We start from the raw sequence: 57671 nt of genomic DNA, 5'->3' as shown, positions 1-57671 counted from the left end.
CCTGATAAACCTGATAAATCTTCAAAACAGTTAGTGAATGCTTTAAAGCCACCTTTTTCTAAAAAGCGCTCCATTCCAAGCTCTAAACGTGCTTCGTTACGCAACATGGTTACTTTGTAATCATCTTGCAACGTTTCATCACTTATCACATAGTCAGTTTTGTATACTTCAAGCTGTGCATCTACTTCGGCATCAGTGACGGTATCAACAACTTTAACGAGCTCCGCTACGCCAAAGGCATGTACTTCATAACCAAACGTGATTTGTGCTGATACTTTGTTACCTTCAGTAACCGCAACTTGACGCATGTTATCGCCAAAACGTGCCACTTTAAGTGTTTGGCTTTCAGCCCAACCTTTAGCAGCGCGACACCAATCATCAATTTGCTTTTGTACGTCAGCGCGTTGCCAGTGACCTGCAACCACTTTACGCTCTTTGCGCATCACAGTGCCGATAAAACCAAATTCACGGTCACCGTGGGCACTTTGGTGCGTATTCATGTAGTTCATATCAATATCAGCCCACGGTAGCGCGGCATTGAATTGCGTATGAAGGTGTAACCATGGTTTACGTAACTCGTTTAATCCAGCAATCCACATTTTCGCTGGTGAGAACGTATGCATCCATAATACTAAACCCACACAGTTAGGATCGGTGTTGGCTGCTTGGCACACGGCATGAATTTCTTCAGGCGTTTTCACCGTTGGCTTGCATACTAGATTAACTGGTAAATTAGCTTCGCTATTTAAACCAGCCACAATTGCAGCGCTATTATCTGCAACAGTATTTAACACTTTTGGGCCATATAAATGTTGTGACCCAGTTACAAACCAAACTTCTTTCATTGACGACGGCATATATAAATTCCTCTTGTACTTGTTAGCCACGGTTACTTTGGCCGTAGTAGGCATCTTTACCGTGTTTTCTTAAATAATGTTTATCCATCACAGACTTCTTAAGTGCACCGGCATTTTGATCTAAGGTGCGAGTTAAATAAGCCATGCGAGCAATTTCTTCTAGTAGTGCAGCGTGATACACAGACTGCGCAGCATCTTTACCCCAAGTAAACGGTGCATGTCCTGCCACAATCACCATAGGTGCAGCTTTCGGATCACGGTCTTTATAAGCATCGGTAATTTGAATACCGGTCTCAAGCTCATAATCACCATTTACTTGCGCATCGGTTAATTCGCGGGTGCAGGTGATGTCACCGTGCACATAATCAGCGTGTGTAGTACCAAAACAAGGAATACTCTGCTTTGCTTGTGCCCATGCAGTGGCATACGTTGAATGAGTATGCGTTACGCCACCAATGTCATTAAAATGACGATACAAATGAATATGGGTTTTGGTATCCGAAGACGGGCGCATGCTGCCCTCAACGATGTTGTTTTCTAAATCAACAATCACCATGTCTTCTGCTTTCATTTGGTCATACGATACACCACTTGGTTTAATCGCAATCACGCCTTTGTCGCGATCAATTTGCGATACATTACCAAAGGTATAAATCACCAAAGCACGACGTTGTAATTCCATATTTGCTTCGAATACTTCGCGCTTTAATTCTGTGTAGCTCATGTTTTTGCTCCATCAACATACTGTGCTAACGCTTGATAGTTAGCATAGAGTTCGTTATAAACCGCAACCCGCTCTGGGTTAGGTAAATACTGATGACATACAGCAGAAGCCATAACTTGCTGAGCATCCGTCACTGTTGCATATTCACCCGCTGCCACAGCAGCCATAATTGCAGCACCAAGCGCACAGCTTTGCTCGCTTTCAAGTACGTCAATTGGGCAGTTCCATACATCAGCACAAGTTTGCATTACGTAATCAGATTTTTTCGAAATACCGCCAATCACAACCACTGACTCAATCGGTACGCCTTCACTTTGAAAGCGCTCAGTAATGGCGCGAGCGCCAAAGGCAGTCGCCTCAACTAATGCTTTAAAGAACTGCGGCGCATCAGTGCCCATTTTCATGCCTGTCATGGCCATTGCTACGCTTTGATCAGCATCAGGAGTGCGACGACCGTTGACCCAGTCAAGTGCCGTTACATCGGTATTTTTAACCGGTAACGCACTGGCCGCTTTTGATAAATCAACTAAAATTGAGTCTTCAATTTTGTTGACCAAGCTCTGCTCAACGTCGTTTAAATTTGTTAATTGGCGAGTCGGCCATAGCATCAGGTTTTTAAACCATGCATATAAATCACCAAACGCAGATTGCCCCGCTTCAAGGCCAATCATGCCTGGAATAACCGAGCCATCAACCTGGCCACAAATACCTTTTACGCACGTATCGCCAAGTTGTTGTTTTGAAGTAACCGTAATATCACAGGTAGATGTACCCATTACTTTAGTTAAAACACCCGGGCGCACATTGGCAGCAACCGCCCCCATGTGACAGTCAAATGCACCGTAACCTACAACTACACTCTGGGGTAAACCAAGTTTTTCAGCCCATTGCGGTGTTAATTTACCTGCGACTTGATCACTCGGTTGAGTTGTTGCGTTAAGCGTATCTACTACACCATCTAATAATGGGTCAATGTTGCTAAAGAAACTATTTGGTGGGAAACCACCCCATTGCTCATTCCACATTTGCTTGTGGCCTGTAGCACAACGACCCAGCGTTAATACTTCAGGGTTTGTGGTGCCACACATTAATGCCGTCATCCAGTCACAATGCTCTACCCACGAGTAAGTCGCCGCTTTTACAGCTGCATCGTCTCTGAAGATATGCAATGCTTTAGCCCAGTACCATTCTGACGAATAGATACCGCCCATATGTGAAAGATAGTTAATGTCGTTATTAGTTGCCGCATCGGTGATCTCATTCGCTTCTTTAATCGACGTATGGTCTTTCCAAAGAATGAACATAGCATTTGGATTTTCAGCAAATTCTTCAGTCAGCGCTAAAGGTGTGCCTTGGCTATTAATCGCCACTGGCGTTGAACCTGTGGTGTCAAAGCTCATACCAACAACGTTATCTGCAGTACCTGCTGGCACTTGTTGCCATAGACCATTTACAACCTCAATTAAGCTGTCGATATAATCTTGTGGGTGCTGGCGAAACTGGTCTTTACTCGGATCACAATATAAGCCTTGTGCCCAACGCGGATAATTTACTAAATGGCTAGCCAGCTCTTTACCTGTGGTAACATCAACAAGCAGTGCTCTTACTGAATCAGAGCCATAATCTAAGCCCAATGTATAACGAGACATAAATACCTTTCACTAATTGGATACTAACAATGTTAGTCATTACTGTTATTTGTATGATAATATCAATAATGACAGGTTGTAAAGGTATTATAAAAATATTATTAACAGATTAATTCTGAAATATTCGTGACACCTGTGCCCTTTAAACTAATGTTTTGCACTAATAAAGGGTTTAAACCATGTCACAAGCAATGCTAAAAGCCGTTAATTTATTTTGTATGATGAAAATAGGATGTCTATGTCTAGCCAATTAGAACAATTAAAAACCATGACCACTGTGGTTGCTGATACCGGTGATTTTGAAGCAATCGATCAATATAAGCCGCAAGATGCCACAACAAATCCATCGTTATTGCTCAATGCGATTAAAATTGAAAAGTACCGTCCACTGGCTGTTGAAGCCGTTGCTTGGGCTAAGCAACAAACCAATGACAATGCGCAAGTGATCAGTAAAGCCGCAGATAAGTTATCAGTATTGATTGGTGCAAACTTAATGGCGCAAGTGCCAGGTCTAGTATCTACTGAAGTCGATGCGCGCTTATCGTTTGATACGCAAGCAACTATTAATAAAGCGCTTGAGCTCGTTGCACTTTATAAAGAGCAAGACATTGATACATCACGGGTGTTGATCAAAGTAGCGTCAACATGGGAAGGTATTCAAGCGGCAAAAGTACTTGAGCAACAAGGTATTCGTTGTAACTTAACGCTGGTATTCGCGTTTGCTCAAGCACGTTCCTGTGCTGAGGTAGGTGCATACCTAATCTCACCATTCGTTGGTCGAATTCTTGATTGGTATAAAGCCAATAATGCTGATACCGACTTCAGTGGTGCTAACGATCCAGGCGTGCAATCAGTGACTCATATTTATGACTTTTTCAAAAAGCATGATTATAAAACCATCGTTATGGGCGCAAGTTTCAGAAACATCAACGAAATTCAACTACTAGCAGGCTGTGATAGACTAACTATCAGCCCTGGTCTATTGTCTGAGCTGGCAGCAACAGATGCGCCTTTAGTACGTCAACTTACTCCTACTACTGAGACAGTTGCGGCGCCTGAGCCTATGAGTGAGCAAGCTTTCCGCTGGGAAATGAACCAAGATGCAATGGCAACAGATAAACTAAGCCAAGGCATTCGTCAGTTTGCAATTGACCAAGAAAAGCTTGAAGCCATTTTAGCTGAGCTAGTCTAAATCATTAACTGATTGGGCTCTTGATGATCAATCATTATCAAGAGCTCGAATTAAATACATAAAAAAGCCCGCTGTATTTAATTAAATCAGCGGGCTTTTTTATCAGGTAAATCTTTTCACCTTGAGTTACTTACTCGTTTAGTAACACATTTGCCTTAGCAACTAAGTTCTCTACGGTAAAACCAAAATGCTCTAGTAATACAGCACCCGGTGCTGACTCACCAAACGTAGTCATACCTAAAACATCGCCATCTTGGCCAACGTATTTATACCAAAAATCACTGTGTGCGGCTTCTACAGCAATTTTAGCAACACCTGCTGGCAATACACTTTGACGGTAAGCTTTATCTTGCAAGTCAAACTGATTGGTTGATGGCATAGAGACAACGCGAACTTGCTTGCCTTGAGCTTTTAGTTCAGCTGCCGCATTAACCGCTAATTCCACTTCAGAACCAGTCGCCATTAAAATTAGCTCTGGTGCTTGCTCACACTCAACTAAGGTGTAGCCACCTTTTGCAACATTCGCTAATTGCTCTTTTGCACGCGGCATTGCTTTTGTGCCTTGGCGACTAAAGATCAACGCACTAGGTCCTGCTTCATTGATTAATGCCTGACGCCAAGCAACCGCAGTTTCAACTTCATCACATGGGCGCCAAGTCGTCATATTAGGCGTCATACGAAGGTTGGCAATTTGTTCAATCGGCTGATGGGTTGGACCATCTTCACCTTGACCAATCGAATCATGGGTATACACAAAAATACTGTGTGCTTTCATCAATGCGGCCATACGCACAGCATTACGTGCATATTCCATAAACATTAAGAAGGTAGCACCAAACGGGATAAAGCCGCCGTGTAATGTAATACCATTCATAATCGCACTCATACCAAATTCACGCACCCCATAAAATACATAGTTGCCCGCATCGTCATCTTGTAAGCCTTTGGCATCAGGCCATAAGGTTAAATTTGACCCTGCTAAATCGGCTGAACCACCCATTAGCTCCGGCAAGTGCTCAGCAAAGAAGGTAATGGCATTTTGTGATGATTTGCGCGTAGCGATGTTTTGCATATCGTCTTGGCACTTTGCAATGTATTGATCAGCAATTTCTGCAAAGTTGCTCGGTAATGATTTAGCTGTTACACGACGATTAAACTCTTTACTTAGCTCTGGGTGCGCTTTGCTGTATGCTGCAAACGTTTGTTGCCAAGCACTTTCTAAGTCTTGACCTTTAGCTTGCGTGTTCCACTCATTATATACATCTTGTGGAACTTCAAAGGCTGGGTGTGGCCAATTTAGTTGCTCACGAACCGCTGCAATTTCATCATTGCCCAGTGGTGAACCATGACAATCATGACTACCTGATTTATTAGGTGAACCAAAGCCAATCACCGTTTTACAACAGATAAGCGTTGGTTGCTCAGGGTTCGCTTGCGCCGCTTCAATCGCACTGGCAATTGCTGTCATGTCGTGACCATCAACACCACGAATAACTTGCCAACCGTATGATTCAAAACGCTTTGGCGTATCGTCAGTAAACCAACCTTCCACTTCGCCATCAATTGAGATGCCATTGTCATCCCAAAAAGCGATCAGTTTGCCTAACTTTAAAGTACCGGCTAATGAACATGCTTCATGAGAGATACCTTCCATCAAACACCCATCGCCTAAAAAGCAATAAGTAAAGTGATCAACGATATCAAAATGTGGTTTATTAAATTGTGCCGCTAAGGTTTTTTCGGCAATTGCCATACCAACCGCATTGGCAATACCCGCACCTAGTGGCCCTGTTGTTGTTTCAACACCTGGTGTATAACCGTACTCTGGGTGACCAGGCGTTTTCGAATGTAATTGGCGAAACTGTTTAATGTCTTCAATACTGACGTCATAACCACTTAGGTGCAATAGCGCATATTGCAACATTGATCCATGACCATTTGACAATACAAAACGGTCGCGGTTAACCCAGTTAGGGTTTAATGGGTTGTGACGGTGAAAGTTTTGCCAAAGTACCGCGGCAATATCGGCCATTCCCATTGGCGCACCTGGGTGGCCAGAGTTAGCTTTTTGAACGGCATCGACAGCAAGCATGCGAATTGCATTTCCAGATTGAGAACTGGGCAGAGTCATCTTTTCCTATCCTGTTAATATTATATTACAAATAATATCTCAAAATATAATTTAAATAGCAATATAAATCCTTTAAAAGACACTTATGTGTTAGCAGATCATTATAAATTGAACTTATAGAGCAAGTAGTGATCAGATCGAAGCATACACATTCTTTGTATCACATAAGTATGAGCGCTACTTTGCTGAAACATTTTAATTCAGTTACAGATCCTAGTATTGAACGCTGCAAAAGACATGAACTTATCGATTTCCTTTTATTAGCCCAGGAATTTAAGGATTTGTGGCACAAGCGCGAACGTGAAGAGCTAAATCAGATGAACATATCGAAATAAGCTCAGGCCATGGACGTATTGAAACACGGATTTGTCAGCAGTTACTTATTGATAAATCTGGTTAGGCCTAACGCGCAATTATAAAAATCACGGCTGAAGTAGTCGATAGATATGGATACAACAGAAACCCGTTGGTATATAAGCTCATTAAATTTAAATGTTCTCCGCAGTCACTGGCGGTTGGAAGCATGCATTGAATGTTGGAAATGAACTTTCGAGAATATAAATCAAGAATACGAAAAGTCAGGATTCACTTGTGTTTAATGTGATGCGAAAAATAGCGATGGCACTATTTAAACAATATATCTCTAAATCAGTGAGTATGGCGAGGAAAAAGAAAATGGCTTTGACCTGACAAGGCGAACTCGTTGCTCACCTTACGTCATTATTAATAGCCAGAAACGCCTATTTCCTTTGCTTGCTGTATACAAACAGCTCAAGCTGATCGTAATCTGTACATTTTATAGGTTGATAAGTCATAACAATTGACTCATGTATACAATTATTAGTAACGCTCAACCCGCTTCTTAGTTAATATAGTTACTACTATCAATGCGCTCAACAACAATTGTCCGCACCAGCAAACAATGACTGAGCCAATGCTTAATTACGTAACATTGAGAGGCTGATTATACTTAACCCAGCGGCTAAATATATTTGCTCTACAACAGCTTATATTAGCGCGAAAGCAAACGTTTTTCGATGCCTTGCATACCTAAAGCTAATAAATAATACCATCAATGTGACTCCACAAGCTGATGCTTTTTATGCAAAATATCACAACAATTGACAATGCAATACCAATGATTTCCCTCTACACCGCTAATAATAAAGTCCCGGCAGCGGCTGCAGATAAACCGTAAACATCGGTATAAAATATCAACATAAAGTTAGCGATCATTTGAAATACAATATTACTGGCTGTATCGCCAAGGCCGTGCCCTATTTTTTCTTTAATTGTGAGTGTGTGTTTTGTGCTGTTCATATGTGCTCAAATATGTATTTTTAGCGCGTGCAAACATTTATGTTAAATTTTTAATCAGCTAGTAATTTATGCTATACACCTTGTTAATTAATTACTAAACCTGCTAACAACCAAAGACATGGTCTGCTCAATAAAACCGCATACTTTAGTAAGATTAGAAAAAGCAATTGAACGCGTTAAATTAGGTACAACTTATAACATCGTTAATTTAATAGATGTGATTGTTTTAGCTAGGATTTATAAACGTTTTTTCTTTGAGCTTTATGCTTCTTTTATACACTCTAAATAGTCTTTATGGCAATATCTATGTATAGCATTTGCTGAGTGATTTATGCACTATCAAGCATCAAAAATTTCTAACAATATTGACGAAGAATCGATTCCTGATGACTGCATTAGTAATCTAACCGTAGATAATATTGTATTTGCTATTCAGGAAGGTAAGTTAAAAGTGTTGCTGGTTAAATATAATCGAGGCCTTGCAACAAGCCAGTGGGGGTTTAATTGGTCATTGGGTTCGTAAAGACGAAAAATTAGACCTTGCAGCTTTACGTGTTGTTAAAAGTACGACCGGTGTTGAAAACCTGCACTTAGATCAGTTAGGTGCATTTGGTAACGTAGACCGCTACCCTGCCAGACGTATTATTACCATTGTTTATTATTCACTCGTACGCTTACCTTGTGAGCGGCGATAATGCCTTAGAGTGTGAATGGTTTGATATCTATAGTGATAGGAAATAAGAAGCTTCGAAGTGCTTTGTTCAAAGGTGCATTAGCGGTTGTTTCCCAACTAGAAAAAGAGAAAGTCGCAGTGAAAAAGATGTATGGTTGAAAGCATTAACCGCGCGTCGAGGAAAGAAAGTAGCAGCAATTGCTTTAGCGAATAAATCGATAAGAACGGCTTTTGCAATGCAAAAGCATGATAAAGAATACCAGCCACAATTACTTGCGGCTTAAAATTTGTCAATAAGAGCGCTAAAAATAGGTAAGACCAATCTTCAATAGACTGTTAGGGCCTGAAGTTTCATAAACTGCTCAACAGAAAGTCATGAAGGTGCGAATACACAAGAGGCCAGAGGTAACACCTCAATTTGAGCCCGTATATAAGCTAGCATCTAAATTTATTTTAACTTTTTCTTTTTGACATTTATGGGGAGTCCATATAAGGCCCTAAGTAAAGGCACTTTCTACGCTTTAACACCTTCCTATGCCTATATTTGAATGACTCTGCATTGTAGTTTTTCTCATCAAAATGCATTGCACTTTGCAAAAAAGAGCAATAACAACCGGACTCTTTTCTTTTAGAACTCATTAAATAATTATAAATCAATAGATTATAAATTTATGTGTCTTGGAATAATTCCTGCTATATCAAGTTAGGAAAATAAAACACAAAGGCATAACAATGAAAATAGTGTGTATAGGCGGCGGTCATGGATTAGCTCAGGTTTTAAGCGCAATTAAACCAATGTGTAATAATTTAACAGCAATTGTCGCAACAACTGATAACGGGGGAAGTACGGGAAAAATAAGGGAATCTCAAGAATGCATTGCTCTGGGTGATATTAGGCGCTGTTGTCTGCAACTTGCAGAAAATAGAAAGGCACTTAACTCAATTTATGAACACCGGTTTTCAGAAGGTGTGTTAGATGGTCATTGTTTAGGCAACTTAACGTTGTTGGGCTTAACTGAGCTCACCAAATCTCCCACCAAAGCTGTTGCTTACTTTAATGCAATACTTGGTAATTCAGAAACTGTTTTACCTATGACAGAGATCCCTACAGATCTAATCGCCACTCTTAAAAATAATAAAGAGGTCTTTGGTGAGTGTGCTATTGATGCGTTAGACACATTACCAACAAAAGTGCATTTGTCTAAAAATGTGCCCGCAGCGCCAGGGTGCGTAAGTGCTATTTTGGAAGCCGATTTAATCATAATTGGTCCAGGCAGTATTATTACAAGTGTTATGCCTGCCTTTTTAGTAGAAGAGATCTCTTTGGCTATTCAAGAAACATCTGCCTGTCGTATTTTCATTGAGAACACAACACTAGAAAATAGCGTCATGAAACACACGTCGACTACTGGGATCGACTGGCTACAAGAGCACCTAGGTTTTAAAATATACGATTTAAGTATTTCACCTTCTGCAATTGAAGAGATTTTTAATGACAATAAAAATGCACTACAGTCCAGAGAACATTTACATGATATTGACGAACTAAAAAACATATTCTCGGAGTTACTTAAATTACCAATTCAGCTTTGTGAGCAATCTTGATTGCTTGCAATAATAAATGCCATTTCGTTGAATGTTTGCTTGCTTTGCACTTCGACTATTTCTAGAAGATTATGTAAATCCTTTTTTGAGTGCTCGGTTTTTATAAGTTCCTCAATATATTTACATGTATCACCTAGCGCTATCGCACCAAAGCTATAACAACTGCTTTTAAGACTATGTGCGTTAATTTCTATTTCATCACGCTCATTTGAATTAAGTATTATCGCCATTGTTTTTTTGATTCGTCGACAAAAAATTTTAGTAGTTCAACAGCTGTGTCGTCGCCAATATCATTCTTGAGCTGTTCTATTACCGCTAAATCTATCATATCTACCTTTTGGAGTTTATTATGAATTACCAAGTTATTTTGTTTGTTGACTCTTCCATGTTGGGGGGGATTGAAACCCACATCGTTGAATTATCAAAACTACTGAGTAAAAATAATGTTCGTAGCTCAATTTTATTTTATAAAAATCATGGCAATCAAAAATTTTATGATTTATTGATTAAAGAAAACATAAGGTATGACTTTTTACAAGGGAAAATTAAAAACCTCGCTAATAAACTACTCAGTTATGATAACAACACTGTCGTTCATACGCATGGCTATAAGGCAGGTATATTAGGCCGATTAGTATGTAACATTATCAACAAACGCTGTATTAGCACATACCATGCTGGCGAAGTTGGGAATGGAAAAGTTAAATTTTATAATAAACTAGATCAATGGCTTTCATCGTTATCTATAAATTTTGCGGTCTCAAACAAAATAAAAAATACAATTAGCAATGTAAAATTACTTGAAAATTTTATCTCTTTACCAGCTCCTTCAAAACCGCTTATTCATACATCAACTATCAAGATTGGGTTTGTTGGCAGGCTTTCTTATGAAAAAGGACCAGATATATTTTTTCAATTAGCTGAAAACATGAAACAGTCTAACAATGTTGAATTTCACATTTTTGGTGACGGCCCTCTAAAAAATAAAATACCTGTTATAAATAACCTACACTATCATGGCTTAACTGAACGCAATAATATATGGAATCAAATAGATGTCTTACTTATTTGTTCTAGAGAAGAAGGCTTGCCTATGACATTATTAGAAGCAATGTCTCAGCATAAACTGGTTATAAGCAGTGCTGTTGGCGCTATACCAAGTATCATTAAAAATAACAAAACTGGTTTTTTAATGAGTGTTGGTGATGCTAAAGATTGTCAAAAAAGCATAGAGCAATTAATTGATTTCCCTCCCCAAGCAAAAATTAACTTATTAAATGACGCATATAACATGCTAGAGGAGCGTTTCTCTGGTAAAAAACAATTTTTATTGCTTCACCAAGCGTATACAGGAAAATAAACTATTCATTTTCTTCCCAGCTTTTAATCTTTCGATAAAGTGTCGATGGGCTAACATCAAGTAGTGAAGCGGCTTTAGGTATATTTGATGAACATATTTTTATTACACATTCAATATATTCTTTTTCAGCTAACCATAATGCTTTAACATCATTTTGTGTATTCGGTAAATCGTCAATTAATATATTCGCAGGTTTAGTTTGAAGATTCATTGGTGCTGGTTCAATCGCTTTTTTTGAATTTTCAGGTAAAGCGGGAAGCATATCAATATCTATAAATGCCTCAGGATGGAGTACCAATACATTGCGAATTACATTTTCTAACTGCCTTACATTACCAGGCCAACTATATTGCATAAGTAATTGCTTAACCCCCCCTGCCATGCCTTTATATGGATGACCTTCATCTTTCGCTATTTTAACAAATAAAGCTTCAGCAATTTCTATAATATCTTGGCCGCGCTCTCTTAGTGGCGGCAATTCAATAGGTATAACATGTAATCTATAATATAAATCTTCTCTAAACCGGCCACTTTCCACTTCAACTAATGGATCTCTATTTGTTGCACACACAAATCTAACATCTACTTTTACAACTTTCTCACTGCCAACTTGTTGATAGCTACCTGTTTGTATAAAGCGAAGTAATTTACTTTGTAGGTTAATGTCCATTTCACAAAGTTCATCTAAAAATAATGTTCCACCATCGGCTTGACCTGCAGCGCCAACGCGATTCGCAATTGCCCCCGTAAAAGCACCTTTTAAATGACCAAAAATTTCACTCTCAATTAAATCTTTAGGGATAGCCGCGCAGTTTAGTGCAACAAAAGGTTTATCAGCGCGATTTGAAGCTTGATGAACTGCACGAGCACATAGCTCTTTTCCCGTACCACTTTCACCTGTAATAAATGCAGTGGCTTTACTGGCCGAAGCAGAACTTATAATTTGATAAACAGATTGCATCTGTTTTGAACTACCAATCAAATCAAAGTATTTTCCGTTTTCGTATTTGTTTTTGTATTGGCTAACCGTTTGTTTTAAGTTTTTAATTTTTAACGCATTATTAACTGTAATCCGAAAACGGTCGGCTTCTATTGGTTTTTCTAGGAAGTCACATGCACCTAGCTTTATTGACTGAATCGCTATTTCTTTTGTAGCATGCCCTGTTAATACAACAACTTGTGGACAGTTTTCTGGATCAAATGTAGCAAGAATGTCTAATCCATTCATATCCGGTAGCATTACGTCGAGCACGATTAGATCAGGCTGCACCTTATTAATAATCGCTATTGCAGTTGCACCATCACTTGCCACGAGTGTATTTACTCCTGTCGGTAATAAATATGATTGGTACATCATTGCAAGAGATTGAGTATCTTCGACAATTAACACTGTTGGTGGCATAGTTAATTCCTTGTTAGCAAGCCAAAAAGAAGCTGTGAATCTGTAATGATTTAACTATAAAAGGTTAATTAAAGCAAATTCAATTAATTACAATAAGCGAAGCATCATCAATTTCTTTTGAAAGCGTAACCTGTGAGTTTTCCCATAACGTGTTAGCAAACTCGGCATGAGCGTGTTTATCTAACGGTATAATTTTAGTTAATTCACATATTTCATCTTTATCGGTAAAGCGGTTTTCAGTCCAGCCATCCGTGTATAGTAAAATATGTTCAACGTTATCAAGCGCTGCTTCATAAAGTGTATAACTATGATCTTGAGCGAGACCAAGCAGTGGACCGGTGCCTTTTAATTGACAAATTTCGCCTGTTTTTCGCAAAACGACAGGTGGAGGATGACCTGCATTTAACCAATATATTTTATTATTTTTTAAGAAAAATATGACAAGCGTAACTAAACTAGATTTACATAGCTGTTGTTTATAGATCGCGTTATTTAAAGCCACTAACATTTTTTGATAAGGAAGACCGGTTGCCAAAAAGCCACTTATAAAACCTTTAATAGCAAAGCTTTCTTTTAATGCTTGTAATCCGTGTCCCATCATATCACCTAGAATAAAAGCACTGCATTCATCATTAATGGGCATAAAAAAATCACCGCCGTTACCCAAACTAATTGAACCAAAAATATGAGCGGTTTTCTCATCTTGTAAATGAATTTTAGAAGGCGCTGACTCAAAAGTAGTTTGATAAGACAAGTAAGCAAAACGATGAGTTACACGTTCGATGCTTTGTAGTAACTTATTTTTTTTAATCGGTTTAATTAAATAATCGTCAACACCTAAGCGATTTATTTTATGTATCACTTCATCACTGTCATCGCCAGTTAACATAACAACTGATAGTTGCGACTTTAAATTAGACTTATTAAGTTTTTCTAATAAGGGCTCACATGTCCCATTTTTTAATTTATGATCCAGTAATAAAATACTTGCGTCAGCGGTTAAAATTGCCTGCCATCCTGATTCTATACTTTCACAGGCAATCACTTGAAATTTATCATTTAGATAAGCGCTCATGAGGGCAAGCTGAGTGACATCATCATCAACATAGATAATCGTTGGACGCCTATCTATTTGCTCTAAAGGGAATGAAAAAAAGTTTTTGCCATTTTTCGTTATATAATCTGCGTCCTTAAAATAATAACGAATTAACTCAACTCCCATTCCTCCTTCAACGAGTTTTCCAGAGTCTATTTTCCACGATGAATTGTTGTTTTTAAAAAGATTATATGGGGCTAGCTCATCAATGAATGTTAATATGTAGCTGTCGCTACTAGGCTGGCTAATACGTAATAAAATTTGATGCTCAGAACCTTGGTTGTGTCTAATTAGATTTGTTAAATACTCTGTAGTAACTAAGCCTGCGGCATCCACCTCATCCTTTTTTACATTGAGCGCTCTTAAAACGTGCTTTAGAATGAGGCGAATCTCAGTCAATGTTGGCCATAGTAGTTCAAAGCGTCTTTCAAATAATATATCCATTGCACCCTCAATGATGTTCAAACAACCATCTTTGTTTATTAATTCTTGCTTTAAGAGTAGTACATAACTTTGGCCATTTCGTCGTATGCTTTTCTAAAAGTTTAACTATACGCTCACCTAATGGCGCAAAATTATGTTGGCTTATCAATATTTTGATATTGCTATGCCCTGCTTGCTTTAATTCTCTCACACCTTTGCAAAGCGACTCTTCATCGTTAACCCCCAGCCCCACGGTAACGAAGGTTAATTCACTACATAAACTTAAGGAATGCAGTGGCACATTATTCCTGTTCAATTTTAACACCGGTGACATGTCAATTAATATATAATCGTATTCTTGCTTTAGCCGATCAACTGCGTCATTTAGTACATGTTTGTTCTTCGCCGGTTCAATCCTAGCTAGGTTTTTAATGGTTAATAAACTGATACCTTCATAATTAGTCACGCCTAATTGACAAGAAATATCATCAAAGCACCATGGTTTAGAAATTGTTGGTAACTTATCATCTGAGCAAAATGTATTGATTGGGTTTAAATCAATTATTAGTACTGATTTAAGTTGGCTTTGTAATCGCTTAGCAACACTAACACATGCACTAGATGACCCTTCTGAACCTGATAAAGAGATAAAAGTGATACAACGAGCTGAATTATCAATCATCATGTTACATATAACTTCCAGCTCATAATACTGTTTTGGTATTAATTTCATAAGCCCACCACTAATGCAAGAATAGTAATAACATCTAAAAAGTTATCTTTAAATTGACTAAGTAAATCCTGCCCTTTCTCTGGTATGTAAAGCGTATCACCCGCTCTTAATACTGGAATATTTACTGAATTTGGTGATTTAATAAACGCCTCTAAATCAAATACACGAGACTGTTCTTTACAACATGAATGATTAACAACAACTATTTTATCTATCAATGCTGAGTTAGAAGGGCCGCCTGCTTCAGCTAATACATCTAAAATGGACATTGTATCGTCAAAATTGTATCGACCCGGTTTTTGTACAGCCCCCATTATACGTACTACCCGTTCTTTAGGTGTACGGAGCCAATCTTTGTCTTTTTCTGGTACAAAAATGGTGTCTCCTGGTAATACATTAGGAAACAAAGTTTCATCGCCTGTTTCAAAGTACATGGCGAGATCTAATTTACTTACTTTAGCTCGATTACCATTACGGTGAGTGATTCTAATATTACGAATATCTGCCGTCGCTGTTGGGCCGTCTGCTGCAGCTAAAATATCAATAAAGTGCATGTTTTCGTTAAACGAGTAACGACCTGGCGAACCTATTTGCCCCATAATATAAATAGACTTACTCGACTCTTGACGGATCCATTGGGATTTATTATCCGACGGATCAACTGGTAGCTCTTCAAATATAACTGTATCACCCGCAACTAAATTTGGCAGCGGTGTGTCACCATTAGTAATAGTATACTTTTCAAGATCAAAGCGTTGTGTAACATCACCATTACGCAGTATTTTTATATCATTGATATTAGCGCTTTTTGTAGGCCCCCCTGCATGAGCTATTAAGTCTGTAAAATCCATTTCATTACTCCATTCGTATCGACCTGGAGAATGTATGGCACCAATTATTTTGATAGCTCGTTTAGTCGGAATTTTAAGCCAGCTTTTTTCGTTAACATCTGTTTTTTCAGGTACAAAAATTACATCGCCAGGGTTTAAATCTGGTACTTTGGTCGTTACACTGCCTTCGCTATAACGCTGTAAATCAAATAAAATACTGTCACCTTCTGGTGTTAATATTTTGATATGGCGAGTTTCAGCAAATCGTGTTGGTCCGCCTGCATTGGCTAAAATATCTAAAAAGTTTGTGCTATCGGCCGCTTCGTACGCGCCTGGTTTTTGCACTTCTCCCATAATATAAACCGTACGTGACGTTGTGTTTACGTCATCAACCATAATAGGCACATACACTGTAGAACCAGGTTTTAGCAGTTGCATAGTGCTATTTGAGGGTTTATCTAGGTACCCTTTCAAATCAAAAATAACAGGTGTTTTATCAACAATGACTCTTATTTTAGTTACATCAGCATAACGAGTGACCCCTTCTGCGCGCATCAGTGCATCTAAAATACTCATATTTTCTTTAAAGGAAAAACTCCCTGGATTATGTACTTCACCTAAAATAGTTATCGCGCTGCTATCACTGGCATCCCCTGTTGCACTGAGTGTTTGCGCATCAAAGTCTATTTGCACATTACCAAGTAAAGGCGATACCGGCACAAACACAGTATCTTTGCTTTTTAGAGAAGGTAACAGGCTAATATTTCCTGTATCTAAATATGATTTATAATCAAATTCAATTACCTCATTACCACGCCTTATCTGTATTCTATCTAGCTGAGCACCGGGTTTTAAACCGTTTGCTTTAGAGATAACCATTTGAATATTGCCATCATCAGGAATACTCACTTGCGATGGTGTCACTACATAACCAAGTACATTAATAAGAATATCTCTGCTGTGGATCGCCACATAAAAATCATCCATTGCAACAAATAGTTCAGCAAGTACGGGGGTTAACTCACTTTCAATTTGCATAGTCGTTTTGTCAGCCACATTAAATTGGCCTATTTCTGGGAGGTTAATTTGTCCTCTTTTATCCACTTCAAACGTTGTATCAAATTCTGCTTCACCTGGAATATATAGAAAAAGCTTATTTCCCACTTGCACTATGGCATTACTTTCATCAGAAGCTGAGTAAACATTGAATGATAAAATAAACACCGCAATCGCGAATATATATTTCATAGTTTACTCCTCTTTGCTTTTAATAATTTTTGTCCAATTAACAAGTGCTTTAGCGTTATCATCTTGCATATTATTATTGCTTGCATTGAGGACTATCGCTTCAACTCGCCTATCAGAATGGCGGACACTTTCCGTTGGGGATTGCTTGCTATAGGGCTTTAAGCTTCCTTGTGTAAGTGTGGTAATACTTTGAGTTTTAACACCATAAACGACGAGCCAATGTTTTACTGTTTCAGCTCTTTTTAATGCAAGCTCATAATTATTATTCCCTTCACCAACTGAATCAGTATGACCCACTAACAAAATTGAAATACTATCTAGTTGCTTAGCTAAATCAGCCGCTTGAGCAAGCCTTGCTGCATATTTAGGGGTTATTTCAAACGCATTAAATGCAAATTGATTATCACTATTTAGTAAATCCGCTACTTGTTTTTTAACACTAGATACAGTCGTTTCTGAAGTGGTATTAACTGCACAATGAGTGAGCTTTTGAACCGTGTCAAAATGGTTTGTTAGTTGATTGAGCCCATGGTAGTGAATCAGTAAGTCATGCTCTGCATCTTCCCACATTTGCGCAGCTATAAGCCTTCGAATACGATTTTCGTAAATTTGAGCTTTTAAAAGCTGTGCTGGCATACATGCTTTTATATCTTGTGACTTTAAAAGTTCTAATTTAAAAACAAGGTGTTCAAATTCACTTCTCACCACATCTTCGGGTTGTGTAAAGTTATTATCTGTTTGCTCATCATTTAATGGATAGTTTTGATATTTTTCGGCCCAACCCCCTTGCCCCTCATCAGGCCAAGAAGCACACCCACTTAAAAGCAAGGTTATGATGAAAAAAATGTGTGCTTTCATATCGCTCTCCTTATCGTTAAAGCGAATCAATAAATGGAATGGTTTTATCCACTCTTAGAAGATTCATTAGCTTAAACGGCTGCCCTGTTACATTGAGTAATGACAATTTATGGCTTCTTTTTTCTATTCTTTTATAAAGAAAGACAATCGCGCCAATACCCGAAGAGTCAATAAACTCAGTCTTTGAAAAATCCAAGATAATAAAGTCTGTACCTGTATCAACTAGCTCTTCAAATTCATCTTTAAATCCATCAACAGTAAAACCTGAAAAGTCATTTGGAAGCGATACTATTTTATGTTCATTTTCACTGGTTAAATTTATCATCGTAGTTACCTATTAAATATTAAATTCAATATAACTATTACAAGAAACGAACCAACTTTAAGATGTTGATAATTAATGGCTTTTTATTTAGCGGTGGGAGCAATTGAGGATAGTAAAGCATAATGCAATTCCCTTTTAAAAGTAGGATTGCATTATGCAAAAATAATTATTGCCCTTTTCCAGTAAATATAACAACGAGTGTTTTCAAAAAAATAGTCAATTCCATATAAAACCAACTACGTGGAGATGATGTACTTAACATATAAGCATAATCCCAACCTATTTTTTTCCTTGCATCATCAATACTTTCATCATATCCATTCATTACTTGAGCAAGCCCCGATATACCTGGCTTTATACCGTAGGTACGCTGAGAGAAATAAGGAATATCTTTTTCAAGCTTGGAGTAAAATACAGGTCGCTCTGGTCGAGGACCAATGAGTGACATATCGCCTACCAGCACATTCCATAATTGAGGTAATTCATCTAAGCGCGTTTTACGAATGAAACGCCCTATAGGTGTAATTCTAGGGTCGTCCTTACTTGCCCATACCGCGCCACTTGCTACTTCAGCATCAACCACCATCGAGCGAAATTTAAGGACATTAAAAAGGGCAACAAAGTTATCATTACTCTCTCCCACTCTAAGTTGATTAAACAGTACCGGTCCACGTGAACTTACTTTAATTGTTGCAGCCACTAAAAGCATGATCGGAGACAGTAAAGTTAGTCCTACCACAGAGCCAACAATATCAATTATGCGTTTTATAACTTTAATGCTGACGTTTGGTTCAGCTTCTCTATCATGAACCCTTTCCCAGTGTTTTTTATAATCACCACGTTCAAATTTAATAATGCCCCATAACGCTAAAAAATAAGCATTAAGAATATAATTAACTTTATCAACGATAGGGATCTTGGCCTTAATGTTGAGGGTACTTTTAACCACAAAGAGACTATGGACGGCTACAATCACGCAACACAACAACTTAACTAACAATAAGTTCGAGAAAAATGCCATTGAAAACAGTAAAATATAAATTAAAGCAAGCAATATTGGCATTACGCCACGCAAAACTTTATGTGAAATAAAGTTAAAACTAACCCACCCTAATCTAGGATTGAATAGCTCAAATAATATTTTAATTTGTTGCCAATTGCCTGCTCCTAATCTCACTCTTCTAGCATAGTCATGGCTTTGCTCATCGCACTCTCTTTCAATAATGTTAATATCGCTATTTACGACCGCTTTGCCGCCATTTTTTAAGGCTTTCATAGACAATATAAAATCATCATTTATTGTATTTTCATCCAATATATCTGTGTATTTTGAACGAATAGCAAACATGGCTCCTGGTACACCAATCACCGCACCAAGTGATGATTCCATGCTTTTTACATTATTTTGATATTGCCAATAGTGCTGTTGCTCTGGGGTTGCGTGTTCATCTAGAACATAAACACCTGTAATGACCTTAATATCAGGATCTTTAAAATCAGTATCAATTTTATTTAATACATCAATACTTAATAAGGCACTCACATCGGTAAACAGCAACACGTCGTAATTTGATTTAGTTAGTGTAATTAACTCGTTAATACCATGTGCTTTGCCTTGGTTTTGTTTATTATAATGCAAGTGGCACACTACGTTTTGCTGAGCAAGATGTGATTGAGCTAACATCGCTTCTTCGTATGTGTTATCTGTACATCCATCTAAATAAACATGAATGGCATAAAGCTCAGTGTCATAGAGCATAGCGCCGAGGTTATGTAATTTTTCTTTAATGTGTTCTTGCTCATTAAAAGCACACACCAAAATACCAAATCGATTATTTTTTCTTATATTCCCCTCTGGGAATATACGTTTATGAGCCCGTCGACTAACCAACTTTAACAGCGCTAAATAACCAACGTGATGGTACACAACGGTTACAATCAACACCATGAGAACAATTATTAAATAAGTCATGATTTTCCCCTTACGATGGTAAGCCATTATAAAAATGGTCGTACTCTTCACTCATTTTATTAGCATCAGCGATTGAAAAAATATGCTCCCTTATACATTCTCCCTGTTTCATATTAATCGCTTTAATAACCGCAAGTTTAAGCCCCATTTCATCGCCTGGTTTAACCAATACACCTTGCTTATGGGTTAATACTTCGCTGATCCCCCCAACATCAGTGGCAACAATAGCTTTACCACACGCCATAGATTCCAAAATTGATAGCGGTAACCCCTCTCTTTGTGAGTAAAGACACATTACATTGATTGCAGAGTAAAATAATTGCATGCTTTGTACATTGCCTAAAAAATGCACTCGCTCTGAAACACCCAATGAGCTAGCATAATCAACAAGTTTTCTGCGTAAGCTACCACTGCCAGCAAACACTAATTCGATGTTTGCTGGCAATGAAGATAAAACCCTTATAAGCGGAAAATGCCCTTTCCCTAGCTCTAAACGAGCAGAACAACCAATCAAACTCACCTTTTTAGGTAAATTTAATTCATGCCGAGCGTCCAACTCATTGGTACTAAAAAACTGTTTAAAATCGACTCCATTTAGGATTGTTCTATCGGTTCTAATTGCTGTTTCGGTATAGAAATCTTTCGCCACAACTTGTGCATCCGCGACCCAGTATATTTTTGTTAGCTTATTTAATAATTTAGTTATTAAACGTTGCTTAAAACTTTTTAAATACCACGCGTCATGGATAGTCGAAACGTGCTTTATCTGGCGATTTTTTAAACTTACAATACTTGCATAAAGCATTGGCCCTATATGATGGCTATGGATGACATCTATATTGTGTTTTTTTAAAAGAGCTGACAGTTTTCGAACTGTATTTAGATCAAATTTTTCAGCCTTATTTAGGCAGATTAATCTATGCTCAAACGCAGCTAGCTGCGGCCAGTCTCTAACTGCTTCACTAAAACTGCCTTCGAGTGAAACAAAAACACTCGTATCAGAAAATTGACTTTTTTGCATTAGTGTCGCGGCCATTTTCTCAAGACCACCTATTTTGAAATGTTGAACCAAATGTAATACATTCATGTTATTTCCTCTGATCAATAGAGTTCACTGATGAATTGAAAACCAAATCCACAGGTGTATTTCTAACAATGGGTAAAATAGTCACGACCTCAAGAGCTGAGAGCTTCTCTATGGTTTGAATATCCTTAAGGTGGCTATCGAATAAAGTCGCAACAAACACTATTGTGCTACTTGTAAAGATACCTAAAATGATGCCTACAATAATTGATACGGCAAAAGATGTGTTGATAGGTTGTGTCGGACTATATGCACGCTCGATGTTTTTTACTTTATCTGGGCCTTCATATTTAACTAACTTTCCTGTTACCTTCGCCATTTCGTAACGGCTTAACATATCTTTATATAATGATTGCTTAACATCGTAATCACGTTCTAATTTTCTTAATTGCTTTTCAATATCACTTGTCACTAAAAGTCTTTCGCTTACTGTATTAACTTGCTGTTCGAGCATGCTGTATTCTTGCTGGTGCTGAGTAACTGAGTTTTTTGCTTCTTCTAAATTAAGAATTTGAGAGACAAGTACACTGCTTTCGTTATCCCCGCCACTGGGTAAGGTATTGGCCATCTGCCAAAGCTGATCAAGGTTAGTAAGGTCAAGCTCCTTGCTACTTTCAATTAATGACTGTTGACGATTTCTTATACTTTGCATCTCTCTTTTTTTTGAAATTACCTTGCTGTGTTTTTCTGTATAACGTGTTTTTAAAAAGCTAAGTTCAGACTCTACTGCAATAATTTTTTCTTCAATACGTCCTAGGATTGGATTGGCTTGTCCCATTTTTGTTGTCAGCGCTTTAAGTTTGGCTTGCGCACCCGATAAAACGATGGATTTTTGCTGTTGGTCACTCAATAACTTATCGAATGTTTGTCGGTTACTGTGTAAAACGGCAGGCAGAGTATTACTATTTTTAGCTTTGAACATAGCCAGTGATTCTTCCGATACCTCAAGCTCATCCCGAAGACTGACTAGTTGCTGATAAAAAAACTGTTCCGATGTATCAAGTGATGCTCTTGTTGGGGCTAATAAACTTTCAATAAATTTTTCGACCACTTTCTCCAACACCATCTTCATTTTTGTCTGGTCATGCCATATGAAGTTCACACGAACAAGTTCATCGCCAACAAGTGATAAAGAAAGTGCTTGAGAAAGCTCTTGGTGGATTTTTTCTATCTCAGCTGAGGTAGCCGTTTCAGAAATTAAGCCTGTTTCTTTTGCTACAGCTATTAGTACTTTTCGGCTAATTACAAGTGTTCTAAGTGCCGCCATTCGATTTGATAAATCGAAAGAAAAAGATAAATCATCTAGGTATGGATTAAGTAACGAAGACTCTTCAATTAAAATAGTTGCATGGTTTGTGTATTGCTTTTGCGCAGTCACAGCCAAGATAATCACGACTGAAGGAACAATCAAAAGTGGTAAAATGAATAGCTTTGCCCTTGTATAAACGCTATACAAGGTTAAATAAAGTAACCTTTTTATTTGCTCTCTTACTAACATAAACCCTACCTATACATTTGCATATTGCTATGCGAAATTTAGCTGCTATTTGCATAATAAAAATTTAAGCTGCAAATAGCGTACTTTAATAAGGTAGTTGCACAGGCTGCGCCAAGATTATCGTTTACTGCCTAAGGCGCTTTATTTAACATTAAAATATCATGTTGAACGAGCAATGCTTTTGACTCCCAACTATGATCTTTAGCGATGTCCTGTTGCGCTGACTTAAGAGAGCTTAACTGCTCTTTATCTAAGGCAATTGCCTGATCTATTTTATTTATAAAATCGAATTGATTTTTTGCTATGTAAATATTCGACTTATAACGTGTTACGGCTGGAAAGTCCGTGGCAACAATCGGGCTTCCTGCGGCTAAATACTCTTTTAACTTTAACGGATCACATGCTCTAATTTGCTCATTATCTACAAATGGTAAAATAGACACATCCCAATGTGCCGAAAACTCCACTAAACGCTCGTGATCAACAGCTGGCACATGTGTAACGTTTTTAAACTGCATTAGCTCAGATGTGCAAGCAACAATATCTCCGACCAAAAGCAGTTGATAATTTGGTCGCTCCGCAACAAGCGCTGTTAATAAACTGATATCTAACCACTGATTAATACTTCCATAAAACCCAATTACTGGTCCATTTAAAACATCTATTTCTGGGGCTCTCTTTACATCAGACGTAAATAAATCATAACTCACACCATGGGGAAGTAGCTTTGTTTTATGAGCCGGCATTTTATTGTTTAAAAAATCACTCACAACATAAATTAGGTCGGCTTTCTTAATTAAATTTTTCTCAAAGGATGACACTAAATTAGGATCGACACCTGCCAATGCATTAAAATCGTCACCACAGTAGTAAATAAGGGTGTCTTGTGCTTTTTTAGTGAAAAAGTATTCTGCGGTAGGCACACTTAACCAATACGTTAACGGGCCATTACTTTGAATATCTTTAAAATAAAAAGAAAAAACCCACCTATTATAACGCCTCACAAAGCGATTATCGTGCCATGGCAAGACTGGTAATCGGTAAACTTGCATCGTCGAAGGTGTTTTAATTGCCGTATTTTCAGGTTTACTAAAAAGCTGCTTAAACTTTCCCCAAACTCGTTTTATATCGTGTAATTTAAAGCGAGGTTTTCGCATACCTATTGAGTTAACCCAATGTATTTCATGATTTTTAGCCAATTGATAAAATAAATGTTGCGTACTACTCGGGTGACTTGCCCAATCTTCGCCAAAAACGATAAATTTCATATTATTATTCCTTGATGTGCTTGACCACTTTAGCCGGATTACCTGCTGCAATAGTAAAAGGCGGAATGTTTTTCGTAACAACGCTTCCTGCGCCTATAATTGCCCCCTCGCCTATAGTAACGCCAGCAAGAACAGTCACTCCAGTACCAAGCCACGCACCACGTTTAATAGTAATGTCGCCAATTTGAGACTCATCATCACTCTCCCCTAGTGCTCTTCGTTCACAATCAACAGGATGGCCAGGAAAACCGGCTAAAAAAATACGTCCCGCGAGCCGCACATCATCTTCTAACGTAATATTTCGACCTACCGAAAATGCATTCTGCCAACCTATATCTACATTATTACCAATAACTAGAGTTGGCGTGGTAACGCTACCCATCCGCCCACAAAAAGTCGATATACCCGACATCCGTACATTATCGCTGCACTCAATTTTAAGCTCCCCCAAAACTTGTGGCATACCTGAGTAAAGAAACAACTGTTTTTTACTCCCTTTTATCTGACTTTTAAACAGTGGGGTGTAATAAAGTATTCTTAGTAATTCATGGGAAAATGTTTTTAAAAATTGATGTAGGTAATAGAATCCAGAGTGAAATAACGGAATAACCACCATTTGTGGATTGCGAAGATAAGTTGCAAAATAAAACAGCGATTTCGCAACAGGGTGAGGGCTATTCTTAAGCCAGTATTTAAAATGTATTAACATACTACGATTCCTTATTGCTTTGTATTGTGAGCTTTTCTAGCGCAATTGTTAGTGCCAGAATAATATATAAAGGCCAAGTAAATGCTTGTGTTAGGAATGTACCAGCAACCATAAACCCAATAATGCCAGCCTTTAATGCATTAGCATTAACAACAACTTGGTGGTTGTAGTTAAGTTTATTAATGCAATAAACTCTCGAAAGACTTCGGTAAATACTGGCAATTAAAACCAGAAATATACATATTCCAACAAAACCTGTTTCACCTAAAACCTGAAACCAGGTGCTATGTACTGCATGATTCTTGCCATCCCAATGAGGACTGTAAAAGTAATAATTTACAAAAAAGTTATCTACACCAACGCCTGTTAAGGGGTTCGACAGCGCCATATTAATTGCCGCTTGCCACGCGTATATTCGACCCATTGCAGATTCATCAACCCCATCTTCTGCAGCTCCACCGCTTTGCCTATCGCTTATACCAGCAAAAACCATCATAGCTAACATCGCAACACCTGCACACATTGCAACAACGACAGGATTTTTTACTTTTTGATATAAAAAGAAGCTTAAGATGGCCGCAATTCCGAGTACCCCACCGCGACTTTGCGTAGCAATAACACCAGAAATAGTAAAAATTAAACCGATTCCTGCAAATATTCGACGGTATTTATTAACTTGTGAATTGAATAACTCAGCGGCTAAAAAAGAAACGGGAAACATTAACACTAAAGATAAATCGTTTGGATCACCCAGTTGTGAGCGATACTCACGAGAAATAGTCACCCGAGTACCTTCAATTAGACCAATGCCATTAATTTTGTTGTTTAAAGCAACCAATGCAACAGCAACACCAGAGATCATGATCCCCATGCGAACAAAACTAAAATGAGAGAACCGTGTTAGCCACCAGCTGATAGCAAACACCATAATAAATACCTTAACCAGTACCCCTATCCAATACTCTATTGCCAGCCCTTTGTTTGTTGCACTAAACACACACACCGTAAGCCAAGCAAACCAAATAACAAAAATCAGATGTGTTGAGCTCCAATGTGGCTTTAAGGTTTTTGAAATAAACAAATGCCATGTAATTCCTAACAGCGAGGCGAGCGCCAACATTTTAGGTATTTTGAGGGGCATTAAAAAAACAAAGGCTTCGTGTAATCTAAAATAACTAAATAGAATAAAAAAAATAATAAATACAGTACTTATCTTAACCGCTAAGTATCCTGCAAATGGCAGCAGTAATAATGCAAATGCAGCAATAGGACCAAATAAAATATACAGCACAAGCGTTAGCGCTGTAATAAGCATCCCATTTATAATTAAACAATGTTTTTTATACCAATTAATCATGCACTCTGCCCTTCAATATGTGATGAATGACATTGCTAATTATTTGATTATATTTATGACAAAGGATCATTAAAAAACAGATAAATGTGATGAGTTGGCAGATTACATATTGTGGAAAGTCAAAAGCACTCATCATATAAATGACTAAAAAACATCCCCAGCTCGGCACAAGGTTTTTTACACTAAACGATAAATATTCAAGCTTTTGACTTATAACAAAAAAAAGTATTGCTTTTAATAACTGGGCTGCCATTAAAGCAATAACAGCACCCAGTACAGCTAATTCAGACACCAAAAAGAAAAGCAGTATCAGTGCTGTTAAAGCACTAATAACATTCACTACAGTGACAAAAAAACCGTTGAATTTGGTATAACAACCAATATTTAATAAATCACTGTGGTGTCTTAGTACCACAATCACAATTAAACTCGGTAACAGCCATATATTTAATTGATAGCTATCGGGTAATACTACGACTAAAAGATGAGGCGCCGCTATCGTCATAGACGCACAAAGTAATATGCCAATATCCAAACTAAGTTCGCATAAAAACACATAACGAGTACGATCTTGTGCTAACTCATTAAAACGACGAGAAAACCACCACATTCTAATCGGTTCAAAAGTAAACGACGCCATTAATGCAAACTGCACTGCAACGTAGTATTGAGCTAGTTTTTCTTTACCTACACTTGCTACAATAAACCAGTTTTCAGCACCGTTATTTGCGTATACAAACAATGAAGAGATAATAATGCTTAATAAAAACAGACTATTTTTATAGCTAATATTCCAAGGAATATATTTAAAGCCGATGCTAATCTGCTGAAAAACAACCGATAATGCTATAAATAATACACAAGCACTCGATACAACACCCGACACCATCACACCGGTTACCCCATAGCCTAAATAAAGCAATACAAGCGTACACACAGTTTGAACAATGCCCTGTAGTATAGCTAAAATACAAAACTGCTTAGCCATCTCGTAGTATCTAAAGTAACAAAATAAAATTGAAAGCAGCGATGATAGTGCTAAATTAACAGCCAACAGTTTTATATCTATTAAAGTTAATGAAACAGGTAATAACGCGCTAAACGGCTCTACAAAGTAAACACATACACACACAAAGATACTGCTGAAAAAACCACATAAAATAAATGCATCTCTAAATAATGCTCGCTTTTTTTGAGGGTTGTTTATTTGTTGCTTAAAAAGTAATTCCGGTAAGCCTAAACATAAAAGTAACGACATAACCGCTGATATTGACACTAAAAAAGTTAGCTCACCAAACTCAGTTTGACTCAAAATACGTGTAGAAATAGGTAATAAAGCAAACCCCAGCACTTTAAGTGATAAGGTAGATAAACCAAAATATGCAATTTGCTTAATTCCATTCATAGTTTCACCTACACAGTTTGAATCCAGTTAGATAGCTTTTTAGCTTGCGAATTTGCATCAAACTTTTTAGTCACTAACTTTTTAGCATTTAGTCCTTTTGCGTATCTTTCATACGGACTAAGATCACAAAACTCAGTTAAAATTCTTTCGAGACCGCCAATACTAGAAGGCTCACATTTAAACCCAACGGAGTCATTAACAATTTCTTTTGCTCCCATCAGTTCTGTCGTTATTACAGGAATGCCACTGGCCATCGCCTCTTTTAAAACCACAGGACCGGTATCGCGGTCACCATTACTAGACACACAAAAAGGAGCCACTAAGGCAGAGTAATCACTGGTGTTTTTTGCTAGCCATGTGGGGCTTTTTGCACCTAAAAACTTAACTTCAGTAACAATATTAAGTTCTTCACATAAATAAATTAGATCATTTAATAAAGGCCCTTCCCCTACAATATCTAGCGAAATAGAGTATTTTTTATTTAACTTTTTTATTGCTGGTAATAGAAATTGCAGACCTTTTTTTTCAACTAATCGCCCTACAAATAAGAGCTTTACTGACTCATTTAGACGACTTGGTTTGGCGTTAAACATACTTAAATCGATACCACAGTGCAGTAATTGAACCTTACCTGCGCTGTAATTATTTAGCTTTATCTGCATGTCTTTACATACCGCAACTGAGAAATCACACAGTGATAATTTAAGTTTTAAATCAGAATCGTTCACGTAAACATCGTGACCGTGCCCTATTGAGGACACGCTAACACCTGCAATTTTGCTGGCAACTATTGAATATGTGAGCGGGGCATGCATGAAATGACAATGGATATGAGAGATTTTACGAGAATGAATTATCTCAGCAATATTCAGTCCATAACCCATTAGCGATACAAGAGAGATAGCGCTAAATTTACTGGCCAATATGCTACTTTTAAGTGCCATAACAGGGTGTTGTAATGCAAAACTAATAGCAGACTGAGTCGATTTTTTTATAACAATAATACGAACGCTATTATCTAAATTGATGCACTCATTCAAGTTTTCGAACGTCAGCACACTTACTTTATGCCCTGCTTTAACTAAAGCATTGATTTCAGTAACGACAAACGTTTCTGATGGAATGTGAAAGCTGGGGACAACAATACCAATATGTTTCATTTTAAAAACTCCAGATAAACTTAATGTTACTTCGCAAGAACTATGCCCTGCAAAAAACGGCTTAAATGAGCATTAAAAAATCAATATGCGAAGATAAATCGCAATATGCAAACCATTAAACAAAAAATCGCCCCGAAGCGTATTAAAATCGTTGGCGCTTATCTTGCGTAGTCTAACTACCTGAGAAAATGAAGGTTACTTAATATGAGCATTGAAGTAAGCGTTATTATTCCTAATTACAACTGTAAACCCTATTTAGCAAAGGCAATATCAAGCATTGTTAGACAAGAGAATATTAGCTACGAAATACTCGTCGTCGATGATGGTTCAACTGACGGCAGTGTCGAATGGTTAGAAAATCTTCAAAAAACACTGCCTGAAATTAGAGTCATTGCACAACCAAATACAGGGGTTGTAAAAGCGAGAAACAGAGCAATATCAGAGGCTAAAGGCGATTACATTGCCTTTTTAGACGCCGATGATTACTGGACAGACGACAAGTTATCCAATCAAATTAACTATATGAAACAAAATAGTGACTGTGTTTTAAGTTTTACTAATTACATGCATGTAAATGAAAAATATGAACCAATTATTGATTGTTTCTCTTATTGGCCGGAGTTCTCAAAATTTATAGATAAAAATAGCACAGGGTATCAAAACCTTAAATCACCTATGGACTTACTCCTATTTGCTAATGTGATAGGCACGTCTTCTGTGATGGTAAAAAAATCAGCAATCAGCTTCGTTGGAAAATTTGATACTTCACTCAATAGCGCAAGTGATTGGGATTGCTGGTTAAAATTAGCTCGAATTGGTGATGTTGCATTTTCACTTCAAACATCAATGGGCTATTTAATGAGGGCAGGCTCAATCACAGCAAATAGAAAAAATAGACTTAATGCAATGAAAGTAATCATTTCTCGATGTAAAAACGATACTGGATTTGATACAAAGCTTAAAGCTAAAGCGAGAATGTTAGAGTGTTATGGTGAGTACTACAGGGAAATCGGGCTCAAATTTAAAGCCTTACGTATTACTGCGGCTGCTTTTATGTTATTTCCTCACAAACGAAATTTTCAGCACCTATTACATGATATAAAACAGACGATTAAGCCATCGTGAGCAATTTTTATATACCAAAGCCCATTAAATAGCTTACGCAAACCGACTTTTAAAGGCTCAGCATAAAATCCTGAGCCTTTAAGGTTAATCAATAATTAAATCATAACTAAGCATTCTATGATCACTGCCTTTAAAGTCACTCACTGTTAATCTTTGCAAATTAATGCCTTCACTTATTATACAATGATCTATGGCTAAGCCTGTAAAAATAGATCGCCCACGTTCAAAAGGCATAAAGCTCACATACCGCTCACTTTCTCCGTAACACGTTTTACTATCATCCCAATTAAAGTATTGAGACCAAGGGACAATATTTAAGTCACCAGCGATTACCCAAACGCCCTTTTCATTATGTGCTGCCGTGTTTAGTGCTGCTAATAACGTATTTCTATTTTGCCAATGTTGTCTTGACCGTGGGGAAGGAGGATGAGCTACAAAAACCGTGACAATGCGATCTATAAATAAAAACTTCAATTTAATGTAACCTAATCTATCAGCATCCAATTTAACTTGATGCTTATACACCATAGGTATTCGTGATAAAACAACTATGCCATAGGGAATTCCTTCTATCTCTTCATAGCCAAACATATCAGTTGTACTTAAAAATTGGTTCAGTAAATTACGATTTTTGTCGCTGAATTCTTGTAAAATCAACACATCCCATTTTTTTTGCAACAACGTTGCTAAATGAGTTTCTATATATTTATTACTATAGTTTAAGTTTATTTGCTTAACAGATAATACCGGCCCACTGTAGGATGTTGAGCTAGATAGATTAAATAACACAGGGGTAACCCCTACAATACACACAAGTAGTAATGCGGCTCCTAATTTAAATAGTTTGAGGGTAATTAATAGCAGCGCACACACTAACGCAGCTGACAATAATTGTAAGCGCAGAGACACAAACACATCTGCATAAAAATGCTCTAAAGGATTATACGCAAGTGCAATAAATAACAATGCGGCTAACAAAAGAATAATCCGCAAAAAAAATACGTTGCGGATTATTAATACCTAAGGCTCTAAACATAAATTTTTGACCCCGTGAGTGAAAACTTTCAAAGGTTATCGCATTATAAATAACTGTTGTTGTTCGCCTGAATTATATTTCCATGAATATAATAGTGGCTGAGTAGAGCTATCGTAAAACCAAATTTCGGCTATTAACTCAATATCTTCGCGACTTAATGTAAGCTGTTTTTCAAGCATACTATTGGCCAATGGCCCTCTATAAACGCAGTTATTATAATCTGCCCGCTGTGCTGATATTTTCTTTTGGCACACATTTAAATACGCTCTAACCTCTCCCAGTCCAAGATCAACATCAAGATTAAGTGAGTATTTAGTGGAAAGGTTAAATTGTTCATCAATTTGTAAAGCTGCTATTCCTGCAGGTTCATTTGAACTTTCCAAAGGTAGAGATACCGCTGCCTCAGGAGCTTTTGATTCTTCTGAACCCGAGCCGCCACATGCAATTAAACCTAGTGATAACATTGAAATTATAATAGCGTTATTCATTATTGATCCCCTTTTACAACATTATTAATACTGTAATCATTAAACCATTTTGTTTTTTGCGCACCCGATGACTCTGCAAATTCGGCAAAGCTGCCATAGGCATCAGTTATATCAACACCCTCAAGTGGATGGAGCCATTGCATACCAACTTCCATTGCCCAAGGTAAGCCACTTTCACTAAGGAAATACAAACCTTTACTCTGATCGCTCACATCATCAGAGCCAACATAATTATAAAATGAGGAGTCAAACGCTTCAGTCGGCGCTTGATTTTTGATATGCACTTCCCAGCTTCTGGATTCTTTTCCTACCAAAAAGTCTCCATGATAAAAACCATCTGTTGCAAAAATAAAGGGGTCAAGAAGCGTACCTGGAGAGGCTGTAATTGCTTTTGGTAATTTTAATGGAATGGTCATGCTAAATGTGACTTTAACGTTATCATCACAGTTATTTTCTGTTCTAAAGTATTCACAACCGGACTGTTTAGAAACGTACTCCCACGTATCTTGCATAAAAATTAGAATAGCTTCATCGCGGTTTTCTTCTAAATAACGGCCATTTTGCAATTGCCCATCAATAACCAAAGAAATAGCACTCTCATCAACTTCATTTCTTAAAATTGAGAGTGGATTACCATTTACCGTTTCCTTTAGCCTCACAGCAAAGCCATTATGATAGGTCGCACCAATACCTATAAGTTGACCATCTATTTTGTAGCCAACTACACTGCTCCCTTCTATTAGCTGAGTCGTTCTGTAATTAAGTACGACATCATTAAAATCGTAATCACCTGCAAACGGCCATTTGTCTTCGTAAGCAAGCGTTACCCAATCACTTTCACCTGGATACACAGCACTGGCAAATGTAGTTACTTCGTAATCTTCAACTTCGCCGCCAAGTACTCCCCCTGTTGCGGTGATAAGCGAGGCTTCGGTACCATCAGTTACTCTAAATCGAGCCCATGTTTGGCCTGACTTTGTATTACTAGGAACACTGACAAGAATACTGTTATCACCCTCATTAAGCTGAAATTTGGTGACCGTTCGTTCATCTTCACTAAATGCTCCGTTTTGATCCCAATCAAACCATGCATATAAAAAGCTAGTCGCTGATGCCCTAACTATGATTTGGCTATCTTGACCTGCAGATATAGCAGTTACAAAACTAACCCCATCATCCGATCCATCAATTGGAAAATTAACTAAATCAGCTTCTGTATTTATATTTTCGCCATCAACAGAATCTCCTAGATAAATTAACTCACTGCCAGTGCTATTAGGATCAAACAGATGCCTAGCGCCACTTTTTTCAAGACTCGTGTTATACGGTGCTGGTGCATCACCAAAATCAATTGAGCTATCGGTGACTTTAACTTCAGCTATGGCACAACGTGCCCCATCGTTTTGGCTTGATTTAGGGCCTGATGTAAATACGTTAGCAACCGGCGTATAGTCAACAACTGGGCTAATGCTTAAATCAACCTTATGAATTTTACCGCTTTTGTTATTACTGAAATAAAATTGCCCATTAATATCAAAGTATGCAGCTCCAAAAGCCCCAGTATCATCACCAATGTCTACTTGAGTAATAAATCGAGCGGTATTAGCTGCTATGTCTATTTCATGCAAGTCACCATTAGATTCTACAGCGTATAATAAATTACTCTTTGGGTGAAAAGCGAAATCAAATATACCTAGCTTCCATGTATCTGAATCAGGTAGAAGTGTGGCCGTAATAGAGGCATCTAAATCACCATCTAGGTTGATAGAATAAAGACCAAAATTTGGAGTATAAACATAATATGAAGCGCTCTGAGTTCCTTCATCTTCAATGACTTGAATATCACCAACGTAAAAATTTGTTGCAGGAAGACCAGCAACATCTAAGCGTTTCATTTCAAAATCATCACCAATTTGCACAACACTACTTGGTAATTGCTTACTAAACCCGTATAAATATTGATCTTTATAATTAAAGCCTATTGCGTTAACACTTTCATTATTAGCCTCATTTGCAAACGTCAGCTCTGTCGTTAAAACGGTAGGTTTAGCAGACACTAAATCTATTCCATACAGTTGTGCTTTTGAGTTTTGCATTAAAAAAGCCTGACTTGGACATTCATCAAATGGCTGACTTAAAACAGCACACGGAACTAGTGATAAAAGTGCTGTGGATAATTGGGTTAATTTCATAATTAGTTGCCCTTATTTATTAAGTAAATAAATCAGTGCAGACTTCATTCCAAAATTTAGTACATTGAATTCTTTATAAAAAAATAAAATAGAGCGATTTCTATGCATGTTGCAACTCTATTAATTTGCATTATGCGAATTAATACCGTGTTTATAAAATAGATATGACGGAAAAAGTTCTAAGCATAAGAGGTGTTAAAATCATTAGTATCGCAAATAATCCAGCTAGCTTATGAATTCTATAAATACCAAGATCTTAACTTTTCATCTAACCATAGGTGCTTTTTAAAATTAAAATGCCCTTAGGTAATCTATCTTCCTTGTTTGTCAGCGCTTTATCTGTAAGCTTTATTAGGTGTGCGAGAATCACTGTTATTTAAATAAAATATTCCCTTATACTTTGGGAAACTAACTCATTAGGTTATTTACATGTTTGATCACGTAAAAAGAGATTGGCTCTCTAATGTTCGTGGCGATGTGCTTGCTGGTATTGTTGTGGCGCTTGCCCTAATACCTGAAGCGATTGCCTTTTCTATTATTGCCGGTGTTGATCCAAAAGTAGGTTTATACGCCTCATTTTGTATCGCCGTTATTATTGCCTTTGTAGGCGGACGTCCTGGCATGATATCGGCGGCCACCGGTGCAATGGCACTGTTAATGGTGACGCTAGTTAAAGATCATGGTTTGGAATACTTACTGGTTGCTACCTTACTCACTGGTGTACTACAAATATTTGCAGGCTTTTTAAAGCTCGGTGAATTAATGCGGTTTGTATCGCGATCTGTTGTAACAGGGTTTGTAAACGCGCTGGCGATTTTAATATTTATGGCGCAGTTACCTGAGCTGACTAATGTTACTTGGCATGTTTATGCGATGACCGCAGCGGGCTTAGGTATTATTTACTTATTCCCATATATTCCAACTATTGGCAAAATACTTCCCTCTCCTTTAGTGTGTATTGTTGTTATTACACTGGTTTCAATATTTTTAGGTCTTGATATAAGAACCGTTGGCGACATGGGCGAACTGCCAGACACTCTACCTATATTCTTATGGCCCGATGTACCGCTAACACTCGAAACACTGCAAATTGTTTTACCGTATTCAATTGGTCTTGCTGTTGTGGGCTTACTTGAGTCAATGATGACCGCCACTATTGTTGATGACTTAACTGATACAACGAGCGATCGTAATAAAGAATGTAAAGGCCAAGGTATTGCTAATATTGGCGCAGGCTTATTCGGTGGTATGGCGGGTTGCGCTATGATTGGGCAATCAATTATTAACGTTAAATCGGGGGGGCGCGGCAGGCTTTCTACCTTTATTGCAGGCTCTTTTTTAATCATCATGGTGGTGTTTTTAGATGAGTGGCTGCGTTTAATTCCTATGGCAGCCCTAGTTGCCGTAATGATTATGGTATCGATTGGTACATTCTCTTGGACCTCTGTTAAGGATTTAAAAAAGAACCCGCTTTCATCAAACGTAGTGATGATTTCTACCGTTATTGTGGTTGTTGCCACGCATAACCTAGCCATTGGCGTTTTAGTTGGTGTGTTGTTAGCTACGTTGTTTTTTGCCAATAAAATTGGTCGCTTTATGGTGGTTAAAACCAAGCATGATGAAAGCAACGATAAAATAACCTATGAAGTCGTTGGCCAAGTATTTTTTGCATCAGCTGAGCAATTTATTGCATCGTTCGATTTTAAAAATGCGGTTTCTAACGTCGTAATTGATTTAACCCATGCACATTTTTGGGATATAACTGGTGTATCGTCACTCGACAAGGTGGTCATTAAATTTAGGCGTGAAGGCGCAACGGTTAATATTATTGGTATGAATAGCGCAACCGAAACTGTAATTGATAAATTTGGTGTGCATAACAACCCTGAAGAAGTCGAAAAACTACTTGGCGGACATTAAGGAGAATGCAATGACTAAAATAATTACCTATGTAGATGGCTCAGCCATTACTAAAAATGTAACCGACGCTGCTATTTGGGCTTCAAAAAAGCTAAATAAACCAATTAGCTTTGTGCATACAATTGAAAAAACGCAGCAAACTAATATCGGCGACTACTCTGGCAGCATTGGGCTTGGTGCGCATTCGACACTTCTTGATGAAATGACCAAGCTTGACGAACAACGCTGCAAAGTAAGTTTAAAAATGGCTGACGAATTATTAAATTCAGTAAGTGAGCATGCTAAATCGGCAGGTATTACTAATTTTGAATTAATTAAGCGCCACGGTGATTTGCTCGATACCGTTATAGACTTAAAAGACGACACACGCCTTATTGTTATTGGCCAAAATGGTGCTGGACATAGTAATAGCTTTGCGGTGCTGGGCTCACATATAGAAACCTTAGTGCGTAATGCAACACAACCTATTTTGCTTATTCCAGAAACATTTAAACAACCTAAATCATTTATGATTGCGTACGACGGCCGCGAAACAGCCGACAAAGCGCTACAACAAGTGATTGATGGCGGCTTGTTACATGGTTTGCATTGCCATTTAGTGAGTATTAAAAATAACGAAAAAGACCTTGAAGAAAAATTTGTTAATGCACAGCACAAGCTTATCAGTATGGACTTTGAAGTGTCGGCAAGCTTTTTAGAGGGCAATATTTTTGACTCGTTAATGCAATATAAAGAGCAAAATAATGTAGAACTAATTGTAATGGGTGCATTTGGGCACTCTAAACTAAGGCAGTTTTTTGTGGGCAGTAACACCATTAAAATGCTCGAAAACAGCGATGTGCCTGTGGTTATTTTAAAATAAGTAGCTATTTTAAATAAGTTTAAAATCAATCTTAAAAGCCTAAAATCACTTAACTGATTTTAGGTTTTTGTTTTTGGCTTAGCTTCAAACTTTTCAAATAAAAACTGAATAAACGACGTGACCTTTTGAGCCACAAACTTTCTATGCGGATAAATAGCAAATAAGCCAAACTCAAAGGTTTTATAGCCTTGCATAACCTGCACAAGCTTGCCCGATGCAATATCGTCTCTCACCACTATTTCAGGGATTAAGCCAATACCGCCACCCGCTACAACCACCTCTTTTACTGCTTGCGGATTATTAACCGAAACACGCGAGTTTACGTTTGCCGTTAATGCCTCACCAGTAGGTGAAACAAGTGGCCAATGGCGACCTATTTTAAAGTTGCTATCAATCACTGTGGCGTGTTGTTCAAGCTCATCAACACTCACTGGTGCGCCAAAACGCTGAATGTATTCGGCTGATGCACATAAAATTAAAGGGTAACTGGTAATTTGCCTCGCGATTAAATTAGAATCAGACACACTGCCAATTCTTATTGCTAAATCAACCCCCTCTTCTAGCAAATCAATTGTTTTGTCTGAAAGCACTAAATCAATACTTAAATCGGGGTATCGGCTCAGTAACTCAGGCATTAACGGCGCAAGGTTTGATTCACCAAACGACACCGGCGCACTCACCCTAAGTTTGCCGCTAGCAAGCGCTGTTTGACCCGATAAGTTATCGAGCATTTCACTGTAGCTTTCAATTACAGGTACTACGCTTGTGTAATAACTTTGCCCCGCTTCGGTAATCGAAATTCTGCGCGTGGAGCGGTTAAATAATCTAACCCCTAAGTCTTGCTCTACAATGCCCACGTATTTACTAACCAGCGCCTTTGAAAGCCCTAGCCTGTCGCCTGCGGCTGTAAAAGAGCCTGTTTCAACAACCGCTATGATTGTTTTAATGCCAATAATAGTATCCATGATTGTCAATATAGCATTGACATTTATTCCTTACTAGCTCGGTTTTTCAAAACTGATAATAGTGAAAGAATAGCGTTATTAAAAATCACTATTTAAAATTAAAAACAGGACAACCCATGAGCAATCTAACGCTATACCGTTTTACTTTATCTGGTCATTCACATCGTGCAGAGTTATTTACATCGCTTTTAAAGCTTGATGTAAATATGGTTGATGTTGCACTGCAAAACGGCGCACAAAAGCACGCTGACTTTTTAAAAATGAATATTTTTGGACAAGTACCGGTACTTAAACATAACGATGACGTAATTAACGATTCAAACGCTATTTTGCTGTACTTGGCACAAAAATTTGATGCTAACAGAACCTGGTACCCAGAAGATATTGCTATGCAAGCACACATTCAGCGCTGGTTGAGTGTTGCTGCAGGGCTTGTGGCTTCAGGACCGTGTTCGGCGCGTTTGGTCACTGTATTTGGCGCAGAGCTTGATCATCAAAACGCGATAAACATTGCCCACACATTATTTAAAACAATGGATGCACACTTACAAAACCGTGAATACTTAGTAGGCACTCAGCCTACTATTGCCGACATTGCCAACTTTTCATACATAGCACACGCACCAGAGGGCGGTGTATCACTTGAACAATACCCAAATATTTTAAGATGGCTAAACAACGTTCGTAAACTTGACGGCTTTATAGCAATGCCTGAAACAAAAGCAGGTTTACTCGCTTAGTTTTAAGTTTTTAATACTGTTTTAAAAGAGGCTATTGAGCCTCTTTTTTTGTGCTTGTTTAAGCGAAATCTGAAATTTAGTGTAAGTGAATAGGCCGACATTTTGACTGGCAGACAACTATAAATTCAATTAGTTGATACAAATCTATGCGAATAATTCTGTGAGAAATTTCATGTGAAAATAAGGGAAAATTTTTCTGATAGAGCAGTTAGAAGATATCTAAAATTTGGCGGTAGGAATAAATATAGGGGAGCACTCAGATATTCGCGAAATGTATGGCGGTGTCACAATGCCTAAAACAAAAATAGGTTTACTTGCCCAGTGATAACAGCTTACTACTGCTTTAAAAGAAGTCATCGTGCTTTTTTTTATAAGTTTCAAATGTACTATTTACATGTTTAAAAACTTAAAGATTATTTCATAAGCTCATTTTTTAATTAATTTTCGCTGTTAGAGTTATTCTACAACCTTGCCATGTTTTCTTTCATAATATAGATGTATACTCAACTTAATACGTTATCAAAAGGTGATTGTGATGAATAAAAAAGTAGAAGCTTATGGCGTTTCAGCAGTTGCTAGACCTAAGATTAAAGCAACTAAAATTTTAGATTTATCTGGGGAATCAGGTAAGCAAATTGTAAAATCTGAAGCTAAATTAGCTATAAGAACACACAGAAAAACATTTACTAAATTGGCTCATATGTAATGGAAATAATTTGCTTTCCATTTGAAAGGGTTATTGAAATTAATGCTTTTATTTTAGAAAGTGAACCCGGTATGAAAGGTGCTGTCGACATCCCTAAATTACAGGGGGCTTTAGGGCGAATAGATAATGCAATTATCTACGATGGATTGGATGATGTATTTGAAATAGCAGCTAAATATACAGCAAGTATAGCTATAGCTCATGCATTGCCTGACGCAAATAAACGAACAGGGCTAGTTGTTGGTCTAGAGTACTTGTCATTAAATGAATACGAATTAACTAGCGATAACGATTTAATAGCTGATGCTGTAAAAGATTTAGTTATCGGTGAAATTAGTGAAAATGATTTTGCTGATGTATTGTATGCACAGTATTTTCAAGAAAACCCTACCAATAAAAATACATAATCGGATAGCTAAATAGTCATTAACTAAAACAGTATTAATTCCATTTTGGGCTTCGCAAATTTTTACACCTCAAGTGCAATTTTATCCCATAGCTCTATATTAATAACTACAGCTCTAAATCAAGCTCATCAACGCCTTTAGCAGGTACGGCGCAGCAAATTAGAGCCTGCCCTGCCTCTACTGGGTAACTTACGTTATTGCGATAAACCACAGCACCTGCGTTTATTTTTACGGCGCAACTACCGCAGCTGCCGTTTCGACAGCCAAATTCAGGTTCTAAACCATGGGATTCGGCTACATTAAGTATAGTGTTGTCGCCTTTGTTCCAGCGCTGTTCAAAGCCCGATTTACTGAATTTAATTACGGTGTTGTCGGCTTCCTCAGTGCTAATCTCTTTGCTTTTATTAGGTGCTTCGTTTGTATTAAGCACTTTGCGCTTAATACTGGAGGGCCCAAATGCTTCCGAAAATATATTTTTATCCTGCACACCGAGCAATAACAGTTCGTTATATACGTGCTGCATAAACGCTTCTGGTCCGCATAAAAAGAACTCGTAATCATCAAGTGGTAAATAGTATCTAAACACATCCGCATTTATGCGCCCTTTTAAATCAAAGCTTTTGTCTTTTAAATTAAAGCTCTCATCTTTTACGTTAAAGCCATTGTCTTGCTTTTCACTAAGCTCTGGCTGCGATAAAAGTGAGTAGTAATCAATTGCGCCGCTACTCGTATCTGCAAGTGTTTTTAGCTCGTTATAAAACGCACGCTGCTGGGTATTTTTAGCACTGTGAAAAATATGCAAAGGGCGTGTATAGCGAGTTCTTAGTCCTTCATTGGCAATGTGTTTAGCCATTGAAACCATGGGTGTAATACCTATTCCACCACCAATTAATACCGCAGGCTTGATACTAGTTGAGTCAATAAAAAATTGCCCTTGTGGGTATTTAGCTAAAATAACGCTCCCGAGTTTTACGTTATTATGAAAATAGTTAGACACCTCGCCATTTAGCTCTCTTTTAATCGATAACCGATAAAAGAGTTCATGAGGGCTTGATGAAACGGTGTAGGTTCTAATAACAGGCTTGCTGTTTCTGTTATTACCACTACTTTTACTTGGTATTTGTACGGTTAAATGCTGCCCAGCTTTAAATGGTAACAAGGTTGTATTGTTATGCCCTTCTAAATAAAAGGAGGTAATTACATTACTTTCTTTAATTATTTTAGTTACTTTTAAAGGCTGCCAAGTATGTTTTAGTTTTTCTGCTTGTTTGTTTTTATCAGCCTCAAGCCACATGCCCGTCATTTTAGTATTAGGGGAATAAGCATCAAATTTAGCACTAAACGGGAGTAAGTTTTTAAGCCACATCCCTTTAGTGAGGGTAAATTTCCAGCCTCGGTCTGCGCCAATAAAGCCCTCTAACTCTGGATGCCCGTCCCATAAAATTTCAACGCTGCCGGTAAGCATTAATACATTACCCGTATCAAAATCAGGAAATAACAAACCTGCTTTTGGGTTTAATAAAAAGTTACCCAAGGTATTAAAAAAATTGTTACCTGCGTAATCAGGAATCGTTAATGTATTGCCTTCTCGCTTTACAAAACCCGGCAACCCACCACGGTGAGAAACATCAACCCCTTCAATTTTTGGATTGTTTTTTGCGGTTATAAAACTCGATACAAAAAATGTATCGGTGGTGTCAATTAACACACTAGCTGCGTTATCAAGTGTATTAAATTCAACTTTTTGTACTGCACTACTTTTAACTAAAGGATCTCTATTAAACGTTAAGTCACGCGTTTGAATATACTGCGGGCAATTTCCAAAGGATTGATCAACATTAAAACTCACCTGATTATCGTCAATTGCCTCACCTACGCGCACATTTAAACGGTTACGCCTACGCGTGCCTAGCTCAATGCCTAATAAACCAATTGGCGAGCCGGCAATATTTAACGTGTTATGTAGAGGGTCGTTTCTATCAACCGCGTGGGTCATTAATAACGACGTAGGAGTTGTGGCGCTTAAAAAGCCTGGCTGCCCTGAAACAATAGATACCCACGGATTAGCGTTTTCATCAACACTGCCTGCAACCACAAATGGTAACTGCTCAAAAAATGCTTGATGCTGCTTTGGCATAAATGAGCGCACGGCACGTTTACCAAATGTTGCCATTATTTCTCGTTTACCGAGTTTGTCTTGTATTGCCAGCTCGCCTTCGTGAAACGGTGAAGCATCTATTGAGTTAGTTTTAGTCATTTTGCTCGTAATTCGTGTGCGTATTTTATGGGTTAAATTTAACTCAATATACACTCAATGATAATGAGTGTTTTATTGACTGATAATGCACAAAACAATGACAATACTTGCACCCTCTTAGTGCCAAGCGCGCACCAAAATATAACAAAACGGGTTTTATCCTCACTCTAAAAATACATTAAATACTATTTAAACAATAACTTAAAAAACTGGCTGTATTTTTGCAAACACTCTATTAACAAGCCCGTTTTACTTACGGCAAAAATTTAGGTTGTTGGCACTATAGCTATTATCAACCATAGGCAAAGAAGCCCGCACACAGTTATGCATATTGCGTATTTGTGGCGGGCTTTTTTGTTATTTGTATTTAAACCGTCACTTTAAGGAATGCCCTATGCAAACCTCGCAAAAAATACTCATTATTGGTAATGGTATGGTCGGACACCACTTTGTTGAGCAAATGCGCCAAAGCGATGCCAACGCAGACATTACTGTACTTTGCGGAGAAGCAAATCTTGCATACGATCGCGTGTACTTATCAAGTGTATTTGATGGCAAAACAGCTGCCGATTTAGCACTTACCACTCACGACAACTACAAACAGCTTAATATTAATGTGCATACCAGCCAGTGGGTTGAAGGCATTGATAGAACAGCAAAAATAGTGACCACATTAACCGGTGAGCAATACCCATACGACAAACTGATACTCGCGACAGGTTCATTTCCGTTTGTGCCGCCTATAAAAGGGAACGACCAACCCCATTGTTTGGTGTATCGCACATTAGAAGATTTAGAACAAATAAAAGCCAGTGCCGCTGTAAGCAAAAGCGGTGTTGTTATTGGTGGTGGTTTGCTGGGGCTTGAAGCCGCAAACGCAATTAAGCAACTAGGGCTTGATACCCACGTAGTTGAATTTGCGCCGCAACTTATGGCTGTTCAACTTGATGGACAAGGCGGTACGCTACTAAAAAATAAAATAGAAAAACTCGGCGTAACGGTACACACATCAAAAGCAACCAGTGAAATAGTAAAAGGCGAAACGAGCCGCTTTAGATTAAATTTTTCGGATGAGTCATTTTTAGAAACAGATCTGATTTTGTTCTCTGCCGGTATTCGCCCGTATGATCAGCTAGGTAAAATTGCTGATTTAGAACTGGGTGAGCGCGGCGGTATTATTATTAATAACCAATGCCAAACGTCAGATCCTGATATTTTAGCCATTGGTGAATGTGCCCTGTGGGACAAAAAACTATTTGGCTTAGTAGCACCGGGTTACAACATGGCGCGCGTTGCAGCGAGTCAATTAAGTGGCGGCGAGCTTGAGTTTTTAGGTGCTGATATGAGCACAAAACTTAAGTTACTAGGCGTAGAAGTAGGCTCAATTGGAGACGCTCATGCAAAAACGCCAGACTGCAAAGAACTTATATACCAAGACGCTATTCGCGGCTGCTATAAAAAAATTATACTAAGTGAAAAAGGCGATAAATTACTGGGCGCTGTACTAGTTGGCGATACCAGCGATTACGATACTTTATTGCAGTACATGCTTAACGACATGGACTTACCAGAAAACCCTGAGTGTTTAATTTTACCAGACAGCGGCGGCGCGCCGTCGTTATCGGGCAGTGCCCTACCCGATACCGCCACTATTTGTTCGTGTCACAATGTGAGTAAAGGCGACATTGTAGGTGCAATTGATGGCGGCTCGTGCGATTTAGCCTCTGTAAAATCATGTACTAAAGCAGCAAGTGGCTGTGGTGGTTGTGCAGCGTTATTAAAATCTGTTGTTGATAACGAATTAGCAAGTCGCGGTGTTGAAGTAAACAACCATGTATGTGAGCACTTTGCATATTCACGCCAAGAACTACTGCACATGGTAAAAGTAGAAAGCATTAAAAGCTTTGATGACTTACTAACTAAACACGGCAGTGGTCATGGCTGTGAAATATGTAAACCTGCCATTGGCTCTATTTTAGCCTCAACATGGAACGACTTTATTTTAGAACCCGCTCATGTTGGCTTACAAGACACTAACGATACGTACCTAGCAAACATGCAAAAAGATGGTTCGTACTCTGTAGTACCGCGTATTGCTGGCGGCGAAATTACCCCCGACAAACTCATTGTAATTGGACAAGTAGCAAAAGACTTTAACCTGTACTGCAAAGTCACTGGTGGTCAACGTATTGATTTATTTGGTGCACGCTTAGAAGAGCTTCCTGTTATTTGGGAGCGACTTATAGAAGCCGGATTTGAGACAGGTCATGCTTATGGTAAGTCTCTTAGAACCGTTAAATCATGCGTGGGTAGTACGTGGTGTCGTTATGGTGTGCAAGATAGCGTTGGACACGCAATAGAAATAGAAAACCGCTACAAAGGGTTACGTGCGCCGCATAAATTTAAAATGGCGGTATCGGGTTGCACCCGCGAATGCGCCGAAGCACAAAGTAAAGATATTGGCATTATAGCCACCGAAAACGGCTGGAACTTATACGTGTGTGGTAATGGCGGTATGCGCCCTCGCCATGCTGATTTATTTGCGACCGATTTAGACACGCCAACACTTATTAAATACATTGACCGCGTAATTATGTTTTACATTAAAACGGCTGACAAATTACAGCGTACATCGGTATGGATGGAAAACCTTGAAGGCGGTTTAGACTACCTTAAAAGCGTAGTAATTGACGACAGCTTAGGCATTTGCGACGAGCTAGAAGCGCAAATGGAGTTAATTACACAAACCTATGCGTGTGAGTGGAAAAAAGCGATTGAAAGCCCTGATGCAGCCAAACGATTCCGCCAGTTTGTTAATAGCCCCGAAACCGACGACAACATATTATTTGTGCAAGAGCGTAACCAAATTCGCCCTGCTACAGAAGCCGAAAAACGTGAGCAACGTAATACACAAAACCGTATTCCAGTAATGGAAGTTGAAGAGGAGCAAGCTGATGTCTTGGCATAATATTGGAACAATCGACAACCTAGTAGCTAATAGCGGCGTATGCGCATTAGTTAATAATCAGCAAGTGGCTATTTTTTACATTCCACAAAATCCAACGGCTGTGTTTGCTATTAGCAATTACGACCCTATTGGCAAAGCCAATGTATTATCGCGTGGCATTATTGGTTCAATCGACAATAAATTAGTTGTTGCATCGCCTTTATATAAGCAACACTTTTGCCTAGAAACAGGCGAATGTTTAGAAGCACAAGCAATACACTTACCGGTTTTTAATGCAAAAATTGAAGACGGCAGTGTATTTATAAGCTCTGAACCCAAAGTTACAACAGCTGTGGCTTAGGGGAATAGTATGAGTGTATTGTCTTATTTTTCGGGTATTGAAAACGTGTGGCTAAATAAGCTCGTTACTAAGCTAACAAGCACAAATAGTCGCAGCGTCAAAAGCGGCAACGTTTATATAATTGGTGCGGGCCCAGGAGACGCTGAGCTAATTACAGTAAAAGCGCAGCGTTTAATTAATGCCGCCGATGTTGTTTTATACGATTGGTTAGTAAGCGATGATTTATTAAAAACGCTTCCTAAAAAAGCACAGCGAGTATTTGTAGGTAAACGTGCGGGTAAGCATTCGATGACCCAAGCTAACATTTGCGAACTACTGGTTAAATACGCGCAACAAGGCTTAAATGTAGTGCGTTTAAAAGGCGGCGATCCGAGTATATTTGCACGTATTAACGAAGAAGCCGATGCGCTTAGTAAGCATAATATTAATTTTGCTATTATTCCAGGAGTCACAACGGCTTGCGCTACGTCCGCTTATACAGGTATTCCGCTTACAGCAAGAGACGTAGCGCGCAGTGTTACATTTTTAACGGCGCAGTTTGCCGATCCTAATAAGCAACCTCATTGGCAAAATTACGCGTTTATGCCTGCAAACAACAACCCCACTTTAGTGGTTTATATGGGGCTTTCGCGCTTACAAACGCTAAGCTGCGGTTTGCAATCAGTGGGTTGGCCAAGCAATACACCCATCGCACTAATAGAGAACGCTACTACCACTAAGCAAAAGGTAATTACCAGTACGCTTGAACTGATAGTAAATGAGCATGCTAAACACGACCTTCAAGGCCCTACCCTAATTATGATTGGTGAAGTAATAAATCATAAAATGGCAATTAGCCCCCAATTATTGCAAGCCGCTTATTGTAATGCTTAACAAATCATACGCGCTTACTTTGCTATTTTAGAGAGCTAAGCGCACCTTCTTTTATATAAGGTTCACAACTGTGCAATCGGTCTTTTTAATGCACCAAAAAGGGCCGTACCTATTTATATGTTAATTGTAATATTAATAAATAAATTCTTATGTCTATTTTAAGCGACTGTTTTAATTTGATTTTAAATTCTATCGTTAAATTTGTTAGTAATTGGAACAAGGGTTGCACTTTAAAAACAAAAAAGTGCGGAATAGTTCCAATGGCGACAAGCAATCCTCTCACAAAACAGTTTTTATTAGCGGCTAAATATCAAGAAATACACGCGCTAAAGCAATTACAAAACAGTTGTGCCTCGCTTACTAAATTAGGCGATTTTGTACATCAGTTACAAAAAGAGCGCGCAATGAGTAATATATTTTTAGCCTCAAATCGTGAACGATTCAAAACCCAATTACAAGAACAAATCCCTTTAAGCGACAGCGCACAAACTGCATTTTATGATTCTCTTAAACAAACATTTATAAAAGACAACGCCGATACTGGCCATACTCGGTTATTTAATTTAATTACCTACAGCTTACAAGCACTCGATGCATTATCGGTATTGCGCAATCAAATAGCACAACAAAACATTAGTGCAGTGCATGCTACGCAGTCGTTCACGCAGTTAATTGCTAGTTTACTCAATATTATTTTAGAGGCAGCAGATGGCGCAAGCGATCCTAAAATAACGCGTTTATTAGTTGCCTTTTTTAACTTTATGCAAGGTAAAGAATATGCAGGACAAGAGCGCGCCTGTGGTGCACAAGCATTTGCAGCGAGTAAATTTACCACTGAGCAAAAACAACAACTCGCGCATTTTGTACAAGAACAAAACCACAGTTTTGACTTTTTTAATGAGTACGCCGATGCGCACCTTTTAAAATGCTTTGCCACATTAACAACACATCAGGTTAATAATCAGGTAGAGCAACTTAGAAGTTTACTGCAAAAACTCGATGACGAGAACGCTCAACCGCTCTCACAACTGAGTGAAGTATGGTACGAAGTAACCACCACGCGCATAGATATAATGCACAAAATTGAACAAAATATAGCAGATCAATTAATTGATACCGCAGCAATGCAAATAGCCTGTGCTCAACGTAGTTTAAATACAAATAAGCAAGTACTTAACAATATGGCAGAGCAACACATAGCCCCGACTTTTGGGCAATTAGCCATTAAGCAACCAGAGCCAGAAGTAAGCCAAAATATAGCGGCCGATAAGCTCAATAGTAATAAAAGTATGTATGATTTAATTATCGAGCAAAGCCAGCATATAAAACAAATAAACCAAGCGTTACTTGACGCTAAAAAAGTTATTAGTGAGCAAAAGGTCATTCACCAAGCCAAGTACATACTTATTGAGCAATTAAAACTCACTGAAGAACAAGCCCATAAACAACTTCAAAAGCAAGCGATGAATTCACATAAAACGTTATACAGCGTAGCGCAAACAATTGTGGAACTGAGTGATTGAAAAACGTCTCTGATACCAATCCGCAATAAATAATTAAGCGAATTTGTATAGGAGCATGATAGATTAAAGAAACTTCGTATAATTTATACTTCCTTGACCTAAATTTAGCGACGAAATTAAGTAACCCTTCATTTTAACAACCATAAACGATTTACTCATGCAATTTCCTAACTCCATAACTTTTTAAGCCGCCTGTGTGGCAGTGAACCAATTGCAACACTAGCAGTAACTTGGCTAGCTTTTCTAAGCTGCCTGTGTGGCAGTGAACTTACTACCTTTCGCTTTTCTTTTGTAACAGTTTTTCTAAGCTGCCTGCGTGGCAGTGAACGAAAACAATCTGCTTATTCCTTGTTTTTTATTTTCTAAGCTGCCTGTGTGGCAGTGAACCAGTTTTTGTATTATGCAACACGGGAAGAGTTTTTCTAAGCTGCCTGTGTGGCAGTGAACTTAATGTTTTTGCCTTTTTGTTTTCTGAATATTTCTAAGCTGCCTGTGTGGCAGTGAACCACGCTATCCAATGCTAACTTAACTGTAAGATTTTCTAAGCTGCCTGTGTGGCAGTGAACGCAACACCTACGCAACTCACGTTACCGAAGATTTTCTAAGCTGCCTGTGTGGCAGTGAACAAGTAAAAGCCTCAAGTGTTATTCTTAATGACTTTCTAAGCTGCCTGTGTGGCAGTGAACCTATAAACTCTATGTAATTAATAGATGGAAATTTTCTAAGCTGCCTGTGTGGCAGTGAACTGTAAATAGCGGCGGCGCGTATGCTTTGGATTTTCTAAGCTGCCTGTGTGGCAGTGAACTGGGCTCGGTGGATGATAAAAAGCTTCAAGTATTTCTAAGCTGCCTGTGTGGCAGTGAACATTGGCAACAGCCTTTGCTGCCGAAGATGAAATTTCTAAGCTGCCTGTGTGGCAGTGAACTTAGCGTGCAATCTGTTGGCGGTTTTTATGCTTTTCTAAGCTGCCTGTGTGGCAGTGAACGTTTAACCATTACTTTTGGCGCTAATTCAAACTTTCTAAGCTGCCTGTGTGGCAGTGAACACAGGTGACAACGCTTGATGAGTACTGTTAATTTTCTAAGCTGCCTGTGTGGCAGTGAACAAGTTAAAACGCTTAAGTCGACAGCGATGGACTTTCTAAGCTGCCTGTGTGGCAGTGAACAATAAGTTTTAATATCATTAATCGCTTCCTTTTTCTAAGCTGCCTGTGTGGCAGTGAACCCATGGTACCGCTTGAAAGCCTTTGCGCCCAATTTCTAAGCTGCCTGTGTGGCAGTGAACACCAACGAATACTTGAACCAGCAAGTTTAATTTTTCTAAGCTGCCTGTGTGGCAGTGAACTACTTTAACCGTTGTTTAGTTACCTTTTTCGCTTTCTAAGCTGCCTGTGTGGCAGTGAACAATAGAATACCGAATAAAAAAATAAGTTACAACAATCAAATAGGTTATTTTTGGCAATTTAACCTAAAATTTTTGATGGTTTGTAACTTATTGTTTTTAAATTATATTTTTAAAGAGCAAAAATAAGGGTTAAAAGTGCGGTACACTTACCCAGTTACTTATATCTTTATGGTTTGCGTTTAAACCATAACAATTTACATGTCCTTTTTGCGGGTTCTCAAGTTCTATTCTTTTAATAAATAATGGAAACTTTATATTTTGCGCTGGATCACGTTGCTTTGTTTTTTGGCTTTCTAACCATATAAAAGGGCGTGTTGACCTTGCTTTAGGCTTACTTTTTTCAAGTGATAATAAGCATTCTTCCAAAGGTTGCCCTGATTTTTCAGACCAGTATTTCGCTTTAGCTTGCATCTTTTTTTCAATACCGGCCTCCCCTTTTACATGCTCTCGGATAAAACACACATGCGTTATTTTCTCTGGTACTGGTTTAATCGACTTAATGTGTACGTAATCTTTAAATCGACTTAGCCAAGTTGGTATATTTAGCTCATTTAACTGTATTTCAGTTTTAGCAAATAACCTTAACTGATCCCCTAATGGAAATAACTTTTCGCCATAGCGAGAAAATGCCACAGCAACGGCCGATTCATTTTCTCCTATTTTGTTATCAACAAGTGCAATATGAATTTGCTGATATATTTTTTGCCAAAGGAACCCTAAATTTGCTTCAGCATCGGGGAGCAGCGTTATTTCGAGATAATATTTCATATTAATTTATTCCCCAAATACGCCACCACGAATTAACATCGCCATAATATAGTGTTGCTGTTCAATCGCTGGCACTTTACCTTTGATCATCCAAGCATCAAGTAAATTATAAAAGTCTGTTTTTTCTTTTGGTTGACGATACGCTGCGCCACGGTTTGTTACTGAGCCGTACGGTTCAACAGCAATTGGACCTACTTCGTCAACAGCTGGATGCCAAGTATCGATTGTGCGTAAGGCATTACCAATTTTTTGAGAGTGCATTGCGGCTTGTCCATCTAGCTGATATAAAAATTTACTTTTATCGCCTTTACCACCGCCCATTACTAATTCTTGTGATGGATACACAGCTTGGCCTTCACCTAATTGGCTATACGCTTGGACTTTTATAAGTACATGATTATCGGTTAAGCCCTGTTGAATAAAGTGTGCAAGTTGAGTGATTTTCTCATCACTTGAAAATTCACGTAATGAATAGTATTGGCAGTTAAATTCAATGGTTTCGTTAGCCACAGTCACTACCACTTTTACGTTTTCGGCACCTACTCGGTTGCGCCATAAAAAGCGAGCACTGGCAATATTAAAAGCATAACGTTTTGATAATTCTTCAAAACTAACCTCTGTTTGGTATTGTGTTATTTTATTAGCTAATTGTGCTTGATAATCAGGGTTATTACACGTTGATGGTGTTGCTAAGTCACTTAATACGCGCAAGGTAAAAACAACTTTTAAGGTATCTGTGTTATGTGCTAATGCGGCAATGTCAACTGTTTGCAAATTAGCTTTAGATACTTCTGCATCTAATTTTGTTGGATCATTTGCCGTTGCTGCTTTTAAGCGGTTTGAAATTGTGCCACGTACTGCTTTTTCCCCCACTTGTATTGCTTGCCATGCTTGCTGCTCCCAGTTACCTGCAAACATGAGTGCGTCTGATGGTACTAACTTAGCTTCAAATGCTAATACTGAGGGTGTTTTTAATTTAATTTCAGCCATTTTTATTACTCCATTGATAAAATATTTGGGTTAATTTTTATTAAACGTTTTTAAAAGTTCATTGCTTCATCATGATCAAAACTATCAGGTTCAATAATTTCATCTTCGAAAGGGCTTGTTTTAGCAACATACCAAGGGTATTGATGTTCATAACGCCAAACGGCTACTTCAATGTTTTTTATGTTATGCACACTTTTCCATTCACCGACGCTATAAGCACTTTCAGCAAAGGCAGTCGGCACCGTTGCATCTCTTACATTGCTCACTTCACCCGCTTCATAAACTGGAGAGATTGCACAATACCCCGTATTAATTGGCACTAAATAGCCACTTTGAGGTTTTGCTACATAATGCCAATTGGCTTTTTGTTTTACGCTTTCAAGGGCGTCGGTTTCTTGTTCATCTTTACTTGTTATTTTTTCAGCTTTAAATTTAAGCTTGGCAAAATCACACCATGCATCAAATAAACAAGCGTTATCGTTTATGCTTTTTTGCTGTTGAAAATACTCAGCTAAATAATCACTGCGATCAATTAAGGCAAAACCTGGCATTAATTTACGCAGTGTTTTTTGTTCTTTATTTAACGGGGTTAACTCAATATTTTCTACGTGCGTAATTTGACCGCCTGCTAAACGTAGCGTTGGCACTTTTTGTTTTACCTGTTCAATTAATTGTTCTGCTGTTTCTGTATCACCGGCAATCAAACCATTAACTTCAATCAACAAAGATATTTGCATATGCATGCGCCCTTCTTCATTAATGGGTGCCGTCTTGCCTTGGTGAGTTAGCGGGTTACGGGATAATGCAAAAACATAGTCGCCCCACCCTTTAGGTTGCCTTGCGTGTACTATATTTTTATGGCTAATTACAGCAACGCCACCTAAATTAACGGCTAACGTTTCAGGTAATTTACGTGATAATGCATGGGTAAAACCCAAAAATTAGTTATGGCAGGAAAACCATACGTTAAACCCGCAATGGCGTTGGCATTTTGTACCGATACTTTTTTAAGTAATAAATATTGGCTCATGGTTACGCCTCCGCTAATTTGGGTGTGTTGTGTTCAAAACGTTTTAACTGATGTAAACAAACTTTAGAAAAATAAGCATGTTCGATATCACCTAAGCGATATTTTTCGTCATTTTTTAATTGTTTAATTAACCAACTGGCAAAATCAGCCGCTATCACAGCTTGCCAGTCGAGCTTTTCACGCTCACGTTTAAAGCCCTCATGTGGGTTATAAACATCAAGCCATAAAGCATGGGCGTGTTTTAGTTTACAATGTGATTCACTTGCCCAGCCTGCTGGTAATGTTTGAATGTTGGCTGCGTGGATCATTAGTTGATCGAGTATGGGTAAAATAAAGTGATAATCGCGCTTGTAGCGCACTTTAAAGTTATTTTCTTCGGGGTTTAATTTACTTAAAAAGGCTTTAAAGTCTCGCAAGTACCCCGATATTTTGTATGTTAGTTGTCGGTTAAATAAGCTGGTATTATTTATAGGCGGCTTAACTTGTGCTGTGAACGTAGGAGGAGCTGTATTTAATAAAAAATTCTGACCATAACGCTCACTATTTAGTTGTGAAATGTTTTGTGGCTTTGAACCACCAAAGCTCTGCACGGCGGTATTTGGAAAGCTTATATCCATTCGTTCATCATACTTATTGGCTCTGCGGGCATCTCGAATATCTTTTGAATCACCAAAGCGCGTATCGGTGACTTTTTTATGTAAATTATGCGCCAGTGCCGATGAGAATAGCGGGCATAATAAATGATACCCAACATCATCATTTTCTGATTTAACCGGAAAATAAACCTGTTTACTTAAATTATGTGAGCTTAGTTTCTCATCGGCTAATGCTAATTTAAAACCATCAATCCAAGTTTGTAATAATTCGGCATTATCAGTAAAAGCACTTAACGCTTGTGCATGATTTTGTTGCAATTGCGTAATAAGGCTTTCACCATTGACCGTTATATTTAGCAGCTTTGCAACATCTAATGCTGCCGCATTACCTACAGCATCAATTGCTTTATTTGTTAAGCTTGTTGTAACAAGGTATTGATTATTTATAGTTTGACTATCTGTACATGACTGACTTACTAAAATACTGCTCGCTTTGGCATCACTATGAGTAAATTTTGCCGCATGGGTTGCTAAACTGATTTGTTTTGCTCGCCTAGCTGCATCAGTTAACCACACTACAGCTTTATAACCTTCTTCAATAGGTGCCGATTTTTCTGCGTATTCTGCTTTAGCTGTCGCTATTTCTGTTTCGTTTTCACTTTTTTCTAACACTTTATTTAGTGCTTTTTGAAAAGGTTCCAACTTAGCTTGTTTGCGCTGCTCTATATAATCAGCTAGCGCTTGCGTTAATGTTGCTTCCATCGTTTTTCCTTTTACTTATTATCAAAAACACCTAGCTGTTCATGCCAGTGCCAATTTAATTCTTGATCTTTACTCGGCTCTCTTATGCCAATTACACCAAAGGTTTCACTTACTTGTTGCAAGCTTTTATCTACTTTATCTGCAAAAATTTGATAGGTTTCTTCAACGCTTAAGTTAAACCACCAATGGTTGCCTTGGGCTAATTCAATTGATTGGTTTTCATCTATAAAGCGATTGCTTTGCTCTAAATACACTGGTGGGTAGCGGGTATCGTCAATTTGACTCCACGTTAATGTTTCACTTTCTTCTAAGCGTAAAATAAATTCTTCTTGTGGTTGTGATTTTCTAAACTCAGTTTGACGAATAAATTCAGCACTCCAATCAATTGCGGAGCTTTCATTCCACCAAAGTGATGCGGGTTTATCTGAGTTGTAAAATAAATCTTTTTTCTTTCCCCCAATAACATCCAATGTGACTCTTAATGATCTGTGCTCTTGAATTGCAAACGACTTAATTGAATTAGCCGTTTCTCTTTTATGACTTCCTATCGGAGCTTTAGCAAAATCACCTTGGCTCATTTGAGGCTCTACGATTCTTGGTATTGCTGAAATATTGTCTAATTCTGTTGTTAACAATTCATTCAAGTCTTTACTGTTAAGGGGAAGTTCTGGGGTTTCAAAACCTGGTTTACAATAAGCTACTTTTTCACCTTTTAATGCCCGTATGTTTTGGTTAAGCATCACCACGTTTGCAACAGTAGGCGGTACTTGCCTATGCCGTTGTATACGCCCCGCTAGCTGGATAATTGAGCGTAGCGAGCTAGGTTCTGCAATTGCCCAGTCGTAATCATGGTCACGCCCTACTTCTACTACAGATGTGCCCACTACAATAAACACATGATTGCCTGCCGATGTTTTATTTAGTCTGTCAGCTTTTAACATGTTGGCAATTTCAGGTTGTTGCCAAAGCGCTTGTTCATCATAGCGAGTTAAGGTTTTATCTAAGCGGGATTCTTTGTAGGAGCGTAACGCTAGCGGAAACTGCGAATGATAAATACAAAAATGAAATTGATAGTTAGCCCTTGGCGGCATAGCTAACAGTATTTTTGTAACCGCAATCATCGGGTTAATGTTAGCCATTCTAACCACACCAATAGATACTTTTTTGCCGCTGCTATGTGTTACATGGTGTTGGTTATGTAATTCATAAATTTGTTGGTGAATGGTATCTGCCACATTTTGAAAAACCTGCTTATTTTTCTCATCTATATTTTGACCTGTTAAATTTTGATCTGCTGAGTCACTATTATCCGTGTCAGGCAACTCAATATTAACGATCTTTCCTTTACGTAATACTTTGCTGTTCGCCGTTAATTTTTTTAATCGTGATTCAATAAATATGTTATTTTTTTGTTTGAATCCCTCTTTATTATTTATTAATTCAACTTCACTTTTGTTTTCATCAAACCAAGCACAAACAATACCTGTATTGCTATTATGTGGAAAATTAGCTTGGTTATAATGTTTACGGCCTGCTACATAAGCGTCGTACAAAGCACTGATAAGCGCAGGTGGTAACGTTGCCGATGATAATAAAACCCGAGAGCCTAACATACCTGCCCAGTTAACTAATCGGCATAATGCGGGTAGGTCTTCTAATCCAAAATCGTCGGGTTCATCTAAAATCAAGTCTGACGTTAATAACCGCAGCATAGGCGCGATTTGTTTACCGCCTCGTTTACTTTCTGTAGCTGGCATTAAATGATCGATTGTACTGACCAAAATAGGCGCACTGATTAACTGCTCTAATTTGGGATTGCCCTTTAACCAATGCTTTAAACGTCCGTCGTAAATTTGCCCTTCGTAACTGACATATAATTGCTCAAAAAAATCTTGTGCTGATTCACTGCCATGATCGGGCTTTGCTAATTTCCCGTCCTCTTTATTTAACTGATGCAGTAATTTAACAGCATTAGAACCTATCAAAACGGCGAGTTCATCATCACCTAATTTGAGTAAATCTCGATATGCATCACCGGTTTGTAAGGTTAGAGTACGTAAACCTAAAGCAACTGAGAATCGGCAACCTTCGCGCTCATTTGCTAGGGCATACATAATTCGTGCATTTGCCATGGTTTTACCACACCCAGTTGATGCCATGTTAATACCAAAAAACCCCTGTTTTTCACTGGTTTTAGCAAACTCTTTTGACGCTTTAAACGCTTTGTCTTGCCATTGGTATTTACGGTCTTTCGCACTTTGCGAAAAAAGCCTATGCTGTGCTAATGCAGGTAATGCGTATTTTAAAGCCGGTAAATTTTTAGCAAATAAAAAAGCGTTATGAGCAACCCCAATATTGTGTTCATCTAATTTTTGTTTTAACTGATTTGTTTTTCTATCTGTATTGGCGTTAGCTTGATAGCTGTTATCTCGCCATTTCATTTTTGAATCTTTTAACTCAAGAGATGAATAATAATGATCCGCTAACATGAGTGATAATCTTGATAAATGACTAACAAAACGTTGATTTAGCCAATCTGTTTTTTCAGACAGTTTAGGGTAACTCAATGCTCGCTTGGCTATTTCGCTCGCTTTGTTTTGCCATGTTTTGCTCAACAGCGGCGTACCATGAACAAAACCCCAATTGGCATTAATTACTGAGGGTTCTATATCAGCTAAATTTTCTGCATTTTTTGAATTCCAATGGCAGTCAAAACATTTTGTCAGCCAACTTTGAGCTTCATCTAACTTAACTGAGTTAACTTGCGGGTAAGGTAAACGATGGTGCGAGACAATTAACCACGCAACTAACTTTCCAAACTGTGTATTATCGCCAAAAGAATTAAATGGGTTTTGATGTTTTCCGTTATCTTTAAATAATATTTTGTGTATTTTATTTTCAGCCTGAATAGCATTTGATTGCTGATTAATTTTTAGTAGCTTTGTTAACCACTCTTGGTCGGTTAACTCTTTAATAAAGGCTTCAAACAACCTTAACGATACCCACTCATGACGATATGGTTCAGATTTTGATTGTGTTTTACCAGCCAACTTTTGTTGAAATAAATCATTTGCTTTACCAAAATCATGAAATAAACCAGCAAGGCTTGAGGCCAACATTATTGCTTCGTTTAATTCCCAGCCGTTTTCCCATTCTTTATGAGAAAGATCTAGTTTGGTGTAATTTACCGGCACAATACCCTGCGCATTAAATTTTAATTTATTCCCCACTACCCATAAAAGCTGACTTCTCGACCTTGAGCGTATCCAATGGCAGCTCACTGCGGTGCTTTTACTGGCGGTTTGCCGTAGCATTTTTTTTACAGTGAATAAACCATCTTCTGTGATTAGGGTTTGCCACGTGTTGTCGCCTATACGGTTTGCGAATGCGTCGAGTACGCGGCGCGTTTTTTTTAAGGCGTTTTTTTCACATTGGCTAACAAAAGTGACCATCATTGGTTTTCACCTGTTTTGTGCTCTGTTTGCAGTGCTGCTTTTTTTACTTCATCAAACATAAAGTCGAGTGCTTTGTTGTCGGTAAAGGCTTGTAAAATTTGTTGTCTAAATTCTTGTTCGGTGGCGTTTTCTTGTGCGCAAATAAATGCCCAAGGCAGTACAATGGCGTCTTTAATTAGGTCGGCAATATCAAATACAAGCGCTCCGCGTCTGGTTTTACCATGCATTACAGCAAAACCATGGGGAATACCCAGCACCCACAAACAACTGGCGGCTAAGCCATACGCTAAATAATTACCATGATTTAAAAAGTCGTTCGCAAGGTCGGTTGAGGTGTGTTGGCGCGTAAAGCCTTCTGCCTTGGTTATATTGGCGGCAAACTTATACAAAGCTTTGGTAAGCTGTGCTTCAGTTAATAGCAGTTCAGATTGCTTTGTTGCAACGAGCATCCGCTCGTTGAAGCGTGTTAAGGCCGTTTCAATGCTGTTATTTTGGGTTGTAAAGCCTTCACTTTTTAAACTGCGGTCTTTATTCCAAATTTTGTTGAGGTATTCTATGCGTGCTTGCTGAAATTGTTTGGCTACGGCTAAGCGCTTTTTATCGTCAAACCAAAAGCTCATCCAACCTTGCAAATACTCAGTTGGGCGGTACTCACTTTGGGGCGTTAACCATTCTATGTTGTTGCCCATATAAAGCGGTGTGCCTCCGCCACCACTAAACCCAACGAGTACTCCCGCTTGCGCCAGCATGCGCATGGCGGCTTGGGTTATTGATGTGCCATTGCCTAACAGTAAAACTGTGGTGTTAGCAATAGGAATATTAAAATACTGATTTTCGTTTTTAGCTTCTGTGAGGTATAAAACACGCCCGTCTTTTTGCATTACTCGGCAATATTCTAGGTAATACATGTTGGCACGTTTTGAGTGCAAAATTGTTTTTAAATTGCTTGGGCTAAAATCGTCCATGTGTCTGTCCTTTTTTTCATTCCATTAAATTTATAGTTTGTTTAGCTTTTGAGCAACACTGTGTATTTATCACCTGTCGCGTTTTTAGGCAGGTTTTTAATAAGAAAATTATGGTTAAATTTTGTTTTATATTAAGGCATATAAGGCTGTAGCTGGGCTAAACAATACGGGCTTAATATAATTTGCTGAGCCTCTGGGTTTGCTTGATAACTATCTACACGCAGTTGTTTTAAAAGGTAAAGCAATAAGGCTGCGCGCGTTTTAATAACACGCTTGTATTGCCCACTAGGGTGTTCAACCATTTGGTGATCAAGTGCTATTATGCGAGCTTTATTGGGGGTTAGTCGTGGATCTGGCTCTATGCTTACGTGTAATATTTTTTGCCATAATGTGTCGTTTTTTTGGTCAAACTCTGCACGG

General features: G+C 38.2%; 46 protein-coding genes, 2 pseudogenes and 1 CRISPR repeat array (2 of these 49 cut by a window edge). Of the genes and pseudogenes, 16 read left to right on the top strand and 32 right to left on the bottom strand.

From position 1 onward, the window contains the following. The 3 genes in view from araA to P20495_RS12510 are tightly spaced (at most 22 nt apart) and all read right to left on the bottom strand, a layout consistent with a single transcriptional unit that may run on beyond the window. Positions 1-857 carry the 5' portion of an L-arabinose isomerase gene (gene araA / locus P20495_RS12500; RefSeq protein ID WP_008135536.1) on the bottom strand. It extends 643 nt beyond the left edge of the window, so the window shows 857 of its 1500 coding nt (coding positions 1-857); its start codon is at positions 855-857; the stop codon falls past the left edge of the window. 22 nt (positions 858-879) lie between these two features. Continuing rightward, a complete protein-coding gene (locus P20495_RS12505) occupies positions 880-1581 on the bottom strand; it encodes an L-ribulose-5-phosphate 4-epimerase (protein WP_008135535.1) in 702 nt (233 codons plus the stop codon). Next, positions 1578-3230: a ribulokinase gene (locus tag P20495_RS12510; RefSeq protein WP_008135534.1), complete on the bottom strand. Its 1653-nt coding sequence runs from the start codon at positions 3228-3230 to the stop codon at positions 1578-1580. Before P20495_RS12510 ends, P20495_RS12505 begins: the two co-directional genes overlap by 4 nt. 238 nt (positions 3231-3468) lie before the next feature. Between P20495_RS12510 and tal the strand changes: the two genes are divergently transcribed. After that, on the top strand, positions 3469-4422 hold the full coding sequence (gene tal / locus P20495_RS12515; RefSeq protein WP_008135533.1) for a transaldolase: 954 nt from the start codon (positions 3469-3471) through the stop codon (positions 4420-4422). Between the two features lie 130 nt (positions 4423-4552). Here tal and tkt read toward each other — a convergent pair whose 3' ends face one another. After that, entirely contained in the window at positions 4553-6553 is a 2001-nt protein-coding gene (gene tkt / locus P20495_RS12520; protein WP_033015490.1) for a transketolase, read from the bottom strand. A gap of 1152 nt (positions 6554-7705) precedes the next feature. Further along, positions 7706-7873: pseudogene (locus tag P20495_RS21960) on the bottom strand (MFS transporter); the annotation flags it as partial. Between the two features lie 331 nt (positions 7874-8204). On the opposite strand from P20495_RS21960, the gene P20495_RS22490 reads away from it, so the two are divergent. From P20495_RS22490 to yvcK, 4 genes are all read left to right on the top strand, one after another. Next, positions 8205-8396 carry a hypothetical protein gene (locus P20495_RS22490; protein WP_008135529.1) on the top strand — a complete coding sequence of 64 codons (192 nt, stop codon included), beginning with the start codon at positions 8205-8207 and terminating at the stop codon, positions 8394-8396. Then, complete coding sequence (locus P20495_RS22485) at positions 8353-8568, top strand: hypothetical protein (RefSeq protein WP_008135528.1); 216 nt, start codon at positions 8353-8355, stop codon at positions 8566-8568. The genes P20495_RS22490 and P20495_RS22485 overlap by 44 nt, the downstream gene beginning before the upstream one ends. A 133-nt stretch (positions 8569-8701) precedes the next feature. Continuing rightward, a complete protein-coding gene (locus P20495_RS22680) occupies positions 8702-8830 on the top strand; it encodes a hypothetical protein (protein WP_008135527.1) in 129 nt (42 codons plus the stop codon). A 448-nt stretch (positions 8831-9278) separates the two neighbouring features. Then, a complete protein-coding gene (yvcK, locus tag P20495_RS12525) occupies positions 9279-10151 on the top strand; it encodes a uridine diphosphate-N-acetylglucosamine-binding protein YvcK (RefSeq protein WP_008135526.1) in 873 nt (290 codons plus the stop codon). On the opposite strand, the gene P20495_RS20425 is transcribed toward yvcK, so the two are convergent. Continuing rightward, positions 10130-10381: an Hpt domain-containing protein gene (locus P20495_RS20425; protein WP_008135525.1), complete on the bottom strand. Its 252-nt coding sequence runs from the start codon at positions 10379-10381 to the stop codon at positions 10130-10132. The genes yvcK and P20495_RS20425 overlap by 22 nt on opposite strands. Positions 10382-10500: 119 nt before the next feature. Between P20495_RS20425 and P20495_RS12530 the strand changes: the two genes are divergently transcribed. Then, positions 10501-11511 (top strand): glycosyltransferase family 4 protein, encoded by a 1011-nt coding sequence (locus tag P20495_RS12530; RefSeq protein ID WP_008135523.1) that lies wholly within the window; start codon positions 10501-10503, stop codon positions 11509-11511. Position 11512: 1 nt separating this feature from the next. Here the strand turns inward: P20495_RS12530 and P20495_RS12535 are convergent, their stop codons facing one another. The 14 genes from P20495_RS12535 to P20495_RS12600 all read right to left on the bottom strand — a co-directional run bounded on the left by P20495_RS12535 (position 11513) and on the right by P20495_RS12600 (position 28879). After that, positions 11513-12913 (bottom strand): sigma-54 dependent transcriptional regulator, encoded by a 1401-nt coding sequence (locus tag P20495_RS12535; RefSeq protein ID WP_008135520.1) that lies wholly within the window; start codon positions 12911-12913, stop codon positions 11513-11515. A 79-nt stretch (positions 12914-12992) separates the two neighbouring features. Continuing rightward, on the bottom strand, positions 12993-14453 hold the full coding sequence (locus P20495_RS12540) for a SpoIIE family protein phosphatase (protein WP_008135518.1): 1461 nt from the start codon (positions 14451-14453) through the stop codon (positions 12993-12995). A gap of 7 nt (positions 14454-14460) precedes the next feature. Next, positions 14461-15165, bottom strand: a complete 705-nt coding sequence (locus tag P20495_RS12545) for a ParA family protein (protein WP_007375201.1) — start codon at positions 15163-15165, stop codon at positions 14461-14463. Further along, a complete protein-coding gene (locus tag P20495_RS12550) occupies positions 15162-17243 on the bottom strand; it encodes an SLBB domain-containing protein (protein WP_008135516.1) in 2082 nt (693 codons plus the stop codon). Before P20495_RS12550 ends, P20495_RS12545 begins: the two co-directional genes overlap by 4 nt. Positions 17244-17246: 3 nt before the next feature. After that, positions 17247-18101 carry an OmpA family protein gene (locus tag P20495_RS12555; RefSeq protein WP_008135514.1) on the bottom strand — a complete coding sequence of 285 codons (855 nt, stop codon included), beginning with the start codon at positions 18099-18101 and terminating at the stop codon, positions 17247-17249. Between the two features lie 16 nt (positions 18102-18117). Next, positions 18118-18426, bottom strand: a complete 309-nt coding sequence (locus tag P20495_RS12560) for an STAS domain-containing protein (RefSeq protein ID WP_007375204.1) — start codon at positions 18424-18426, stop codon at positions 18118-18120. Positions 18427-18592: 166 nt separating this feature from the next. Then, the gene (locus P20495_RS12565; RefSeq protein ID WP_008135511.1) at positions 18593-20398 is read right to left on the bottom strand and encodes a sugar transferase; all 1806 of its coding nucleotides are present in this window, start codon (positions 20396-20398) and stop codon (positions 18593-18595) included. 10 nt (positions 20399-20408) lie between these two features. Beyond that, positions 20409-21485, bottom strand: a complete 1077-nt coding sequence (locus P20495_RS12570) for a glycosyltransferase (RefSeq protein ID WP_008135509.1) — start codon at positions 21483-21485, stop codon at positions 20409-20411. Between the two features lies 1 nt (position 21486). Beyond that, entirely contained in the window at positions 21487-22980 is a 1494-nt protein-coding gene (locus tag P20495_RS12575) for a hypothetical protein (protein WP_007375207.1), read from the bottom strand. A gap of 131 nt (positions 22981-23111) precedes the next feature. Continuing rightward, a complete protein-coding gene (locus P20495_RS12580) occupies positions 23112-24248 on the bottom strand; it encodes a glycosyltransferase (protein WP_008135507.1) in 1137 nt (378 codons plus the stop codon). 4 nt (positions 24249-24252) lie between these two features. Continuing rightward, positions 24253-24957: an acyltransferase gene (locus P20495_RS12585; protein ID WP_008135504.1), complete on the bottom strand. Its 705-nt coding sequence runs from the start codon at positions 24955-24957 to the stop codon at positions 24253-24255. 1 nt (position 24958) lies between these two features. Further along, a complete protein-coding gene (locus tag P20495_RS12590) occupies positions 24959-26314 on the bottom strand; it encodes an O-antigen ligase (RefSeq protein ID WP_008135502.1) in 1356 nt (451 codons plus the stop codon). Beyond that, positions 26307-27719 (bottom strand): lipopolysaccharide biosynthesis protein, encoded by a 1413-nt coding sequence (locus tag P20495_RS12595; RefSeq protein WP_008135500.1) that lies wholly within the window; start codon positions 27717-27719, stop codon positions 26307-26309. The genes P20495_RS12590 and P20495_RS12595 overlap by 8 nt, the downstream gene beginning before the upstream one ends. 8 nt (positions 27720-27727) lie before the next feature. After that, the gene (locus P20495_RS12600) at positions 27728-28879 is read right to left on the bottom strand and encodes a glycosyltransferase (protein WP_008135498.1); all 1152 of its coding nucleotides are present in this window, start codon (positions 28877-28879) and stop codon (positions 27728-27730) included. A gap of 204 nt (positions 28880-29083) precedes the next feature. Here P20495_RS12600 and P20495_RS12605 point away from each other — a divergent pair, with 204 nt between their 5' ends. Then, positions 29084-30004: a glycosyltransferase family 2 protein gene (locus P20495_RS12605; RefSeq protein WP_008135496.1), complete on the top strand. Its 921-nt coding sequence runs from the start codon at positions 29084-29086 to the stop codon at positions 30002-30004. Positions 30005-30088: 84 nt separating this feature from the next. Here the strand turns inward: P20495_RS12605 and P20495_RS12610 are convergent, their stop codons facing one another. The 3 genes from P20495_RS12610 to P20495_RS12620 all read right to left on the bottom strand — a co-directional run bounded on the left by P20495_RS12610 (position 30089) and on the right by P20495_RS12620 (position 33720). Next, entirely contained in the window at positions 30089-30970 is an 882-nt protein-coding gene (locus tag P20495_RS12610) for an endonuclease/exonuclease/phosphatase family protein (protein WP_242401470.1), read from the bottom strand. A 105-nt stretch (positions 30971-31075) separates the two neighbouring features. Next, on the bottom strand, positions 31076-31528 hold the full coding sequence (locus tag P20495_RS12615) for a hypothetical protein (RefSeq protein WP_008135491.1): 453 nt from the start codon (positions 31526-31528) through the stop codon (positions 31076-31078). Then, positions 31528-33720: an LruC domain-containing protein gene (locus P20495_RS12620; protein WP_008135488.1), complete on the bottom strand. Its 2193-nt coding sequence runs from the start codon at positions 33718-33720 to the stop codon at positions 31528-31530. Before P20495_RS12620 ends, P20495_RS12615 begins: the two co-directional genes overlap by 1 nt. A gap of 429 nt (positions 33721-34149) precedes the next feature. On the opposite strand from P20495_RS12620, the gene P20495_RS12625 reads away from it, so the two are divergent. Continuing rightward, complete coding sequence (locus tag P20495_RS12625; protein ID WP_007375218.1) at positions 34150-35640, top strand: SulP family inorganic anion transporter; 1491 nt, start codon at positions 34150-34152, stop codon at positions 35638-35640. Positions 35641-35650: 10 nt separating this feature from the next. Beyond that, a complete protein-coding gene (locus tag P20495_RS12630) occupies positions 35651-36502 on the top strand; it encodes a universal stress protein (protein ID WP_008135486.1) in 852 nt (283 codons plus the stop codon). Between the two features lie 59 nt (positions 36503-36561). On the opposite strand, the gene P20495_RS12635 is transcribed toward P20495_RS12630, so the two are convergent. Further along, positions 36562-37467, bottom strand: coding sequence for a LysR family transcriptional regulator (locus tag P20495_RS12635; protein ID WP_008135484.1), 906 nt, complete (start codon positions 37465-37467; stop codon positions 36562-36564). Positions 37468-37583: 116 nt separating this feature from the next. Between P20495_RS12635 and P20495_RS12640 the strand changes: the two genes are divergently transcribed. From P20495_RS12640 to P20495_RS12650, 3 genes are all read left to right on the top strand, one after another. Further along, a complete protein-coding gene (locus P20495_RS12640; RefSeq protein ID WP_008135483.1) occupies positions 37584-38207 on the top strand; it encodes a glutathione S-transferase in 624 nt (207 codons plus the stop codon). Between the two features lie 535 nt (positions 38208-38742). Then, positions 38743-38913, top strand: coding sequence for a hypothetical protein (locus P20495_RS12645; RefSeq protein WP_007375222.1), 171 nt, complete (start codon positions 38743-38745; stop codon positions 38911-38913). Next, a complete protein-coding gene (locus P20495_RS12650) occupies positions 38913-39320 on the top strand; it encodes a type II toxin-antitoxin system death-on-curing family toxin (protein WP_008135481.1) in 408 nt (135 codons plus the stop codon). The genes P20495_RS12645 and P20495_RS12650 overlap by 1 nt, the downstream gene beginning before the upstream one ends. 106 nt (positions 39321-39426) lie before the next feature. Here the strand turns inward: P20495_RS12650 and P20495_RS12655 are convergent, their stop codons facing one another. Continuing rightward, positions 39427-41577 (bottom strand): pyridoxamine 5'-phosphate oxidase family protein, encoded by a 2151-nt coding sequence (locus P20495_RS12655; RefSeq protein WP_008135480.1) that lies wholly within the window; start codon positions 41575-41577, stop codon positions 39427-39429. A gap of 394 nt (positions 41578-41971) precedes the next feature. On the opposite strand from P20495_RS12655, the gene nirB reads away from it, so the two are divergent. The 4 genes from nirB to P20495_RS12675 all read left to right on the top strand — a co-directional run bounded on the left by nirB (position 41972) and on the right by P20495_RS12675 (position 47281). After that, positions 41972-44545, top strand: a complete 2574-nt coding sequence (nirB, locus tag P20495_RS12660) for a nitrite reductase large subunit NirB (protein ID WP_008135479.1) — start codon at positions 41972-41974, stop codon at positions 44543-44545. After that, on the top strand, positions 44532-44885 hold the full coding sequence (gene nirD, locus P20495_RS12665; RefSeq protein WP_008135478.1) for a nitrite reductase small subunit NirD: 354 nt from the start codon (positions 44532-44534) through the stop codon (positions 44883-44885). The genes nirB and nirD overlap by 14 nt, the downstream gene beginning before the upstream one ends. Positions 44886-44894: 9 nt before the next feature. Beyond that, complete coding sequence (gene cobA / locus P20495_RS12670; RefSeq protein ID WP_008135477.1) at positions 44895-45758, top strand: uroporphyrinogen-III C-methyltransferase; 864 nt, start codon at positions 44895-44897, stop codon at positions 45756-45758. 260 nt (positions 45759-46018) lie between these two features. Continuing rightward, positions 46019-47281 carry a nitrate- and nitrite sensing domain-containing protein gene (locus P20495_RS12675; protein WP_008135476.1) on the top strand — a complete coding sequence of 421 codons (1263 nt, stop codon included), beginning with the start codon at positions 46019-46021 and terminating at the stop codon, positions 47279-47281. Between the two features lie 180 nt (positions 47282-47461). Further along, positions 47462-48685: direct repeats of the CRISPR family, unit length 28 nt; unit sequence TTTCTAAGCTGCCTGTGTGGCAGTGAAC. 129 nt (positions 48686-48814) lie between these two features. On the opposite strand, the gene cas6f is transcribed toward P20495_RS12675, so the two are convergent. The 7 genes and pseudogenes from cas6f to P20495_RS21305 all read right to left on the bottom strand — a co-directional run. Then, the gene (cas6f, locus tag P20495_RS12680; RefSeq protein WP_008135468.1) at positions 48815-49453 is read right to left on the bottom strand and encodes a type I-F CRISPR-associated endoribonuclease Cas6/Csy4; all 639 of its coding nucleotides are present in this window, start codon (positions 49451-49453) and stop codon (positions 48815-48817) included. Between the two features lie 6 nt (positions 49454-49459). Then, positions 49460-50443 carry a type I-F CRISPR-associated protein Csy3 gene (gene csy3, locus P20495_RS12685; protein ID WP_008135466.1) on the bottom strand — a complete coding sequence of 328 codons (984 nt, stop codon included), beginning with the start codon at positions 50441-50443 and terminating at the stop codon, positions 49460-49462. A gap of 50 nt (positions 50444-50493) precedes the next feature. After that, positions 50494-51473, bottom strand: a pseudogene (gene csy2 / locus P20495_RS12690) (type I-F CRISPR-associated protein Csy2). 2 nt (positions 51474-51475) lie between these two features. Next, positions 51476-52831 carry a type I-F CRISPR-associated protein Csy1 gene (csy1, locus tag P20495_RS12695; protein ID WP_008135459.1) on the bottom strand — a complete coding sequence of 452 codons (1356 nt, stop codon included), beginning with the start codon at positions 52829-52831 and terminating at the stop codon, positions 51476-51478. A gap of 11 nt (positions 52832-52842) precedes the next feature. Beyond that, the gene (gene cas3f / locus P20495_RS12700; RefSeq protein WP_008135458.1) at positions 52843-56286 is read right to left on the bottom strand and encodes a type I-F CRISPR-associated helicase Cas3f; all 3444 of its coding nucleotides are present in this window, start codon (positions 56284-56286) and stop codon (positions 52843-52845) included. Beyond that, entirely contained in the window at positions 56283-57251 is a 969-nt protein-coding gene (cas1f, locus tag P20495_RS12705) for a type I-F CRISPR-associated endonuclease Cas1f (protein ID WP_008135456.1), read from the bottom strand. Before cas1f ends, cas3f begins: the two co-directional genes overlap by 4 nt. A gap of 131 nt (positions 57252-57382) precedes the next feature. Continuing rightward, positions 57383-57671: the 3' portion of a hypothetical protein gene (locus tag P20495_RS21305; RefSeq protein WP_138950647.1), read on the bottom strand. Its footprint extends 68 nt past the window's final position; 289 of the gene's 357 nt are visible here — the last part of the coding sequence; the start codon falls outside the window, past its right edge; it ends in the stop codon at positions 57383-57385.

The sequence above is a fragment of the Pseudoalteromonas sp. BSi20495 genome (genome assembly GCF_000241185.1).
Lineage (GTDB): Bacteria > Pseudomonadota > Gammaproteobacteria > Enterobacterales > Alteromonadaceae > Pseudoalteromonas > Pseudoalteromonas fuliginea.
Note: the sequence above shows the minus strand (reverse complement) of the source record. Positions and strands in the feature narration are given on the sequence as shown.

Bases quoted from the DNA above. Each gene is read 5' to 3' on its own strand.
- P20495_RS12620 (WP_008135488.1), bottom strand. From the start codon at position 33,720: ATGAAATTAACCCAATTATCCACAGCACTTTTATCACTAGTTCCGTGT.
- P20495_RS12565 (WP_008135511.1), bottom strand. From the start codon at position 20,398: ATGACTTATTTAATAATTGTTCTCATGGTGTTGATTGTAACCGTTGTG.
- P20495_RS12655 (WP_008135480.1), bottom strand. From the start codon at position 41,577: ATGACTAAAACTAACTCAATAGATGCTTCACCGTTTCACGAAGGCGAG.
- P20495_RS12530 (WP_008135523.1), top strand. From the start codon at position 10,501: ATGAATTACCAAGTTATTTTGTTTGTTGACTCTTCCATGTTGGGGGGG.
- P20495_RS12650 (WP_008135481.1), top strand. From the start codon at position 38,913: ATGGAAATAATTTGCTTTCCATTTGAAAGGGTTATTGAAATTAATGCT.
- P20495_RS12505 (WP_008135535.1), bottom strand. From the start codon at position 1,581: ATGAGCTACACAGAATTAAAGCGCGAAGTATTCGAAGCAAATATGGAA.
- P20495_RS12630 (WP_008135486.1), top strand. From the start codon at position 35,651: ATGACTAAAATAATTACCTATGTAGATGGCTCAGCCATTACTAAAAAT.
- P20495_RS12635 (WP_008135484.1), bottom strand. From the start codon at position 37,467: ATGGATACTATTATTGGCATTAAAACAATCATAGCGGTTGTTGAAACA.
- P20495_RS12595 (WP_008135500.1), bottom strand. From the start codon at position 27,719: ATGAATGGAATTAAGCAAATTGCATATTTTGGTTTATCTACCTTATCA.
- P20495_RS12600 (WP_008135498.1), bottom strand. From the start codon at position 28,879: ATGAAACATATTGGTATTGTTGTCCCCAGCTTTCACATTCCATCAGAA.
- P20495_RS12605 (WP_008135496.1), top strand. From the start codon at position 29,084: ATGAGCATTGAAGTAAGCGTTATTATTCCTAATTACAACTGTAAACCC.
- P20495_RS12570 (WP_008135509.1), bottom strand. From the start codon at position 21,485: ATGAATGTATTACATTTGGTTCAACATTTCAAAATAGGTGGTCTTGAG.
- P20495_RS22490 (WP_008135529.1), top strand. From the start codon at position 8,205: ATGCACTATCAAGCATCAAAAATTTCTAACAATATTGACGAAGAATCG.
- cobA (WP_008135477.1), top strand. From the start codon at position 44,895: ATGAGTGTATTGTCTTATTTTTCGGGTATTGAAAACGTGTGGCTAAAT.
- P20495_RS12535 (WP_008135520.1), bottom strand. From the start codon at position 12,913: ATGCCACCAACAGTGTTAATTGTCGAAGATACTCAATCTCTTGCAATG.
- P20495_RS12540 (WP_008135518.1), bottom strand. From the start codon at position 14,453: ATGGATATATTATTTGAAAGACGCTTTGAACTACTATGGCCAACATTG.
- P20495_RS12545 (WP_007375201.1), bottom strand. From the start codon at position 15,165: ATGAAATTAATACCAAAACAGTATTATGAGCTGGAAGTTATATGTAAC.
- P20495_RS12640 (WP_008135483.1), top strand. From the start codon at position 37,584: ATGAGCAATCTAACGCTATACCGTTTTACTTTATCTGGTCATTCACAT.
- P20495_RS12645 (WP_007375222.1), top strand. From the start codon at position 38,743: ATGAATAAAAAAGTAGAAGCTTATGGCGTTTCAGCAGTTGCTAGACCT.
- P20495_RS12560 (WP_007375204.1), bottom strand. From the start codon at position 18,426: ATGATAAATTTAACCAGTGAAAATGAACATAAAATAGTATCGCTTCCA.
- yvcK (WP_008135526.1), top strand. From the start codon at position 9,279: ATGAAAATAGTGTGTATAGGCGGCGGTCATGGATTAGCTCAGGTTTTA.
- tkt (WP_033015490.1), bottom strand. From the start codon at position 6,553: ATGACTCTGCCCAGTTCTCAATCTGGAAATGCAATTCGCATGCTTGCT.
- P20495_RS12580 (WP_008135507.1), bottom strand. From the start codon at position 24,248: ATGAAATTTATCGTTTTTGGCGAAGATTGGGCAAGTCACCCGAGTAGT.
- cas6f (WP_008135468.1), bottom strand. From the start codon at position 49,453: ATGAAATATTATCTCGAAATAACGCTGCTCCCCGATGCTGAAGCAAAT.
- tal (WP_008135533.1), top strand. From the start codon at position 3,469: ATGTCTAGCCAATTAGAACAATTAAAAACCATGACCACTGTGGTTGCT.
- P20495_RS12585 (WP_008135504.1), bottom strand. From the start codon at position 24,957: ATGTTAATACATTTTAAATACTGGCTTAAGAATAGCCCTCACCCTGTT.
- csy1 (WP_008135459.1), bottom strand. From the start codon at position 52,831: ATGGAAGCAACATTAACGCAAGCGCTAGCTGATTATATAGAGCAGCGC.
- nirB (WP_008135479.1), top strand. From the start codon at position 41,972: ATGCAAACCTCGCAAAAAATACTCATTATTGGTAATGGTATGGTCGGA.
- P20495_RS20425 (WP_008135525.1), bottom strand. From the start codon at position 10,381: ATGGCGATAATACTTAATTCAAATGAGCGTGATGAAATAGAAATTAAC.
- cas3f (WP_008135458.1), bottom strand. From the start codon at position 56,286: ATGATGGTCACTTTTGTTAGCCAATGTGAAAAAAACGCCTTAAAAAAA.
- P20495_RS12510 (WP_008135534.1), bottom strand. From the start codon at position 3,230: ATGTCTCGTTATACATTGGGCTTAGATTATGGCTCTGATTCAGTAAGA.
- P20495_RS12590 (WP_008135502.1), bottom strand. From the start codon at position 26,314: ATGATTAATTGGTATAAAAAACATTGTTTAATTATAAATGGGATGCTT.
- P20495_RS12625 (WP_007375218.1), top strand. From the start codon at position 34,150: ATGTTTGATCACGTAAAAAGAGATTGGCTCTCTAATGTTCGTGGCGAT.
- P20495_RS12575 (WP_007375207.1), bottom strand. From the start codon at position 22,980: ATGTTAGTAAGAGAGCAAATAAAAAGGTTACTTTATTTAACCTTGTAT.
- P20495_RS12555 (WP_008135514.1), bottom strand. From the start codon at position 18,101: ATGAAAGCACACATTTTTTTCATCATAACCTTGCTTTTAAGTGGGTGT.
- nirD (WP_008135478.1), top strand. From the start codon at position 44,532: ATGTCTTGGCATAATATTGGAACAATCGACAACCTAGTAGCTAATAGC.
- P20495_RS12675 (WP_008135476.1), top strand. From the start codon at position 46,019: ATGGCGACAAGCAATCCTCTCACAAAACAGTTTTTATTAGCGGCTAAA.
- P20495_RS12550 (WP_008135516.1), bottom strand. From the start codon at position 17,243: ATGAAATATATATTCGCGATTGCGGTGTTTATTTTATCATTCAATGTT.
- csy3 (WP_008135466.1), bottom strand. From the start codon at position 50,443: ATGGCTGAAATTAAATTAAAAACACCCTCAGTATTAGCATTTGAAGCT.
- P20495_RS12615 (WP_008135491.1), bottom strand. From the start codon at position 31,528: ATGAATAACGCTATTATAATTTCAATGTTATCACTAGGTTTAATTGCA.
- cas1f (WP_008135456.1), bottom strand. From the start codon at position 57,251: ATGGACGATTTTAGCCCAAGCAATTTAAAAACAATTTTGCACTCAAAA.